This is a genomic window from Nostoc sp. PCC 9305, assembly GCF_963920915.1.
Taxonomy (GTDB): Bacteria; Cyanobacteriota; Cyanobacteriia; order Cyanobacteriales; family Nostocaceae; genus Nostoc.
The window spans coordinates 1-57,671 of record NZ_CAWUDN010000026.1 but is presented as its reverse complement, the minus strand read 5'-3'; the positions used below and the strand labels follow the sequence as shown (position 1 = coordinate 57,671).

Here is a 57,671-nt window from a genome sequence, read left to right as displayed (position 1 = left end):
AATTACCGATTTGCGAGACGCATCTGACTTACTTTGGCCTGCCAATTTATTTCGCCCAGCATTAGACACAGAAGTAATTACTTTCTTGAGCCAACTTTTAGCGAAAGAACCAAAAACTGAACCTGATTCAGTCGCAAAGCAACAACTCAATCAGTTTATTCACCAACTTTGGCAAGCATATCAAGAGGGGTTGGGCATTGGGGATTAGACAACATAGAGACTTCTTGAATAATTCTTCCTTGTCCCTCTTGTCTTCCCAGTCCCCAGCGATGCACTGAGTTTCGACACAACGACTGCGCTCAGTGCATCGCTGCGCGGAAATCGAGCGAAGTCGAGATTCAACTACCGCTGCTGGTTGGCGCACTCTCTCCAAGAGTTGTGTCCCTAATTCCCAGTCTCTTTCTCAACTGTAGCGAATACCAGCATTTTTCATGCGTTGAAGACTGTGAAATTCGATTGCTGCATCCTTCGCACCAGAAATTTTTTCGTACCTTCGTAAAGTGGATAATTGTGATTAGCAGCATCGTCAATCGCCTCATGCATCACCTGAAGGATGTGACGAGAAGTGTAGTTTATCTGGCTCGCCAGTAGCCATATTGATGATATCAACTCCCTTAGCAACGAGTTCATTCCGCTTGTGGACAAATTCAGCAAACAGATTGGGAGGAATTGTTTTAGGCATTTAGCGAACTGTATGAAGATTGACTACGAATACGCAATGTAGATGTTCCATAGCACAGTTTACGCCACCTTAACTATTTAAATAATCAACCTCATAGAAAAAGACTAGCAATCATATCGCCCTTGTATCTCCCTGCTAAATTTAATTACGAATTACGTTAGGGAGTCCTCGTATTCTTGAGAAGCAAGCTACACACAACTCCTGTCTGCCACAAGCTGCGCGTTTGCGTAGCATCCCGCAGGGAACGTAGAGAGCGTCTAAAATCCCAGACTAGGAACCAACTGGATTCGTCCAGCATCCATCTCTGCCATTAATAATTCTAGGGCTTCGTAATCAACATCAGAAATGTAACCCAGTTCTGTCAGTTCTGAGTTGATTTCATTCTCTATCTCAGGAGTTAGTTTTTTAATGTCAAGAGCTTTTTCTACCAATTTACGAATAGCGTACTGAGTTCTCATAAGTAATAACCCAACTGTAATATGACACTAATCATCCCAGATCAGCCTCAGTATAAAGAGTGATCCAAATACTAACTTAGTAGTGATATATATCACAATTTAATTAGTTAGATAGATAATTCACTATGACTTTGCCGTATGCCATCAGCAACGCTAAAGTGCGAGATTTAACCTAACGTTAAGACTTGGCTAAATTAGCTTTAGTTATAGACTAAGCAAGCTTTCTCAGCATAGTTACTGATAATTTGTCTGCTCTATGGCCGTCTATAGTTGATTGTTTTTGAAGTGACATAAAAAAAAAGTATATATAAACACATTTTAACCTGGAATTATAACAATCTTTAAACAGACATACTAAAGCAATAAAGATTCAGCAAAGAGAGCTAAGACGTATGGTCGATGCAACAAAATAGAGTTTATGTTCAAATAATCCTTAGCTTGACGCTTCAAAATTCTTAATAGGATGTAACTATGCAGGCAGTGCTTAACTATCCCAAAATTGCAGTTATTCGCCCCCAAGGGTGCTTAAATGCTGCAAACGCTCTGGAATTTGAACGAGATATGGCTACAGCGTTGGCGCAAAATGGTATTTCCACCTTGGTAGTAGACCTCGCAGCAGTAGAATCGTTAGACAGCGCGGGGTTGATGGCATTGTTATCTACACACAAGCTGGCTCTTACTTTAGGAAGAAGTTGCCAACTTAGCGCTGTTGCCCCACAAATTAGAATGATTTTTGAACTGACGCAACTCGATAGGGTATTTGAAATATTAGACGCTGAAGCCAAATTGGCCCAAACATAACTTTATGTAAAAGCATAAAGGTTGAGGCAATAAGTGGACTTTATGTAAAGGAGTTGTAAGTTGCAACGATAAAATCTGTTAGAAGACCTAATTCAATGCTAATGTTGGGTTTAGGTAGCTGTAATTAAGGTAGCTAGAAGATAGCACAGTGGTTGTTGCAGTTGAAAAATTAATAACGTCGGATATTTTAAAGCCAGCACGTTACCTGGGTAACGAGCTGTTAGCAGTACACAAACCTTGGGATACGGCAGGAATACGTTGGGTTTTAACCTACCCAGAAGTATATGAAGTCGGTGCATCTAATTTAGGGCACATCATCCTTTATAACGTCTTGAATGTCCAACCGCGTCAATTGTGCGATCGCGCCTACCTCCCAGGAAAAGACCTGGCAGCCAAACTACGCGAAACTAATACGCCATTGTTTGCGGTAGAGTCAAAGCGACCTCTGATAGAATTTGACATTTTAGGCTTTAGCCTCAGTTACGAACTGGGTGCAACTAATATCCTCGAAATGTTGGATTTGGCAGGAATTCCCTTGACGTGGCGAGAGAGGCAGGGAAGCAAAGGAGCAGAGGAGCAGGGAGGCAGAGAATCTACCGATACCCAGTCAGCCTTTCCGTTGATTTTCGCTGGCGGGCAAACAGCGACATCAAATCCTGAGCCTTATGCTGACTTCTTCGACTTTATCGCCCTTGGAGATGGAGAAGAACTGCTGCCAGAAATTGGTTTGGTATTAGAAGAAGGCAAACAAGCAGGATTAAGTCGGGAAAATCTGTTACTGGATTTGGCACAGATACCAGGCGTATATGTGCCTCAGTTTTACGATATGGCAGAGGATGGCTCAGTTCACCCTCTGCGCCCAGACGTACCAAAACGAATTCTGCGACGGGTTGCAACTCCCATACCAGCATATTCTATTGGTTTGGTTCCCTACGTAGAAACAGTGCATGACCGCTTGACCATTGAGATTCGGCGTGGTTGCACTCGTGGCTGTCGCTTCTGTCAACCAGGAATGCTGACTCGACCAGCACGGGATGTAGAACCCGATCGGGTTGTAGAAGCAATTGAACAGGGTATGCGGGCAACTGGTTACAATGAGTTTTCCTTACTATCTCTGAGTTGTTCTGATTATTTGTCCCTACCAGCAGTGGGGATGGAAATCAAAAATCGCTTAAAACATGAAAATATTTCTCTGACTCTACCAAGCCAACGGGTAGACAGATTTGATGAGAATATTGCCAACATCCTTGGAGGTACGCGCCAAGGTGGACTGACTTTTGCTCCAGAAGCTGGTACTCAGCGGATGCGAGACATTGTGAATAAGGGATTGACAAATGAAGAATTGTTGCGGGGGGTGAAAACCGCTTGGGAGCAAGGCTGGGATAAAATCAAGTTGTATTTTATGATTGGCTTGCCAGGTGAAACCGATGCTGATGTTTTGGGCATTGCCGAAACAGTAAGCTGGTTACAGCGAGAATGTCGGGGTAAGGGCAGAAAACCCCTAAACTTTAACCTGACAATTTCTAACTTTACGCCCAAGCCCCATACACCATTCCAGTGGCACTCAGTTTCTACCGCTGAATTTAAACGCAAACAAAACCTGTTGCGGCAAGAATTCCGCCGAATCAAGGCAGTGAAGGTAAATTTTACCGATGTCCGCATTTCGGCAATGGAAGATTTTGTGGGACGAGGCGATCGCAATTTGAGCAAAGTAGTCCGCCTTGCCTGGGAATTGGGTGCTGGTATGGATTCTTGGTATGAAAATTTAGATCGAGCTTTTGGTGCTTGGGGATCTGCGATCGCCCAAGCCGATTTAGATTGGAAATACCGCCAAGTAGAAAATGGCGAATGGAATTTGTTTCACGCAGAAGCGCCCAAGGGCAAAGAAGATGGAGAAAATACCCAACTCCTAACTCCTAACTCCTCACTTATTGCTCCCCACTCCCTCGATATTCCCCTACCTTGGGATCATATTGATACCGGGATTGATAAAAAGTGGCTCAAAGAAGACTTGCAACGCGCTCTAGAAGCTGCAATTGTACCCGACTGCTCTTTTGAAGGTTGTTCTCATTGTGGCGTCTGTGGTACTGATTTTGGGCATAACGTGGTGATTGAATCACCTGCTATCCCAAAATTCGCAGGCGAGTTTGTTCCCAACACAACTAAGGCGCAAAGACTGCGAGTTTGGTTTGGCAAACAAGGTAATATGGCTTTGATGAGCCATCTAGATTTAATCCGTCTGTTTGACCGAATTGTGCGGCGAGCAAGCTTACCAATTGCCTTTACTGGTGGGTTTCACCCAATGCCACGCATTTCTCTAGCAACTGCTTTGGCTCTAGGAGCTACTAGCAGCGGTGAAATTGCAGATTTTGAGTTAACTGTGCCAGTGGAAGTTGATACTTTCTTCAGAAAGTTGGCTCGTGAAATGCCCACAGACATACCTATATATAATGTGGAACAGATAGATTTAAAAGCTAGTGCCGCTACCCAACTGCTAGAGACCGCAGAGTATTTAATTACTGTAGCAGCACTTGCAGAAACAACACCCATACAATGGCAAAACTGGATTGATACAATCAAAGCAAAAGAGGAACTTTGGTACGAGCAAATAACTAAATCAGGTAAAAGCCAGTTAATAAATCTGCGCGATCGCTTATTTGAACTGGAATTAGTGGAAACCCAGAAAAGCGTTGCAGAATCTATGTCATCTGTAATCCGTTATCTAGGTAGCTATCGCCAGGATGGTTTGGTGTTGCGTCCCGAACAAATCCTGTTTATGCTAGAGACAGTGGCTGGTGTAGAATTTGAACTCCTGCACATCCACCGCAATCGGCTAATTTTAGGGGTATAATCCCTGTAGGGCAACTTGCTAGTAGTTGTCCTAAGATGGCAGCTCACAGGAATTGATTTTTAGCAAGGTTGCGTTAGAATAGGGTGAAGAGAAATTTTCTGGCGCTGCATTGAATTAGCTGGTTCACTACCCTGATATTCAGGGGGCGAAAGCAAAGATATTAGAGTGCAACTTCTAGGATTTTATCCTAGACAAACAAAAAGCAGATTAAAGAATGCACACTCTCTCTATAGCTACCTTGTGAATCAGTAACTAACAGCAGGCTCAGTTAGCTTCTCTAAATCCATGCTTTTAAACAACTGCTGAATGTCTAATCCAGGTAGTGCCCAAGAGCTAGTGCATTACTTTTTTAGAGTTAAAGCAACTGCTGTCGGTTATGCCGACTTGTTGTAGACGTTCACGAGACGCGCAAAGTGCTGTTTGTCTTAGGCTAGAGCGGCTCAAGGCAGTTTAGCAACTGGCGCAGCTGAGTATAACCCTAAGATAAATCCAGGGAATGGAAAATAGAAATAGTTTCTTTTTCTTAACGAATTCAGTAGGTTACTCTCAAATAAAGCATCCTGAGTTAAAATGCTCACTCAGGATTTAGAACTTTCAACTCAGAACTCTCAAGATTTGAGGGTATTGCATCACAAATCAACCACGGACGGTTGATTTAATTGCTTAAACGATATGCAGCAGTTCTGAAATAATCAGCCGTAAAAACGCTCTTAAGAGCGCCAATAGCTATTTAACTTAGAAGCTCAGATTTGCGATTTTTATTATCAGTAGCGCCTTTTGAGGGTTGCGAGGGCAGCGAAAGTATAATATCAGACCGAGAAAACACTAGTAATTAAAACTGAGGCGGAGACGCAGGTAGTTTTGAATTATTAAGTAACTAACCGGACTTGATACAACAAACCTCAAACCTGTAAGTGCTGCCAATTTTTGAGGAAATTGAATGCCGAAACAAATTATCATTGCGGAGCAGCACCAAATTGCTGCGGTTTTTTCTGAAGATCAAATACAAGAACTCGTTGTTGCTACGGGTCATCATCAAATAGGTGATATCTACTTAGGAGTAGTAGAAAACGTATTGCCTGGGATAGATGCAGCTTTTGTCAATATTGGCGACCCAGAGCGCAACGGTTTTATTCACGTCACCGACTTGGGGCCATTAAAGCTGAAGCGTACCGCGGCAGCAATTACAGAACTACTTGCACCACAACAGAAAGTTTTGGTGCAAGTAATGAAAGAGCCAACGGGGACAAAAGGACCCAGGCTCACGGGTAATATCACCTTACCTGGACGCTATGTAGTACTGATGCCTTATGGTCGAGGCGTAAATTTATCCCGACGGATAAAAAGTGAAAGTGAGCGTAACCGCTTACGAGCGCTGGCGATTTTGGTTAAGCCGGCGGGAATGGGTTTGCTTGTGCGTACAGAAGCAGAAGGCAAACCCGAAGAAGCGATTATGGAAGACTTGGAGTTACTGCAAAAGCAATGGGAGGCCATTCAGCAGGAAGCCCATTCTACCCGTGCTCCAGCACTGCTCAACCGAGACGATGACTTTATCCAGCGCGTATTGCGGGATATGTACGGCGCGGATGTCAATCGAATTGTCGTCGATTCTAGTACTGGTTTGAAGCGCGTCAAACAGTACTTGCAGAATTGGAGTGGCGGTCAAACACCGCAGGGATTGTTGATTGACCATCATCGCGATCGCTCCCCAATTTTAGAGTACTTCCGCATCACTGCTGCGATTCGAGAAGCCCTGAAACCAAGGGTAGACCTACCTTCTGGCGGTTACATTATCATTGAGCCAACGGAGGCATTAACCGTAATTGATGTTAACTCAGGTTCCTTCACGCGATCGGCAACAGCTAGAGAAACAGTTTTGTGGACAAACTGCGAAGCAGCAACAGAAATCGCTCGCCAGTTGCGTCTGCGAAATATCGCTGGGGTGATCGTTGTTGATTTTATCGATATGGAATCGCGACGCGACCAACTACAAGTTCTCGAACACTTTAATAAAGCACTCAAAGCAGACAAAGCTCGTCCCCAGATTGCCCAACTTACCGAACTGGGTTTAGTAGAACTGACCCGCAAACGTCAGGGTCAAAATATTTATGAATTGTTTGGTGAAACTTGTCCCACCTGTGGCGGTTTAGGACATACCGTGCGTCTGCCTGGAGAAATCGAAAACCGATTGCCAATACCGGCAGAGACACCAGAGCGCGAACGTTTTGTATCCTTGCCTCACCGAGAACCACGTCAGCCATCTGCCCGCATCCCGGAACCACGAGAGACATACGATGGATTTGGGGAAGCATTTGACGGCGACTCGGAATTGAGCAACCTAAATCTGATCAATCATCCTAGTTATCAAGAACTTAATGATAAGCGCCGTACCCGGACTCGCCGCAGTCGAATTGGTGTCAATGGGTTAAACGGGAAAGATGAAGCTCGAATTGTTCCCAATCCCCTGGCTTTTGTTAACGAGCCAGATTTAGACCTGGATGTAGAACCAGAACTAGGAGTTGCACCAGAAATTCCCTCGCCCACCCTTGGCAAACCAGGCTGGAGTGAAAGAGTAGAGCGCACTAAAATTATCAAGGCAGAACCAGTTAAGCCAGTGGTAGAACCACCGGAGATTAGAACTGTAGAAATGAGCCTTCAAGAACAGGATATATTTGCCTTGATGGGAATATCTCCCTTGGTGAAGTTAGAGCAAGAGGTTAAAAATACCAAGTCTGTGATTATTAATGTGATTCAGCCCGGTCAACAGCCAACGACCCCAATTGAATCAACCTCAGAATCACCTATTGTCCAAAAAGCAACACCTGAAATAATCACTATTGCCCAAAAGGCAACACCTGAAATAACTGCAAGCAAAATACCGACACCAAAAGTTATTGAGCCAGAACAAAAATCTTCGATCGAAGAGACAACTGAACCATCGGAGTTGACTGTGAATCCTTCGGGACGCTTGTCTGCGAAAGCCGCTGCCGCGAATGAGATCGCAGATGAAAATGAAGCTAATAGCAGCGCCACTGCCAGCCGTCGCCGCCGTCGCCGTTCCTCAGCGATCGAGGATAATTAATTTGCTTTATGGTAGAAATATTGCCAACGCCTTTGGAACAATCCACTTGGTTGGAGTTTTCTACCTTGTTAGGGATTCCAGGGTTGGTTGCAGGTGTTGATGAAGTAGGGCGAGGCGCTCTATTTGGCCCTGTGGTGGCGGCAGCAGTGCTCCTACCAGATCGCGCTTTGCCAATACTGATGGCAGCTAAAATCAAAGACAGTAAAAAGTTGTCTAGTTCTCGGAGAACTCAGCTAGCGCAGCAAATTTGTGCGCTGGCTATAGATTGGAAAATTGGGTTTGCTTCTACTGCCGAAATTGACAAGATAAATATTTTGCAAGCGACGTTGTTAGCAATGAAGCGGGCTGTGCTGAAGTTAAAGGTACAGCCTGCACTTTGCTTGATTGACGGCAATCAGTCAATCAAAGATTTGCTATTGCCGCAACAAACAATAGTTAAAGGAGATGAGCGATCGCTCGCTATTGCCTCTGCTAGTATTGTCGCTAAGGTTTGGCGTGACGATTTGATAATGCGTCTAGCATTAAAATACCCTATGTACAACCTGGAGTGTAACAAGGGTTATGGTAGCCAGCGGCATTTGCTGGCTTTGCAACAATATGGGCCGTCGCCTCTGCATCGTCAGTCTTTTCGTCCTTGCCAAATCAAAGGTCTGAGTGTTGAGTGATTGAAGAAGAATACAGAATTCAGAATCAATTAGTTTAGTAGGGGATACGCTGCGGGAAGCAAGCTACAGACCTTCCATTAATTACAGAATTCAATTTTGAATTCTGGCTTCTGCATTCTGTTTGTTAAAAAATTACTCAGCATTCAGGATTGGTAATTCAGTACTATCACTGTCAAGTCCTCTATCTTTGGTTTGTGATATCACCCAGTAGCGATAATCTGCCAAAAGTTGATTTAATAACCGTTGCTTGACTGACAACAGTACGCTTTTGAGCAAACCATTGCCAGTAGTTTCTAAAATCGGCTTAGGAGTAAAAGAAAATGGCGGTGGGAAATCCACCACCACTTCTAAATCAGCTTTTCCTTGCAGGCGAGTGCCAGTGCTAAACTCTTTGGGAGACAAATAGCCTTCTAAATTGAGAGCAAAGCGCTGGTTAATATACTCGAAACCTAAAATTTCACAGTTTAGCGATCGCAAATAAATTATTCCATTTGATTCTGCCCAGACTCTCATGTCTACAGTAGGCTGAATACTGAATGACATAAAAGTTAGCGGACGCATTTTCAAGCGAAATACTTCTTCAGAAAGCTGCTGAATCCGACTATTGTCAACCAAAGCCTTAACCAGGCGTTGAGGCTGACGCAAGTAGTGCTGAATGGGAATAGGCTGCTCTGGAACAGCGATTTCAACCGATTGGGAGGCAGTAAACCGGGTAGCCATGAGCTAATAAAAATATCTGTTTCTTAATTTTAATATTTTTTAACAACTTAGTTCTGATTATTAGAAAAGTACAAAATTTATTGACTATAAAAATGATTATTGCTTATCAGCTATACATCATTAGCAAAAAATTGGTACGCTCATTCTATCTTTAGTTCAGGAAATATAGATTAGGATTTAAGTCTTGACATAAAATCAAGGATATGCTTATTTGTCTGGATAGAAACCAATATAATTGCTCTTAAATCTTCATAGGGATTTAGCAAAAAACTGCTAGAAAATCTATCTTATCTACTACAAGACTCATTTCCATCACTTGTTTTCTTGGATACATATTTCGTTCTATGCGTTTAGTGCGTAAATTTTAAAAATAACAGTGTTTAGTAGAGTAGGTGTTGAATATATTTTCCAAACCAAAATATCATAATCTCTGTTTCTGCATTTAACTCACAACTTGGTATAAAAGCATGACTTTATCGATCGCACATTTAGGGCCTCCCGGCACTTACACAGAGCAAGCAGCTGTTTTTTATGTCAACTGGCTAACTAAAAGTACGGGAGTTGAAGCTAGGTTATGCCCCTATCCCACCATCCCCCAATCACTGTACGCCGTTGCTGATGGTCAAGCTCATTTGGCTGTTGTGCCAGTAGAAAATTCTATTGAAGGAAGTGTGACTACAACAATGGATACACTATGGCAGTTGGACAATTTACGAATTCAGTTGGCTTTGGTATTACCCATTGCCCATACATTAATTTCTTGCGCGTCTAATTTAGATAAGATTAAGACTGTTTATTCTCACCCGCAAGCCTTGGCACAATGTCAGGGATGGTTAGAGCGGTTTCTCCCAGATGTGCAGATTATTCCCAGCAATTCCACAACCGAAGCACTACAGCGATTGGAGCAAGAGACAACAACAGCAGCGATCGCTTCTAGTAGAGCTGCTCAACTTTACAACCTGCCGATACTTGCTAGTGGTATCAACGATAATCTAGAAAACTTTACTCGTTTTTGGGTAGTAAGTCAGGGTGAGATGGACACTGGATATCAGGCAACAAAAGCGCCTGCTAGTCACACATCGCTGGCTTTTAGTATGCCTGCCAACACACCCGGAGCATTAGTTAAACCTTTGCAAATATTTGCTCAACTAGGGATTAACCTCAGCCGAATTGAATCTCGTCCGACGAAGCGATCGCTAGGCGAATACTTGTTTTTCATGGATTTAGAAGCAGATGCCAAGGAAGCACAGATGCAATCTGCTTTAGCAGAATTAACTACCCACACAGAGATTTTAAAAATTCTTGGCGCTTACAATGTTTTACCGATAGCCACCCTTAATTAAAAAGTTAGAAGTTATTTGTTAAGAGTTATCATTTAGGATTCACCAGTTATCAGACAGGAAATATAAATTATAAGTTGTCGATCTGTTATTTTTGTTTTTTCTTCCTAACTCCTCACTTTTAACTCCTAACTCCTAACTCCTCACTTTTCACTAAATGTATCTTTGAGAACAGCGCGAGCCGCCAAGTGATTCCGAGTAGAAGTTAAAATTTCAGCTTCTCGCTCTAGACGAGTTACAGTATCTTGCATCTCTAACAATAATTGCTGCTCTGCCGCCACACCATAAAGATTACTGGCTACCCAATAAGATAACTCTGTTGGTAGATCGGGCAAATCTTCTGGCAATTCAATATTTTGTTCGGTTAATTTGGCTGACAGACGCACCACATCTCGCAGCAGTTGTTCTACTTCAGTTGATAAAGGTCGCAAATCTTTAGTTGGTGCTTGGTCTTCAATCCATTCAACTAAGCCAACACGGTATGGCTTTTCACGAACATACTCTAAGACACGAAATCTTTGCTGCCCTAAAGTCATCATCTTGATCCGATCGTCTGGCAACCTTTGGTGATGAATGATTTCGGCACAGCAACCAGTGTTTGCAATTGTACCTTTGACTGGATCAAACATCAAAACACCGAACCTGCGATCGCTCTCCAAAATCGTATTCATCATGATTCGGTAGCGAAATTCAAATATGTGCAGGGGTAATGGCCTGGTAGGAAACAGAACTACTTCGGGTAACGGGAACAGAGGTAGTTCGCGAACTGCAATTTTAGAAGATGATGTCATTGTTACTTTGGTATAAACTTAATCTTTAAAATTTCTTTTTCTCTGCTTTTCCCGTACTTTATCTACATTCTATCATTTGTTTTCTAGCTAAATAAAAGCCCTGAGATATATTTCTTCAGGGCTGTGTAAATATTCATACTAATGTTCTTTGTCCTTCGTCCTTTGCTAATGACAAATGACCAATGACTAATGACTAAATTAAAGTTTGACTTCAATATCTACACCCGATGGTAGATCCAATTTCATCAGGGCATCAATAGTCTTAGAGGAGGGCTGGTAAATGTCAATAATCCGACGATGAGTACGGGTTTCAAAGTGCTCCCGTGAATCTTTATCTACGTGAGGCGATCGCAGCACACAATAGATCCGGCGTTTTGTTGGTAAAGGAATTGGGCCTATAGCTGTAGCGTTGGTGCGGTTAGCTGTGTCTACAATCTTCTCGCAAGATGTATCTAATAGGCGTCGGTCAAAAGCTTGTAAGCGAATTCTAATCTTCTGCTGCTGTAGAGTTGCCATCTTTAGTTTTCCAGGTTCTGCGTAATTAGGGGAGTATTTACAGGTTAACGGTTACAAGTTATCGGTTACAGAAAACTATCACCTGTCCCCTGTAACCTATTACCTTATTTATAGAGGGAAGAGAAAGGAGCAGAGAGGCAAAATAAATACCATCTCTGCTCCTTTGTTATGAGCAAAAAGGTGCTTGCTACTTGATAATTTTGGAGACGACACCTGCACCAATGGTGCGACCACCTTCGCGAATAGCGAAGCGCATTCCTTGTTCAATAGCAATCGCGTTGATCAATTCTACTGTCATCTTGATGCGATCGCCTGGCATCACCATTTCTACTTCTTTGCCTTCATCGGAAGTGTAGGCTTTGATGGTACCAGTTACATCAGTTGTCCGCACGTAGAACTGGGGGCGGTAGCCAGCGAAAAATGGAGTCTTACGACCACCTTCTTTTTCTGTTAAGACATAAACCTCACCTTCAAATTCATTGTGAGGTTTAATCGAACCAGGTTTAGCGATAACCATACCCCGTTCAATATCAGCCTTCTGGATACCCCGGAGTAGTACGCCAGCGTTATCCCCAGCCATACCTTGGTCGAGACTCTTCTTGAACATCTCAATACCAGTTACGGTTGTAGCGCGAGTATCTCTGATACCCACTAGTTCAACGTTATCGCCAACTTTGACTACACCCCGCTCAATCCGACCGGTGGCAACAGTACCACGACCTGTAATTGAGAACACGTCTTCTACAGCCATTAGGAAGGGTTTATCAACATCCCGCTCAGGAGTGGGGATGTAAGAATCTACAGCATCCATCAGTTCATAGATTTTGTCTACCCACGGATTTTCACCGCGTTTGGTCTTGGGATTCTTGGTCATTGCTTCCAGAGCTTGCAGACCAGAGCCTTTGATAATGGGGATATCATCGCCAGGGAAATCATAGCTGCTTAACAGTTCTCTCAGTTCTAGTTCTACTAGTTCCAAGAGTTCTGGGTCATCCATCAAATCTTCTTTGTTCAAGAAGACAACCAGACTGGGAACGCCTACCTGTTTTGCCAACAGGATGTGTTCGCGGGTTTGGGGCATAGGGCCATCGGTAGCAGCAACTACGAGGATACCTCCGTCCATTTGGGCAGCACCGGTGATCATGTTCTTCACATAGTCAGCGTGTCCTGGACAGTCTACGTGAGCATAATGCCGACTTTCGGTTTCATACTCTACGTGAGCAGTATTGATGGTAATACCCCGTGCCTTTTCTTCTGGGGCATTATCAATTTGGTCGTAGCCCTTAGCTACAGCTTGACCAAGAGCTGCCAATGTCAGGGTGATGGCTGCTGTCAAGGTAGTTTTACCGTGGTCAACGTGGCCAACTGTACCGATATTAATGTGGGGTTTATTCCTTTCAAACTTTGCGCGTGCCATGAATGCTCATTTCCTTATTTTAACTAAGCGTTCCCTTTGCTTTTTGCAATGATAGTTTCAGCTACGCTGCGAGGCACCTCTTCGTAGTGGCTGAACTCCATCGTGAAGATACCCCGACCTTGCGTCTTTGACCGGATATCAGTGGCGTAGCCAAACATGGTCGCCAGTGGAACTTTGGATGCGACCTTAGCAAGTCCCTGTTCGGTGCTTTGACTTTCAATTTGCCCTCGGCGAGCAATGAGGTCGCCAATGACGTTCCCGATATAGTCTTCAGGAACTTCAACCTCAACTTTCATCATAGGCTCTAAAAGGACAGGTGAAGCTTTCAGCACAGCCTCTTTCATTGCCATTGAACCAGCGATTTTGAAAGCCATTTCCGAAGAGTCCACATCGTGGTATGACCCATCAATTAGCGTTGCTTTAACGTCAATCAATGGATATCCAGCTAGAACACCGGATTCGCAGCTTTCTTTCATTCCTTGTTCTGCGGGGCCAACATACTCTTTAGGTACTGAACCGCCAGCAATTTTGGAGACGAACTCAAAGCCAGTACCGGGGTCTCCAGGCTCCAAATTGATCACAACGTGACCATATTGACCTTTACCACCACTTTGGCGAATAAATTTGCCCTCAACTTTATTCACAGCTTTCCGAATTGTTTCTCGGTAAGCTACTTGTGGCGCACCTACATTCGCTTCCACTTTAAATTCTCGTAACATCCGGTCTACTAGAATTTCTAGGTGTAGCTCTCCCATCCCCGCGATCACGGTTTGGTTTGTTTCCGGATCGACGCGGACACGGAAGGTGGGGTCTTCTTCTGAGAGAGATTGCAGAGCCTTGGACAACTTGTCCATGTCGTTCTTGGTTTTGGGTTCAACCGCCACCGAGATTACAGGCTCAGGGATGAATAGGGATTCCAGAATTACTGGCGATGCATCATCACAGAGAGTGTCACCTGTCAAAGTGTCTTTCAATCCCAAAGCTGCTCCCAAATCACCCGCTCGCAGTTCATCGACATCTTGCCGATCGTCTGCCTTCATTAGAACTAAGCGGGAAATTCGTTCTTTTTTATTCTTACTAGCGTTGAGAACGTAGCTGCCCTTTTTCAGGACACCAGAATAAACGCGAACAAATGTCAGGCGACCGTAAGGGTCAGCCATAATCTTGAATGCCAGAGCTGCTAGGGGTTCGTTGTCATCAGCCCGCCGCTCAACAGTATCGCCATTCGGCAGTAAGCCTTGAATTGGCGGTACTTCACTTGGCGCTGGCAAGTAATCTACAACGGCATCCAGCATCAACTGTACGCCTTTGTTTTTGAATGCCGAACCGCAAAGGACTGGTACAATTGTCCCCGCAATTGTGCCTTTACGCAGGGCAGTGCGAACTTCCTGTTCTGTAAGTTCTTCGCCATCGAAGTACTTAGCCATCAGAGCATCATCGGTTTCTGCCGCGGCTTCTATTAGCTTGGTACGGAATTCGTCTACCTGCGCTTGTAGTTCTTCTGGGATATCAGTTTCCTGAATATCAGTTCCTTGGTCATTAGCGTAAATATACGCACGTTGCCGTACTAGGTCAACGATACCTCGGAAGTCATTTTCACTACCAATTGGTAGTTGAATGGCGATCGCATTTGCCCGCAGGCGATCGCGGATTTGCTCGTGAACTTTATAAAAGTTCGCTCCGGTGCGATCCATCTTGTTGATAAAGGCTATCCGAGGAACTTTGTAGCGCTCTGCTTGCCGCCACACTGTCTCAGACTGCGGTTGCACGCCACCCACAGAACAAAATACTGCGATTACACCATCCAACACGCGCATGGAACGCTCAACTTCAATTGTGAAGTCTACGTGACCCGGAGTATCGATAATGTTAATTTGATGATCTTTCCAGCTGGTACTAATAGCAGCGGCAGTAATGGTAATTCCCCGTTCCCGCTCCTGCTCCATCCAGTCTGTGACGGCAGTTCCTTCATGAACTTCGCCAATTTTATGAATTATCCCAGAGTAAAATAATATTCTCTCTGTTGTTGTTGTTTTGCCCGCATCTATATGCGCCGCAATACCAATGTTGCGTACTTTCTCTAGCGGGATCGTGCGTGCCACAGCTACCTCCTATAGTTTTTGCCTCATGATATCTTGTATATTACTCTTTGTTAAGATTCTATACTTTTACGGAAAACCGTCTTTTTTTGTAAATCTACGATATACCGCTTTGGCAAGGCGATATATCGCTTATTTACTTAGTAACGATAATGTGCGAATGCTTTGTTAGCTTCCGCCATCCGGTGTGTTTCTTCGCGTTTGCGAATGGCATTGCCAGTTTCGTTGGCAGCATCCATTAACTCATTTGCCAATTTGCTGGCCATTGTCCGGCCTGGTCTTGACCGGGAATATTGCACTAACCAACGCAGTGCTAAAGTAGTGCCCCGTTCTGTACGCACTTCCATTGGTACTTGGTAGGTTGCTCCACCAACTCGCCGAGCCTTTACTTCTACTAAAGGCGTGGCATTTCGCACTGCTCTTTCAAAGGTTTCTAAGGCACCAGCACCAGTGCGTTCTTCAATAGTTTTTAATGCATCATAAACAATGCGTGCGGCAAGTGATTTTTTGCCATGACGCATGATCCGTCTGATAATCATGCTCACAAGGCGACTGTTATATACGGAGTCAGACGGAACTGGGCGCCTTTGAATAACACCACGACGAGACATACTTCACCTTTAATTCGGAATTGGCAACGAAATTATATGCTATCAGACACCGGAAACTAAAAGCGGTACAACCCAACCCTCAGACTTCCTCAATTTTTTCGACCGTTGCAGCAAGGCTGACTTATTTACTGCCAATTTTTGATTTTTGATTTTTGATTTTGGATTAAAAGTTTTCGGTATATATTCCGATCGCAAGGATCTGAACAAATCAAAAGTCTGTAAGCCTAATTCCCTTGTGGGTTTGACCAATCCAAAATCGCAAATCGTTCGACTCAGCGTAGCCGAAGTCTAAAATCTAAAATTGCTTGACTTGCTACCTGCAACTAAATACTCAAGGCGACAAGATTATAAACTTTAATGTTCAGATGAGAAATTCGCTGTCAGTTACAGCTTTCTCTTCAGAACATCTACACTTGCTCGCTTAGTGTAGATGTAGCTTGCTTGATTTTTTGAAACAGACTTTAGCAGCCTTCATAACTACTGTTAGAACAAAGACGGCGATCCTTCTTTTGCCCTTCAGCTTTTTTAAGGTAGACGATTAATCGCATCGAACACGATCAATCGCCTAATCCTATTTTTTCGCTTCTTTAGGACGCTTGGTTCCATACTTGGAACGGCCTTGCTTGCGGTCTTTGACTCCGGCTGTATCTAGGGTGCCACGGATAATGTGGTATCTCACGCCTGGTAGATCCTTAACCCGACCGCCACGAATCATCACAACTGAGTGTTCTTGTAAGTTGTGACCAATGCCTGGAATGTAAGCTGTGACTTCAAATCCAGAAGTAAGTCTGACTCTTGCTACTTTACGTAGGGCTGAGTTAGGCTTTTTTGGTGTGGTCGTGTAGACTCTGGTACAAACTCCCCGACGTTGGGGACATTGTTTCAGAGCCGGGGACTTGGTTTTCTGACGCGCTTGTTCGCGCTCATTTCGTATTAGCTGCTGTATTGTTGGCATGAGTTACAGCGCGTAAAGCTGCTTATGGTCTAAGTTTTAACAAATCCTGATTATATCTTTTTTTACGGCTTTATGTCAATTGCTATTTTTCCTTAGCGATCAAACATCTGTTTTTTGACTAATTGTTCAATCATTAAGGACTCAAGGAGAAGGAATTGCCACAGCCACAGGTAGCGATCGCTTGGGGATTGTGGAATCGAAAACCACCACCCATTAAGTCTTCTGAATAATCAACTCTCAAACCGTTAAGGTAATTTAAGCTTGCGGCATCTATGACCACTTGAATCTCATCCAAGTCGAAAACCTGGTCGTCAACTTTTATTGCTTCATCGAAGGACATATCATAAAAGAACCCGGAACAACCACCTGGTTTTACTGCCAATCGAAACAAGACATTTGTTTGCTTGGACTTTATTCGCCCAATCTCACTTACGGCTGCTTGACTCAGATGAATCATGGAACTCGTTTTTTGCAATTGAATACCCCATCTTCCATTTTACAGATAGGTTGACCCTTGCTTGTGCAAAATTCCAAATCACCAAAGGCTTGAGCGCGATCGCTATTACTACATTTATAACACTAACATGCTTCAGTCCCCACCTTGACTAGGTAGGGACTTCTGGGGTGTAGTAGTTCGTTTACAAAGACGGTTTACACAAATTAGCTTTGGGATTAAAGCTTTAATAGCGTTCTTTTGGTTTTAATCTTTGGTACGAGCATAGTCATCTTGGTAGCGAATGATATCATCTTCTCCCAAGTATTCGCCATTTTGAACTTCAATCAATACCAAGGGGATCACGCCAGGATTCTCTAAACGATGAGATGTACATTGAGGTACATAGGTTGATTCATTATTGCTCAGTAGTACTTCTTTCTCACCACAAACTACTCTAGCTGTACCAGAGACGACAATCCAATGTTCGCTGCGGTGATGGTGCATTTGTAGACTGAGGCGGTGTCCAGGCTTAACTTCGATGCGCTTAATTTTGTATCCGCGCCCTTCTTCCAAAACTGTAAAAGCACCCCAAGGACGTAATTCAGTTGCAGCAACGCCCCTGGAAGTTATGGTTGGAGGGAGGTGTAGAGTTTCAGTCTGTGTAGTTTCTTGATATCGAGCCATAGTTACCTCATTTGAAGACATAACAAACCGTTGATACTCTTAATTATTGATAAAAAATCTGGCGCTATCTTGCAACCTTGAAAATCAGCAATTTTGTCGCACTTTGATAAACATAGCAAAATCAAACCTTATGGTGTAAACCATTACTACTAAAATTCTGATGTCTACACCAAGTCTTCATCAAGCAAAATGACAGCTTATTCTAAGCTTTAAAAAGTGACTGGGATTGGGGATTGAGTTTTTCCCTATTGCTTCATTTTCGTGGTTGCAGGAAAATACCAATTCCGTTATGAACACGAGCAGCGGTACTGGGCGATCGATCGAGTAGTTGTCCTCCTAAATAAAGGCTGGTAGAACTACCACCGTCCAAATTTAGGGCATCTACACAGCCCATCTGTTGCATCAATTGAGCATGTTCTGCCAAATTAGGCCCATAACCACCGACACGATTATGTGTGGCAGTAATCATTAGTGTGCCTGTTGGCGTTGTGCAAATACCGCTGCGAATAGCCTTTTCGGCAATAAAGGCATTGCTGAATTTTTCACCTTTGGCATCAAGGACAATTTGACGATTTTGGAGTAATAGCGGCCCAGCACCGATAATGTGGGTATAACGACTAAAATCAGCTGGAGTAGTGGTGCTGGAAATACTTACTGCGCTTCCAATAGGTAGCTGAGAGGCAGCAGTAGTAGCGTTAGCGCGTAAAGTTAGCAGGTAGCCATCCTGGGGAATCGGAACCGCTGTCGCACCAACTTTGCCGCCTGGTAACTGATTAGTAATTTGGTCTTTTTCTACCACTAAGATAATTTCGTTATCTGTCAGGGGCGTGTAAGTTGATCCCCAAGCTGAAGTGTAACGAGCAATGCCACTCTGGACGTAACCACTGTTGAGAAACAGAATTGGTAGGCGCTGGTCATTTGCTGTAATTAAAGTTTCTTCTAAAGTGAGACGACCGAAGTAAAATTGGCCTGAATCATTCCAAGCGATCGCACCTCGGTTAAGAATGGGGCCTGATAACCATTGACTATCTCGACGAATCGCACCCAATGGCAATCTATTATTACGGTTAAAATAACCACCATTAATTCCTGCTACTGCTAAGTAACGTTGGGCTGTTTGAATTATGGGAGCAGTACCCGCAAGTCCATCAGGACTAGCCCACATAGGTTTCAAGGTTAGTCCAAATTTGCGAGGATTAACTTCTAACCAGACTACAGGAAAACGCTCTGTGCCTAAGTTGACATAATGTTGTCGCCAACGCAATCCTGGGGCCCAAGTAATATCCCGTTCTTCTAGAGGATCGGGTCGAATATTGATAATCAGGCGATTGGGGTTATCTACAGTAGTAACTTGAGGCAATAGACCAAAGGGAACGCTTAGACTAATAATGGTTTGGTTTTTCACCACCTCCACTTTTTGAATCAGTGGTTCAGGGGTTGGGGCTGGTGCTGCTGGTATTGGTTGTGTTGGTGTAACTGGTAATAATTGTTTGAGCAAGTTTGGCAGCAATGTTGGTGGTGCTGTCGGTGCTGCTGGTGGCTGGGGAGTATAGCGTTCTATCAAAACGGGATCGGCGATTCCATCGAGAGTAATTGTCCACTGTCTATTTGGCGGTGTAGTGGGTTTGGGGGTTGGCGTGTCTGGATCGGAAGATGGAGTTTGCGGTTTGGCGATCGCTGACCCTTGTGCAACCTGCCAGGGAGTAGGACGATCTAAATCGACAAGAATCCGAGACTGTTGCAAAGGGGCACTCGCTTCTGGAGGTTCCTGGCTCTGAACAATATTTGTTATTTGTGTTTTTGGGGTAGCAATCACCAAAATGTTGCCATTAGCTTGGATTTGCCAGCCAGATGTTTGAGCAAAATTAGTGATATCCAGATAGCGATATGCTCCTAGTAGCCTAGTGGCTAACACCTGTGGCTTTGTCATCGGCGAAAACCACTGTATTGGTTGCTTCGCTGAATTACTACTGTTTAAGAAATTTACTCCAATTAATTGCCTGAATGCCCCGTCACTGAGATGAGTTGTCACCTGTCCAGATTTTCCAGGTCGCTGTAACCAAGTTCCTGGTAAAGTACGACCATTGAGGGAAATTTGATTACCAGAGGATGCCACACCTGGTAAAGGAGGTGCGGGTGACTGTGATATTAACCTGGGTGTTGATTTGGTGGTTTTTGGGGACTCCTGGGCGTTGGTAGTATAGGTGGTAGTTAAGCACAGTGCTGTCAAAAGTATTGATGACACAGTAGCCCGAAAAAACTTGCGATGCCTGCGGCGGGCGTAGCCATCGCTAATCTCTGATTGGCAACAATTCGGCATTTTTACCATAATTTACTAGGTACTTTGGAAAACTATTACCCAAGCTTTAAACTAACCAATTATTTGGAAATATAAAGGAAACATGACTTTATTTTTGAATAAATATGATAATCTATATATTGGCTAGTTATCTCTTTTAGACACACATTAATTTATTTAGACGCTAAAGCCACTGCAATCAAGCTTTTTAACTCTCACTAATTCTAACCACACTATATACGGTAGTTTTGGTTATCAAAATTGGATTAAGATATTTAATCCTAACTGAAGGTTGCTACTGTTATTACTTCAGTAATGTCTAGTTAATAGTAATACATGCGGCAACTGGTAAGCGGCAAAATTCTAGACAACAACAAAAATATTTGGGAATTGTCAAATGGGTATATATTGTAATACGCTGATTTTATTGCTGGATCGGGATAACCAAATAATTACTAATTCGTAATTCGTAATTCGTAATTAAAAAGGTACACCAGATCGGACTCAATTTTTAATTCAATGGTTAACAAGGCAATGGAGGGTAGAACCCCTCACTGATTGCAACCACGAATTAAGGTAGCGTAGCGTAAAGCTTTTAGCATAGCTTCTCTCAGAAACGCAACGCGACTGGTTAGAGTGAGTTCTTGATTGTCACGAGCAATTACGAATTATCTGGGTTGTGGCTTTAAAAAATAGTGCAGCGTTCAGTTTTAGTTTTGTTTCAGGTGAGCCGATATAGGCTCCATGAGTAGCTAGCGTGCATCTGGAAAAAGAAATTGAAAAAATACTTAGCTTCAAAATATAAAAAAGAAACTGTCAGGGCAAAAATAATGTCTTGGCGGAGGTAAGTTGTCTAACACCGCATAAACACATAAAAATACGCAATTATTTTAACACGGGGGAACTGATAAAGTAAAACCGAAGTTAAAATTTTTTTTCCCTAAATTTCGGTGCTTATATATTTTTCCATCGCTGAATTTAGAAATTTTTTCCCACAATGTAGTGGCAAAATTGGTAACTCAATACTTCAGGAACAGGGTATGAATAATAAACCGATGAATCAAGGCCAGAAAATCACAGCGAATATCAACTCAAGAGATACCTATCAGGGGCAAAAGTGGTTAGTAGAGGAACGAGATGCCTGTGGTGTAGGTTTTATTGCTCATCGCCAAAATTATACCAGCCACGAAATTGTCGAAAAAGCCTTAGCTGCTTTAACCTGTTTAGAACACCGGGGAGGTTGTAGCGCCGATCGCGACTCTGGTGATGGTGCTGGAGTATTGACAGCAATACCTTGGGAGTTGTTCCAACAAGACTTTGCCCAAAAGGGGGAGGAATTTCCATCTAGCGATCGCATAGCTGTGGGGATGATATTTCTACCACAAGACCAGCAAGCTGCACAACAAGCGAGGGTGACTGTTGAGCAAGTAGCTGCTGAAGAGAAATTAATTGTATTGGGTTGGCGAGTAGTGCCAGTGGAATCTGATTTGCTGGGGGTACAAGCAAGAGAAAATCAACCCCAAATTGAACAAGTTTTGTTAGCTTCTGTTGACAAAAGCGGTGATGAATTAGAACGGCAGTTGTATATTACCCGCCGCCGAATTAGTAAAGCTGCAACTAACATCTCAGAAGAATTTTATATCTGCTCGTTGTCAAGTCGCACAATTGTCTACAAAGGCATGGTGCGTTCTGCTGTCTTGGGCAGCTTTTATAAGGATTTAAAAAATCCAGCTTACAAAAGCGCCTTTGCTGTTTATCACCGCCGCTTTAGCACCAATACCATGCCCAAGTGGCCCCTAGCGCAACCGATGAGGCTTTTGGGTCACAACGGCGAAATCAATACCTTATTGGGTAACATCAACTGGATGATGGCACGAGAAGCTAGCCTGAATCATCCTGTATGGGGCGATCGCATCCAGGAACTCAAGCCATTAGTTCATATTGATAACAGCGACTCAGCCACTCTAGACAATGTAGTGGAATTGCTGGTTTGCTCTGGACGCACCCCCTTGGAAGCCTTAATGATTATGGTTCCAGAGGCTTACCAAAATCAGCCTTCTTTACGTGAATCTCCCGAAATTGTTGATTTTTACGAATATTACAGTGGTTTGCAAGAAGCTTGGGACGGGCCAGCACTTTTAGTATTCAGCGATGGCAAAAAGGTTGGTGCAACTCTAGATCGTAATGGTTTAAGACCAGCTCGTTACGCAATCACCAAAGATGATTACATTGTTGTAGCTTCGGAAGCTGGGGTGGTGGATTTCCCAGAAGCCGATATTGTCGAGAAAGGTAGACTCGGCCCAGGGCAAATGATTGCCGTGGATTTAGAAAATCATGAAGTGCTGAAGAATTGGGAAATTAAGGGGCGCATCGCCAAGCAGCATCCTTATGGAGAATGGCTGCAACAGCACCGTCAAGAACTTAAACAAATTGTCAGTAGTCAGTCGTCACATGTGAATGGTAATGGACATCTGGCTGCTGAGAATGGTAACGGGCATAGTCCAACTGACAAAATTGACAAGCAAACCTTACTTCAGCGTCAAACTGCCTTTGGCTACACCACAGAAGATGTAGAAATGGTGATTCATCCAATGGCGATCGCCGGTTCAGAACCGACTTTCTGCATGGGTGATGATATTCCCTTAGCGGTGCTGTCACAAAAGCCCCACCTGCTTTATGACTATTTCAAACAGCGCTTTGCTCAGGTGACGAACCCAGCGATCGATCCCCTGCGGGAAAAGCTAGTGATGTCTCTGAAAGTCGAACTGGGTGAACGGGGTAACTTATTAGAACCTAAGCCAGAATATGCTCGGAGATTGAAACTCGAATCGCCAGTGTTAACTGATGGTGAATTAGAGGCGATTAAGCTGTCAGGATTTGCCACGGCTGAGTTGTCAACTCTATTTGCGATCGCTAGCGGCCCAGAAGGATTGAAAGCCGCAGTGCAATCTTTGCAAGCACAAGCAGCTGAGTCAGTCCGAGCAGGTGCAAAGATTTTAATATTAAGCGATCGCGATTGGGTCAATGACAGTATCAACACTGAATATACCTACATTCCTCCCCTATTAGCAGTGGGTGCGGTGCATCATCATCTGATTCGTGAGGGGTTGCGAATGAAAACATCCCTAATTGTCAATACTGCTCAATGCTGGAGTACCCATCACTTTGCTTGTCTGATTGGCTATGGTGCTGGCGCAGTTTGCCCGTACATGGCTTTAGATACGGTACGTGATTGGTGGTCTGATCCCAAAACTCAAAAGTTAATGGGTGTGCAAAAAATTCCCACCCTCACCCTAGAACAAGCTTTAGGAAACTATCGCAAAGCAGTAGAGTCAGGTTTGCTGAAAATTCTCTCCAAAATGGGAATTTCTCTGCTTTCTAGCTATCAAGCAGCCCAAATCTTTGAAGCTATTGGCATCGGTGGAGATTTAATCGACCTGGGATTCCGTGGGACGACTTCCCGCATCGGTGGTTTGAGTGTTACCGAACTTGCTGATGAAGTGCTTTCCTTCCACGTCAAAGCTTTCCCAGAACTAACGACCAAGAAGTTAGAAAACTTGGGCTTTGTGCAGTACCGTCCTGGCGGCGAGTACCACATGAATAGCCCCGAAATGGTTAAGGCGCTGCATAAGGCTCTAGATGGGAAAAACTACGACCACTACGAAGTTTATAAAAAGCACCTCCAAGGCAGACCAGTAACAGCCTTGCGAGATTTACTAGACTTCCAAGGCGATGCCTACGGCGGCAAGCTACGCACCCCAGTTCCTCTAGAAGAAGTGGAATCGGTATATGAAATAGTCAAGCGCTTCTGCACCGGTGGCATGTCTTTAGGCGCTTTGTCAAGAGAAGCCCATGAAACTTTAGCGATCGCGATGAACCGCATTGGCGGTAAATCAAATTCTGGAGAAGGCGGCGAAGATCCTGTCCGCTACACAGTTTTAGATGATGTAGACGAGTCTGGTCACTCGCCAACCCTACCTCATTTAAAAGGATTGCGGAATGGCGATCGAGCTTATAGTGCCATTAAGCAAGTTGCATCGGGACGCTTTGGTGTCACCCCAGAGTACCTAGTCAACGCCAAACAAATTGAAATCAAAATTGCCCAAGGTGCAAAGCCTGGGGAAGGTGGGCAACTGCCAGGGCCCAAGGTGAGCCAATACATTGCGATGTTAAGACGCTCCAAACCAGGTGTGACGCTGATATCGCCACCACCGCATCACGATATTTATTCTATTGAAGACTTAGCACAACTGATTTTTGATCTGCACCAAATTAACCCCAAAGCAAAGGTGTCGGTGAAGCTAGTTTCAGAAGTTGGCATAGGCACGATCGCGGCTGGTGTAGCGAAGGCAAACGCTGATATTATCCAGATTTCTGGACATGATGGTGGTACAGGTGCATCGCCACTCAGTTCGATTAAACATGCTGGTTCACCGTGGGAACTGGGTTTAAGTGAGGTGCATCGCGTCTTGATGGAAAATGGCTTGCGCGATCGCGTGATTTTACGCGTAGATGGCGGACTCAAGAGTGGTTGGGATGTGGTAATAGGTGCATTGATGGGCGGTGAAGAATTCGGTTTCGGTTCCATTGCCATGATTGCTGAAGGCTGTATCATGGCGCGGATCTGCCACACAAATAATTGCCCCGTGGGAGTCGCCTCTCAGAAAGAAGAACTCCGCAAGCGGTTTACGGGAATACCGGAACAAGTAGTCAACTTCTTCTACTTCATTGCCGAAGAAGTGCGGAGTTTGTTAGCCCGACTTGGCTACCGTTCTTTGTCAGAAATCGTTGGACGTGCAGATTTGTTAAAACTGCGCCCAGAGGTAAATCTCGCCAAAACGCGATCGCTGAATCTGGACTGTTTACTTCAGCTACCAGATAGCAAAGACAATCGTAGCTGGTTGGTGCATGAAGAAGTTCACAGCAACGGCGTGGTTTTGGATGATAAGTTCCTTGCCGATCCTGACATTCAGGCTGCTATTAGGGATCAGTCTACTGTCACCAAAACTTACCCAATTATCAATACTGACAGAACAGTGGGTACAAGATTAGCGGGTGCGATCGCTTCCCAGTACGGTGACAGTGGCTTTGAAGGACAAATTAATCTCAACTTTACAGGTAGTGTTGGGCAAAGCTTTGGTGCTTTCAACCTCCCAGGCATAATTCTCAGCCTAGAAGGAGAAGCAAACGACTATGTAGGTAAAGGGATGCATGGTGGTGAAATCATCATCAAACCTCCAACTGATGCTACCTATAACGCATCACAAAACGTGATAGTTGGTAATACCTGCCTCTATGGTGCTACTGGCGGCATATTATTTGCCAACGGTCTAGCAGGAGAACGCTTTGCTGTGAGAAACTCCAAAGGCCTCGCAGTAATTGAAGGCGCTGGGGATCACTGTTGTGAATACATGACAGGTGGTGTGATTGTTGTCCTTGGCAAAGTAGGACGTAACGTAGCTGCTGGAATGACTGGTGGACTGGCATACTTCTTGGATGAAGACGACTCATTTCGTGAGTTAGTCAACCCGGAAATTGTCAAAATACAGCGCGTGATTACCGAAGTAGGTGCAAAGCAACTGCAAGAATTAATCCAAAATCATGCAGAACGCACTGGTTCACCAAAGGCGAAGAAAATTCTGCAAAACTGGCAAGAATTTTTGCCGAAATTCTGGCAGTTAGTTCCGCCTTCTGAAGCTGATAGTCCAGAAGCCAATCCTGAAAAAACAACTGAGTTAAGTTTGGTAAGCAGTCATTAAGAGACTTCTAACAAATAAATTCAATCTTGTGAGGCAGGCCAAAAGGCCTGCCTTTTTATAAAATAAGGTTTTCAGCACCAAAAAACTTTCGTAATAGTCATGTAATAATATCAATACGGGATCAATATTTGGGCGATCGTTCTTTGAAAAAAATTTTTGGTTCACAGCTAGAGTGCCCTTAATTATCAGTCTCTAACCGAACGCAAAAATAACCATGTTAACCAAAAAAGATAATTTTAGTATTTAGCCAATTACTATTGACTAATGACTAATTATTTATAATTAATAATTATTACTTTTTGTTAGCAAGCAACTTTCGATCTGTATCTTCGATTTCTAAAAGTTCTGGAATAGTCACAAAGCGATAGCCTTGCTTTTTAAAGTTGCTAATAATTTCTGGTAAAGCTTGCACAGTTCTAGAACGATTACCACCACCATCATGCATTAGCACAATCCCACCAGGTTTAGAATCTTTAATCACGTTATCGATCAACTTTGGTACAGTTGGTAACTTGTAGTCTGTGGAATCGGCTGACCACATCACCACAGCATACTTTTGTCCTTTAGCATAACCAGCTAATCCATTGTGTAGGATACCACCGGGCGGTCGGAACAGATTTGTTTTGACACCTGTAACTTGATAAATTAAGTCTGTTGTGCGCTCAATTTCAAAAGCTGCTGCTTGTTGATTAAAGAAGTGATACCAGTGATGCCAAGTATGGTTGGCAATGACGTGACCTTGAGCGACAATCTGCTTTCCTAACTCTGGATAATTTTTTAGGTTCTGCCCGACTACAAAAAACGTCCCTTTGATATTATTTGATTTCAGAATATTTAACACTTGCTCTGTAGTCTCAGGCCAAGGGCCATCATCAAAAGTGAGAGCAATCACTTTCTCACCCTGAGTAAGCTTTGCAGCCTTAATGATTTCCCCTTGAAAACGTGATGGTATGGGGTAGGCTAGACCCTTTGTTTGTGCTTCTTGTTGCCAACTTGTAAGCATCGCCGTCTTTAATTTCTCAAGACGCTGCTGAGTTCCTACGTTTGCAGATACATCCTTGATATTTATACTTGGTCTACTTTGAGCATCCGAAGCATTTGGCCTCAGAAGCATCATAAAAGCAAGACTAAAAACACCACCTAAAGCAAGTAGCGCAATTAATATTCCTTCTGGCCACAGAAACGACTTATTGTTTTCCACCTCAACGCTCCTTCAAATATCGAACCATCACCACGGTTATGACGGTACGTTATAGCACATTTTTACTAGATATTTGGATACCAGCTGCTTTCTGGTAATTATGGAAATTGGAATTGGTACTAACGGGAATTCAGAATTGATTAAGAGCGACTATATTGCTTTAACTAAAATCTATATGCTCTCGATTTGGGCAGCGTTGAATATACAATACTTGGTACTGTATAATTTCAACCCAGTCATAAAAGGTAAGCTTTGAGCTTCCACATTCTTACCACTAGCTCTAAGAAGGAGAGGAACACAATCAAATAATTAACCACACCCCAAAATCCTTTTAAATAGGAGTTATGAATTAGTTGCTATTTTTCAGATCACCGCTAAGGCAGCATTATCCTTTCAAGTTTTATAGATTTTCAAATAAGATGAACTTAGTTGTCATACCTACAATTTGCACTTTTAGCAGACTGATTTTTTTTAGCCAGACTTTCTCGCTATAAAACTGTATAGTTTACAACTTAAGTTAATTGTTTGATTAACATACAAAATTACTTAAAAAGGTGGAGTCTCTTTAAAATAAGAGTCTAGTACACTATTAGTTCTATCTTGATAAGATATATTTTACTGCCTGTTGCCATTGTTTCCTTTTTAAGAAAAAGTTAAATTTTCAACTGACAGAATATTACCTTGTACTTTCTATGAAATAGACCAGACGAAAATTGATTCAATATAGTTTCTCATTGCCAAGGGGCATTTATTGTTTCAATCTAGTCACCTTTGACTCATTCAAGAAAAATAATTATATCAGCAGCTTACTTCTCTTTCGGATGCTGATACTTTAGCTCAAATTGCTAGTAGCTTTCTGCTCGTGAAGGTTTTTCTCGATAATTAAGTATGTTTATATCTTAATTAATAGTACAGTTTAATATGCACTGTCACCGTGTAATTACGGAAATTAATTTCGTATATATAGGCAAGTAATTAAAATCACAATAGAATAGCATTTATTCATTGAAGCAATAAAGCCTATATTTCATCTTTAAAAGTAGTATTTTTTACTAAAAACGTTGTTTTTAACCAGATTTATGCATTTAAAAATACATTTAAATTTTGGCTTAATTTATGTAATATCACTTAAGAATACAGACCAAAATATATTTTCTTGCAACTCAACCTCCAGCAAGACTGCCCTCTGCCTTTTTTCAGCAAAGTGAGGTAGATACTGTCAAACATAAGGTAGACTATTTTGCAACTCTACGACAAATTTTCTGTTTAAAGAAAAAACCTACTGGTTGTATCGCTCTAGCAGTCTGTAACTAGCTTCTTTTGCAGGAAAAAACAAGACTTATAATTGTCTCATAACTTGCTTTATAATTACAGCAATTAGAATTTTTTATTTTCAATAATTTATTTAGCAATCCTAATTATTAGTTTATATTACCCTTAGACAAGTCATAGTTTCTTTACAGTACTTTTGCTTATCTTTAGCGAATGGGTAAGTGTATTATTTAATGTCTGTATAGGTTGACCCTAAACCGTGTTTTCCTATTAATATAACTTTTGAGTCAAAATAATCAAGGTATTTGTCTCACTTCTGAAACTGGCTAGAAACTTTTATGATTCCTCACGAAAGTGATGCAAAAGAAGAGCGTGCGTCGTTAAAAGTATGGCGTAGTTGGCAAGAAAATCTGATTTTAATTGCGATCGCACTGTGTTTGGCATTCTTAATCAGGACTTTTATCGCCGAACCGCGCTATATACCTTCTGACTCGATGTTACCCACCTTACATACTGGCGATCGCTTGGTAGTTGAAAAAATCTCCTACCATTTTCACCCTCCGATAACTGGCGATATTATTGTTTTTCAGCCACCTGCAGAACTACAACGTCGAGGATATCCCAAAGACCAAGCGTTTATCAAGCGAGTTATTGGCCAGCCTGGTGAGGTAATTAGTGTTGCTTCTGGCAAAGTCTACCTCAACGGTCAACCCTTGGCAGAAGACTACATTGCTGAACCTCCAAATCAGCCATATCAACCAGTGAAAGTCCCAGAAGACGAATTTTTCGTTATGGGAGATAATCGCAACGATAGTAATGACTCTCGCTATTGGGGCTTTTTACCCAGAAAAAATGTCATCGGTCGAGCAGCGTTTCGCTTTTGGCCTCTCGATCGCATTGGGTTCATTTAACTCAGTTTTGGATTTTTCTTTCAATCCAAAATTGCTAGAGTTAGGATTTATTTTAAGACTTCTAACTTTTAACTAGGACTTACGCACAGGTAACGGAAAATCGAACCACAGAGGCACAGAGAACACGGAGGAATAAGAGTTTGAGAGGTATTTTGCGTAAGTCCTGTTAACTTAAAATCTCAAATAATACATTATCTGGGCGATCGCATCACCAGTTAACTCTAACCGCCGTTGGAAATCAGCCAGGTTACGGTAAGGCCCGGCTGATTGCCGATTTTGCACTACTGCTTCCGCCAAAGACAAATCTATAAATGGAATTTGTGCTAATTTTTCAACGGTTGCTGTGTTCGGGTTGAGTAAATGGGTAGGATTTTCTAAAGATTCGCGGTCATAGTAAATAAAATTCAGCAGAGGCTTTAATGGCTCTAGGCGCGGCGCTGGTATACCCAAAGCCGCAGCGATATCTTCAATACAGTAAAATTTCACACCAGAATGTGAAAGTTCCACAAGCGATCGCGCTTGGTGAATTGACAAACCTGGTAGGCGTAACCAATCATCTACTGTGGCTTGATTAGCATCAATGCGGATACCTAATTGAGCTGCAATCTGAATTTCTTCCCCAGATTGTAGGCGATAGTAGGGATCGTTGAGGAGCTTGGCGCGGAGTTTTTGCAGTCTGGAAGTTAAAGGTAGCCAGTTATTCATGATTGTCGCTTACCTCAAGAAATCTGGTCTAGCAATTGGCGGCGCTTTTGTTCAAATTCATACTCTGAAATCAGTCCATCCTGGCGCAGAGCATCTAATTCCCGCATTGCGTCAGCGATCGCTCCTACCTGATTAATCGCTTTTTGTGAGTTCCTTGCCGCTGACTTGCCTAGATTAAAATTGCGATCGAAAGCTTCTTCGTCTTGGGCTAAATACCAAACTCCCTCAATCGCACTAGCTACCTTGGGGATAGGTGTCCAGGAAAGCAACACATACAAAACTCCCCACAGCGGCTGTCCCAAATAGAATTTATGTAATCCTGAAATTGTCAGCGTGCCAGAAAAAGCTAAAACAGCGGCAACACTTCGGCTTTTGCGCTTAGTCAACATATTTCTAATAAATATACGAATACCATAGTTCTTACAATAAGACAGCCAAAAGGCACAGAAACAATTCAAAACTCACTCATTTTAGTCAATTACCCTGTTTTGCCCTGCCGACTTTTGGGTGGTAAGCCCCACAATTTAATATTTGAAGAAATTTGAGTAAGTTTCACATGACTGTGCATTGAGCTTTGATGTTAATTTGAAGTTTTTAATGGATCGGATTACTGCAATGTCACAGACCTTCCTACCGCCAGAATGGTTTAAACAGCTTTACGATCCTTACGCTGTGCTGGGAATTTCTGTGAGTGCTGACGATCGCCAGATTTTTAAACGCTATCACACTTTAGCGAAACTCCTACATCCCGATCGCTATGCCAAAAGCTGCAATCCAGACCAAGAATTAGCAACGGCGATACTTAGCTATTTAATCAATCCAGCTTACGAACAACTTAAAAATCGACACAAGCGCTTGATTGCCATAGCTATGCTGCGATCGGATGCAAGAGTATTACAGCAGCAAGCTTTGTGTGGGCAAAGTGCCATAGCTAAGGAAATTATAGAAATGTCTGCACCCCAAGCAGAATTGTTTTATGAAGAAGCGATCGCCTCCTATGCAGAAGCTCAATACAAATCACTGCATCAGTTCTATCAAGTTACACAACAAATTAGTATACTGAACTTAGTTTATTTACAGCTGCATAAACCTGACTTATTTTTACCGCAAAAAGCTGTTCGCATCATCCCTGAAGTAGAAGTCAAGCCAGTTGAATTAACATTAAATGAAAAAACTAATGTCAAACCAGTTTTGACAAACTATGCTCAACGTCACTACCAGCGAGCTATTGAGTACGTCAGGCTAGCCAATTGGCCCCTAGCCGTACAAGAACTGCGAGATGCTATCAAGTTAGAGCCAAATAACAGCGACTATTATGCCTTATTAGGTTTAGTACATCTAAAACAGAAATTTATCGGCATGGCCAGGGTTTACATCCGTCAAGCATTAAAACTTAACCCGCAAGATTTACTCGCTCAGAAATACGCTACCAGGTTGAAAATTGAACCAGGTGAAAATACCAATCCTAAATCAATGGCTAAAGCTCTGAGTATCGCGGCTTTATTAAGTCGATTTAACAAGGGGAAACCTTCTCAAGTCAAGTGTTGAAATTTCGGTAACAAACCGTACCAAAACCGAAGCTTCGTGACTAGATTACTCCCCTAGACTAAAATAATAAATAGAAGTAAAACTATTAAGCTACTGAGCCTGGGCGCTCAGTTTAATATAAGCAATATGGGATTCTTCGATTCTGAAATAGTTCAGCAAGAAGCAAAACAGCTGTTTGAGGATTATCAAGCGCTGATCAAGCTTGGCAACAGCTACGGCAAATTTGACCGCGATGGCAAAAAGCTGTTTATTGAGCAAATGGAAACCATGATGGATCGGTACCGCATCTTTATGAAGCGCTTCGAGCTATCAGAAGATTTCATGGCACAAATGACAGTAGAACAACTGAAAACGCAATTAGGTCAGTTCGGTGTCACCCCGCAACAAATGTTTGACCAAATGCACCTCACTTTAGAACGGATGAAAGCCGAGCTAGAAAAACAGCCCTAACAAAAGTTAGGAGTTGGGAGTTAGGAGTTCTCAATAAACTCATAACTCATAACTTATCACTCCTAACTTTAATTTGACTTGGGACGAGAAAACTGGGAAGGTGACTTGAAGTTTTCTACGGGTACGTTCTTAAGTGCTTTCTCCATAAAATCTTTCCAAATGGGAGCGACCATAACACCACCTGTGGCATGGTCAGCTAATTGTCTGTTGTCATCTCTTCCTACCCAAACCGCAGTTGTCAACTGTGGCACAGTCCCAACAAACCAAATATCTTTTTCTGATGATGTTGTTCCCGTTTTCCCTGCGGCTGGGCGACCGAGGGCAGCACCTTTACCTGTACCTTCAGTGATTACCGATCGCATCACATCTAGAATTGCGGCTGATGCCCAAGGATCGAGGACTAGCTGTGGTTTAGGGGTGTTATCTAGCAAAACGTTACCACTACTATCGGTGACACGGGCAATTACAGTTGGTGGAGATTGCCAGCCATAATTAGCAAAGGTAGCGTATGCACTAGCCATTTCCAGAGGGGTGACACCAATTGCACCAAGTGGTAAGGAAGTCACAGGTTCCATTGGACTCATAATGCCCAAGGTACGACACGTTTCTATGACTCTATTCATCCCCACAGCCTTACCAATCTTGATCACCGGAATGTTGCGCGATTGGGCTAAAGCTCTGCGGATTGGCATAGCTCCACTAAAACCGCCATCATAATTTCTGGGAAAGTACCAACCGTTACCATCTCGATAGCTAACTGGGGAATCTACCACTGTTGAGTCTGGCCCATATTTACCAGTAGCAAAAGCAGTATAGTATACAAACGGTTTAAAAGAAGATCCGGGCTGGCGCTGAGATTGAGTTGCACGATTGAATTCACTGGTCTTAGGATCTATACCACCTACCAGTGCTTTGATAAAATGCGTGCGCGGATCGATTGCCACTAGGGCCATTTGATTCTTAGATAATCCTTGCCCCAGAAGTGTTTTATGCCACTTAACGACAGTTTCCTCAGCCATGATTTGGAAGTTGGCGTCAACTGTAGTTTGTACCCGCATCCCACCTTTGAGTAGTGTCTCACGGCCAAACTTTTTAGCCAACTCCTGCGCTACGGTATTAGTTACATACGGTAGGGCACTACCTTGAAAGGATTTGATTCTCCCAAGTTTGATTTCTTGCTTGAGTGCATTGTCGTATTCTGACTGGTTGATCCAGTTCAATTCCAGCATCCGTCCCAGCACTTCTTTTTGTTTCTGTTTTGCCAGCTTCATGCTCACAAACGGGCTGAATTCTTCTGGTGCTTGGATCAAACCCGCCATCATTGCCGACTCACCCAAGCTTAAATATTCTGATGATTTATTAAAGTAACTGCGGGCTGCCGTTTGTACACCATAATTGTTATGACCCCAATAAACTTGATTGAGGTACATTTCTAATATTTGGTCTTTAGTGAGAATTTGCTCTAACCGGATTGCTAGCACTCCTTCCGCTAACTTCCGAGTAAAGGCGCGCTTACGAGACAAAAATAGGTTTTTTACCAATTGCATAGTAACAGTAGAGCCACCCTCTTTGACTCCACCTGCTACAGCGTTAACTACTACAGCACGTCCAACACCAGTAGGGTTGATACCGTGGTGATCGTAGAAGTGGCTATCTTCACTTGCCAACACTGCCCGTTTTAAATTCGGAGAAATTCTATCTAAGGGTACGACTTCCCGGTTGGCTTCCCCGTGAATACTCGTTAAAAGCTTGCCCTTAACGTCATAAATGTAAGTCGTTTCTGAGGGAAAGAAGTTACGTAGCTGTCTCACATCTGGCAAATTACGGAAACTGATGGCTAAACCAACCAGTCCTCCGGCTACAATGGAACTTGCCAGCATGGTGATTGAGAGGAGAGTACCGCCAGTTACCTGACCGACTCCTTTCAAAAACTCAAAACCTGATGAAGCCCGACGCTGTGGCTGTTTATCTTCAAAAGTCCTAGACGACGACACGGCTATTTCACTTCCTCACTTGTAAATTTAACTGTAATTGATTGGGTGAAGCAAGGCGGTTAGTTTTTTGCAATTATAGTAGTTTGGCTGATGAGAAAGTGGATAAATTGCCAGTGAATATAACCAACTTAACTTCTAGTGTGCAAAACATAGCTAATAATGAATCTGTTAACATGACGCAAGATTTTGCTTGGCTGCGTCGTGGTGTAGTAGAAGTATTCCCACAATCAGTTGATGTTAACAGCGAAAGTCTAGAAAGGCTCTTACTAACTACAAACCAACCTTTAAGGGTAAAATTAGGCATTGACCCTACTGGTACTGATATTCATCTAGGTCATAGCATACCAGTACGAAAACTGCGAGGTTTTCAAGATGCAGGTCATACAGCAGTTTTAATTATTGGCGATTTTACAGCGCGTATTGGCGATCCAACTGGTAAATCTGAAGTGCGTCGTCAGCTTACAGAAGCAGATGTAGCTCAAAATGCTCAGACTTATTTAGATCAAGTACGTCCTATCTTGGATTTTGACACACCAGGAAGGTTAGAGGTGCGCTATAACTCCGAATGGCTCTCTGGGCTTAACTTAGAGAAAATTTTGGAGTTACTCTCCACGATGACGGTGGGGCAGATGTTAGCGAAAGAAGGATTTGCCGATCGCTATAAAAAAGAGAATCCGATTTTTATCCATGAGTTCCTGTACCCGTTAATGCAAGGCTTTGATTCGGTTGCAGTTGAGGCAGATGTGGAATTAGGCGGCACCGATCAGAAATTTAATATTGCTGTAGGCAGAGATTTGCAGCGCCATTTTGGTCAAAAGCCCCAATTTGGAATGCTGCTGCCAATTTTGATTGGCACGGATGGCGTGCAAAAAATGTCTAAGTCTTTAGGTAATTATATCGGATTGTCAGAACACCCAGGACAAAAGTATCAAAAGTTGCAAGGTGTTCCCGATAATCTCCTAGAACAGTATTTTGAACTGTTGACGGATTTACCTTTGGATAAACTGCCAGAAAATCCCCGCGATCGCCAAACACTTTTAGCATGGGAAGTTGTTAAACAGTATCACGGCGAAACCGCAGCCCAAGAGGCAAAAGAAGCGGCGCAAAGCGGCGGTAAGGAAGGTGCAGTTCCAGAATTCTCTCTAGCTGGCGTGCAGCAATTTCCTACGAAGTTAGCGTATATTCTCAATGTCACTGGCTTGTGCAAAAGTACAGGCGAAGGAAAGCGGAAAATTCAAGAGGGTGGCGTGCGCCTAGATGGCGATCGCATTACTGATGCTGATACCACTTTCGATGCTCCTGGTGAATTACAAGGTAAAGTTTTACAAGTCGGGAAAAATAAGTTTGTGCGCTTAGTGCCTTAAATTGGGAGTGGGGAATGGGGAATAGGGAACAGTTAGAACAACGAGTTATTGTGGCTTTGGATGTGCCAGATGAACAAAGTGCGATCGCTCTTATAGATCGGCTACCGCAAGTTAGTTTCTGGAAAGTCGGTTTAGAGTTGTTTACCAGCACTGGCCCGAAAATTCTGGAAGTGTTACAGTCTCGGCAAAAGCGTATTTTCTTGGATTTAAAGTTTGATGATATCCCCAATACCGTTGCTGGTGCTTGCCGGAGTGCAGCTAGATATGGGGTGGATTTACTGACAATTCATGCTACTGCTGGTAGAGATGCCCTGAAAGCCGCAACTGAGGCGGCACAGGAAGGGGCTGCAAAAGCAGGCGTACAACCACCAAAGTTAATTGCGATTACTCTGCTAACAAGCATTTCTGCTCGGCAGTTGGCATTTGATTTAAAAATACCCCTAGAATTGCCAGAATATGCTCTAGAAATGGCCTTGCTGGCTCAGGAATCTGGTTTGGATGGGGTAGTTTGTTCGCCTCAAGAGGTGGCACAGCTACGACAAACTTGTGGAAATGACTTTTTGCTAGTTTGTCCGGGGGTTAGACCAACTTGGGCTGATATTGGCGATCAAAAGCGATCGCTCACTCCAGCCCAAGCAATTATTGCTGGTGCAGATTATCTAGTTATTGGGCGTCCCATCACCACTGCTACTGAGCCTGAGTTAGCCTGGAAGAGGATTTCTGAGGAGTTAACCGCGGTGGCATGAAGCTAAGAGTTAGTGAGACACTCAGCGTGCAGGGTGGAGGGGAGAACAATCTTGCCTCTTCACTCAGTCAGAAAAATTATAGTTGGCTTTTAGCTTGTGGCTTCTGGGTTGTAGTCTCAAATAGCTTTACTTACCCAGCCTTCTCGATAAACCCTACCCCTAAACCCTCGGCGCTAGCAGAAAGGGAAAATGTCAACAGTGGCGCGAGGTCTTTGTGTTCTGAGCAAAATTTAGAAACATTAACTATACAGCTACTGCAAAAATTACCTAGCTATACTAATCGCGCTAGTCAACGCGCCCGCCGTCTGAGTAGAAGCAGTCAGGTTTACAGTTATATGTTAGTGGCAGGAAAACCTGAGTTTACTCCTCTGCCCCTTAACCTTGAAGAATATAGTGCAGATACGTCTAAAAGCGCTGCATCAGGAGTTGAGCAAGTTTTCTTTACTACCTTGGAGCGGCAGTACATAGATAAGAAAGTTGTAGAATTGCAACAATTTCACTGGCTGTTATTGACTAAAACTCAAAGTGGTTGGCAACTAGTAATGATGTTTTCTCAAGCTGGTTCCCATTCAGAACAGCAGCCACTATCTCCACCACGCGATAGTAGTAACGGTACTGTTGCCCAAGGGGTTAAAGCTTGGTTGCGCGATTGTGAAGCTGGAAGTTTACGTCAATAAAACCTAATTCCCAATCTTCGCCAATTAGAAGAATATTAAGTAATGTCTAAAAATACTTACTCAAATTCTCTATAAATAGGATTATCACTTGTGGTTATAAACTACATTGAAATAATTGCCATAACGAAATTTAGAGTATCTTGATTGGGATCATTGGATTAAGGAGATTGAAAGATTGGGTAATGAACAAAAACACAAGCTCGAAAGTTATTTACTTCCTTTAAAATGCTCTGGCGCGGTATAGCCCCTGGTTAAAGATAAGCTAAATTTTTACAGTGTGGCGTAAATCAACCACCAATTTAAAATCAGTAAAATGCTTACACTGTATTCATTTTGAATTTTGTTAGCGAGTCTGCAAGTGTCATTATTAATTTTGAATTCGCCTTGCGCTACTAGTTCCTTTGATGAAGATACATCACCTAGTTAGCTTGTATCAGTATGATTTTGCCTGTATCTTTAGGAATATTTTTAGGAAAAATAGCTAATAAATAGCTAAAAGAAGCAGACATTATTTAAAAACGCAGATTGGCTTGAATTTAAGCGTTGTAACTCCCGTTTTTTGGCGATAACATGGAAAGAAGTTTATTTCAAGCTTTATCAAACCGCGTTTAGCGTCAGTTTTTTTTATGGACATTCAGTTAATCAACATCGGCTTTGGTAACATCGTGTCTGCCAACCGAGTAGTTGCCATTGTCAGTCCAGAGTCTGCCCCGATTAAGCGGATTATTACCGATGCACGAGACAGAGGTCAACTGATTGATGCAACTTACGGTCGTCGGACTAGAGCTGTAATTATCACCGATTCCAGCCACGTAATTTTGTCAGCGATTCAGCCAGAAACGGTAGCGAATCGCTTTGTGATTTCTCGCGAGCATCAAACTGTAGATAATTGACTAGCAGTGGGTTTTTCCCACTCCTCTTTGCACCGTATCGGTAGTAACATGTGAATTAGACAAATTTTCTGTCACTCTTGCTACAAATTCTTTAGTCACTAGTGGACTAGACCAAGAACACAAGACTAATGAATAATATGTATTGATTGATTCACAGGTTGAAGGGATGATGCCAGTTTTACCCATCCAGAGTAGTGCGACTACCGAAGAATGCTTACATTTAGGCAGGTTAATTGTTTTAACTGGCCCCAGTGGTGTCGGTAAAGGCACTTTAATGCGATCGCTCCTAGAGCGTCATCCAGAACTCTATTATTCCGTATCCGTGACAACTCGTTCTCCCCGTCCAGGGGAAATCGATGGCAAAAGTTATTACTTTATCAGCCGCAGTAAGTTTGAACAATTAGTTGCTGAAGGTGAATTTTTAGAATGGGCAGAATTTGCTGGTAACTATTACGGCACACCCCGTGAAGCTGTACTTAACCAAATTCATTCCGGTAAGTTGGTGGTGCTGGAAATTGAACTAGAAGGGGCAAGACAAATTCGTGCTTCCTTCCCCAGTGCCCTCAGCATTTTTATTTTACCGCCTTCCTTTGATGAATTAGAGAAACGAATACGCTCTCGTGCCCAAGATTCTGAAGAAGCGATCGCTCGTCGTCTGCTCCGCGCCCAAGAAGAAATTCAAGCCGCAGATGAATTTGATATTCAAATCGTTAATGACGATTTTGAAACTGCTTTAAATGATATTGAAGCTGTTTTGTTTAAATAAATTAGGAGTTAAAAGTTAGAAGTTATGAATTTTAACTCCTAACTCCTAACTTCTAACTCCTAACTCCTAGTAATTAACCAAATAGACCTTGAATTAGTGCCAAATTACTAGTCAAAAAGTAAGCAACTACTGCACCACCAATGCCACCAATCAAGAAAGAACTGGCGAAGTTGTTCCAGCTTTCTTTAGAGTTAAAAGCATCTGCTGGAGGTTTGGGTACAGTAACACTAGGAAGTGCTTTGGGTGGATTGCTATTGGCATACAGCGATAGGGCGCCAGTAAGAACTACAACCAGTCCGATAGCTCCTAGTAACCCAGCTAAGTTAGCATTGTCTGTGTCCCGCAGTGGGCCTAATTTGGCAAAGGGGCCAAATAGCCAGTAACCATGAGCCATACCAACTTCCAAACCGCGTCTAGCAGGAGCCAGACCTGGGCGATAGGCAGGTAAATTATTAATGAACCCCTTGATCAAGGGAGAAGAATTAACCGGGGTTTCTAGGTTGCCTAGCTGTGGATCGCCGAATGCGGGAAAAACAACTTCCCGATTTCTGGGATCGCTGGGAAGATTCTTTGATGCATCTACTGCTTGTGCCATATTTTATGTTCAGCCTCTAAATTAAAATGGTGGCATTTTTATATTAATAATAATTGTCGCTAAAGAAGCATTTTGTTTAGGAAGTTTAGAAAAATTAATTTAGCTGATTTTAAAACTGTGAAACTCGCGATCTGTAAACAGTATCACGAGTTTCAAAAAACTATTTTTGCTGCATATTTTTGTGATAATTCTGCCTAACTAAGCTGAATACATCAACTACACAATATTAAGCAAAAAACAAGACATTGATTCAACAGTCCTAAATTCCATTTGACACTTATGGCAGTGGGTGGAAAAGTAGGTCTGGGAAAAAGCGGTTGAATTCAATCAAGATACCTGCTGTGATGGTCAGCCAGATGGTAGCTGCCACAGGCGCTGTGGAAATGAATTTAATCAAATAAGCTGATTGATCGCCTTTGTCTGCCATGAATTTAGTCTCCAAAACGAATGAATTAGTTAAGCTGATTTAGCGTGGAGAAATAGGGATTTCTGAATCCTTAGCTGCTAATTTTCCAGAGAGCAATTCTTGGACTGCTGCTGCTGGCCAAGCAAAGCCTGAAACTATTATGGGTAGTGCCAAACCAATATCGATTTGGATTTCTTTTAGTTCAGTGTCAGATTCCTTTTTAATTGCTTGCAGATAGGCACGACCTACCCAACCAATCCAACCAGCAATATATAGAAACAAAATGCTAGGGATCAAAAAGTCACCAGCACGATCTAGACGACCATCAACAATCAAGTGTGGGTATCCTTCAGGGCCGCACAACGCCTGAGAATAACGCTCAAACCGCTTTTTCCCTGATTGGGGATCGGCGGTGGTGTTACGGGCATTAGCTGCTAGCTCTTGAAAAGCGGCATTGTCTTTACACGGTGTCAAATTAGCCCCTAAAGCTTGCGCTGGGGGGGCAAAGTTGAACCAAAGACTAATCGCTAACATCAAAGCAAACAATCGTCGCATAGAGTTGTTTCCTTTTATTACAAAACAAGAAGTTTTTTGTACAAAACGAAGCGGCTTGTACAGTTGTTTATTTGCATAACTAGGAAGTCATCATACTCTTGGGTGGGAACCGAGTAAAGTTTAAGTAAATAAAAGTTAAAGCTTCTCAACCAAAATAGAGTGTTGAGTGCCCAGTTAGAGCGTCGAGTATAAGAATTGTTGTTGTAGGGTAGTAAAGAAGCAAGATTTTCTCTCTATTACTCAGGACTCCAGACTCAGCACCCAGCAGTGATTACTCTCAATGACAACCGTTTTAGCAATAGAAACCAGTTGTGATGAAACAGCCGTCGCAATTGTTAACAATCGTAAAGTTTGTAGCAGTATTGTAGCCTCACAAATTCCAGTCCATCAGCAGTATGGCGGAGTAGTGCCAGAAGTAGCGTCTCGCCAGCACCTGGAAACCATCAATGAAGCGATCGCACAAGCCTTAGAGCAAGCCCAACTAAATTGGGGACAAATTGACGCAATTGCCGCCACTTGTGCCCCTGGACTTGTAGGAGCGCTATTGGTGGGGTTAACTGCTGCCAAAACTCTAGCGATGGTACACAACAAGCCATTTTTGGGAGTTCATCACCTCGAAGGTCACATTTACGCAACTTACTTGAGCGAATCAACTTTAAATCCCCCTTTCCTTAGCTTACTGGTTTCAGGCGGACATACAAGCTTGATTTATGTCAAAGATTGTGGTAACTACGAAACCTTGGGACAAACCCGTGATGATGCTGCGGGTGAAGCCTTTGATAAAGTGGCGCGATTGTTAAAGTTGGGTTATCCGGGCGGGCCAGTGATTGACAAGTTGGCACAAAAGGGCAATCCTCAAGCCTTTGCTTTACCAGAAGGAAGAGTTTCTCTACCCGGTGGGGGGTTTCATCGTTATGATGCGAGTTTTAGTGGGTTAAAAACGGCTGTATTACGTTTGGTGCAGCAGTTAGAGAAAGATGGCGGACAAGTGCCAGTGGCAGATGTAGCAGCGAGCTTTCAGGATGCGGTAGCGCGATCGCTAACCAAAAGAGCGATCGCCTGTGCCCTAGACTATGGTCTAGACACAATTGCCATCGGTGGCGGTGTAGCAGCAAATAGCGGCTTGAGAAAAAACCTCCAAGCCGCCGCCGTTAAACATAACCTACGCGTCCTATTCCCACCTCTAAAATTCTGTACCGATAACGCTGCCATGATTGGCTGTGCCGCCGCTGACCATCTATCCCGTGGTCATACGTCCCCCCTTACACTAGGTGTTGAGTCTAGGCTAGGGCTTACTCAGGTGATGAAGTTGTATCAATTTGTTGAGTAGTCATTTGTCATTTGTCATTTGTAACGACCAATACCCTATACCCTATAACTATTGACTATTGCTCGGATGTGATCGGCTACTGCATCCGGCTGTTCCAACATAGCCAGGTGTCCGCAATTAGGAATTTCCAGAACATTGTCACCACAATATTGAAAAAGCCTGTGAAAGCTGGCTAAATGGCGCACATACTTGGGTTCCATAACCTTGTCTTCCGCGCCAGCCAAAAAATAAACTGGCTGCTTCAGTTGAGATACTAACTCAGGTAAACGATTGATTTCTTCTTCAGTTGTGGAGTCTAACAAAGTTCCTAGAGCCGCTTCTGGGTCAGCCACAACGAAATCTATTACTCGCTGACGTGCCCAATGGCGCTCTAAAGGACGAACCACACTAGCTCTGGTAAACAGCAAATCAATCAAAGGCACTTGGGACAGCCAGCGCGGACGGACTTGCAAAAATTTCTGACCCGCCGAGCGAAACTGCTCAAAGGCTTCTTTGAGGTAAATACCACCGCCAGCGTTGATACAGATAACTCCCTTAACACACTCAGGCATTCGATCTGCTCCCCAAAGAGCGATCGTCCCGCCTAATGAGTGACCAATTAGCCAAGCACTCGTAATATTTAGCTGTTTCAGGAGAGCTGCTAAATCCTGAGTATACGCAGCAGGAGTATAAAGAGAATCAAAAGATGAGCCATCCACACTACTGGAGATGGGCGTCAGACTCAAAGACGTTTGCGATCGACTAAAATCGGTTTTTACCTGGGATTGGGATTCACCAAAACCCCGCAAATCATAGGACAGGCACTGCAAATCATCTGATAGGCGGGAAATCACAGGTTGCCAATATCCACGGCTATTGAGCCAACCGTGGATAAATACTAAAGCATGGGGGCAGGAAGTGGGAGCCGTTAGCTCGTATGCGTGTGAAACGCCCAAGATTTCGATAGTTGCCATACTTGTATCGTACCCTTAAGGACGGGTGCGACTAAATACTAAAGTGGAAAGAGTTAGAAGTTAGGAGTTAGGAATTTTTAACTCATAACTCATAACTTCTCACTTTTTTTATTTACCCAGCAACCTCTGTCGCACTCCTTCAGCAATTTTGTGACCCAGATATTCAGGAATGAGGCTTTCATTCGGCCCTAACAAGTAGAGAATTAGCCGTGTACGTCCGCGCCAAACCAATAAATTGGCATTGACTACCAAAAGGTCTTCCTGCCAGATAGCGTACATCACTTTGTAGAATAATCCTGGTTGATTATCAGCTTCAATCACTAGGGCAGGGAGATGAAATACCGGATCGACGTAAAACTCAGTTTGTACCTGCTCTAAGCCAGTGTCAAGATTAAATTCTACTGCCAGCATCTCTTCTACCTCAAACCGACCTCCTAAAGCCTCGCGAATGGCGCGACAGACATTTTCTGCGGTTTTCTCGGTCAAGGCTTTACTACCACGAGATACCAACAGTTTGATAAAAACTAACATTGGCGGACGGATTTGACCGTATAGACTTAAACCGTGGATAGTCAACCCATAAGCTGCTAGTACACCAAAAATATCGCTGAGGAGAAAAGACTGGTTGCGGTAGGCAAAATGCAGGGCACTTTTGCTTCCTTCCGGTTTCAGTTCAATAACAGCGCGTCTAGTTTTATAGAGACGGTAGGCTAACCGCAAATTTTGCAGTTGAATTTCACTACTGACGAATTGCTCATAAAACTGGGGAAACGCTCGGTTAAAGCGCTTTAGGAGTTCCAGTGTCGAAGATTTTAAACCAGAAGCCATTGTTAAGGGTAAAACTCGCTTGCTTTCGTCATCTGGGGGCTGGGTGTTGGGGGTTGGGTGTTAAGGACTAGGGACTGAGGATTGGGGACTGGGAGGACAAGGGGACAACAGAAGAGTGTTCTCGATACCCAATGCCTAATCTTCGTGTATACAATTCACTCCTAAGCTAACGTGCATTTAAGCTCTATACGAGCAATTGCCAGGATTAGGTTTTTCCATTATGAATTTTGAATTTTGAATTGTTTATATCCTTACCGTTTTGGTGAATTTCTCCTAGCCTTTACAACAAAATGCTAAAGTTGAAAATGATTGGTGTGAAACACGCTCTAACTGGCTGCTACCATTGCAAATCCCGAAAACAACCGAAAAACTTTGAGTGTAAAGGGTAATAAATGGGGGTAGCGATGTTAAAAGTGAATCAACACTCCTGAGAGTGGAAACCAATTCAGTTATACTACCCGAACCGCGTTGGCATGGGTTTTTGGAAAACTTGGTTTAGTACTCCTGAATCTGTAGGGACAACTAGGACAAATCTCTTTGAAGAGCATACAGCAGAAACTGCGGGCAACTCTAGCCCCAGTAGTATTAGCGAAGCTGCTTCAAAGGAGGCTCGGATCGTCTTCAGCACGGAACGAGATATTGACCTATATGAGCTAGAAGAACTCTGTGATGCAGTTGGTTGGTCGCGTCGTCCTCTAAGAAAAGTAAAAAAAGCTATTGAGCATAGTTTTCTCGTTGCCTCAATGTGGCAAGTGAGAGGAAACCAAAAGCGGCTCATTGGTTTTGCCCGTGCTACCTCAGATCACGCGTTTAATGCCACTATCTGGGATGTAGTGGTTCACCCAGACTTTCAAAGTCAAGGACTGGGGAAAGCGCTGATGAAATACGTCCTCAAAAAACTTAGGAGTGAAGAAATTAGTAATGTCACTCTCTTCGCTGACCCCCATGTTGTAGATTTCTACCGAACTATGGGATTTATGGCCGATCCAGAAGGCATCAAAGGCATGTTCTGGTATCCTCACTAATGCTCAATCCAAATAAAACCCGATTCGCACAATAAAATCAGGTATTAGTAGTACAAATCTATTATTTAAATTTGGTTTGACGAGGTTTAGCCGACGAACGCACAAGTAATATCTCTTGTAAAACTAAGTCGGCAGACAAACCTTTATCAGTCTAAATATCTAATCTAGCTAGTATTTGCAGAAGATATAAATATATTAGGCATGAGCGATGTTATGTGATATGATTGCCTTAACGCTTTTGTGAAAGCGCGATCGCTTTGATGGGGATTTAAAACCAAACCCAAAAAAGCGGATGAGTATAACGGGATGTAGCGCAGCTTGGTAGCGCGCCTGCTTTGGGAGCAGGATGCCGCAGGTTCAAATCCTGTCATCCCGATTTAATTAATATAGTTAACAGTTAAGGCAGTTAGTTAGGTTTTATTTACTAACATCTGCAATTTAATTGGATATTTTTATGGAGAAGATCAATTAAGCTGTTCTGCTGTTGAAGCTTAATAGGTAAATTTCGTAATTAAGTAGTAAGGTGATTTTTAACACTGAGCTTTGTATAGATTTGAGAAGATATTAAAGCGATCGCAGATGGAACGATTGATTAACTAATAGCGTCAACTAATTTTAGAAAAAGCCGATAAAATGGCATTTATCATCTCTAAGGTTGGAGAGATGGAGAGAGTTTTTGCTGTTTGAGAAGACATATAATAAGCATCTACGGCATTTCGCGGTCATATAGCGAAGCAAAACCTAGAAAAACACAACGTTAGCACAGCCAATTTGTGAAAACGATACTACAGCAACTATAAATAGTTAGGGAACATTGGATTTTGACCGTTGAGCTTAACACTCAACCTCAACGCGCATAATGAATTTTTCACAACTGAAATAGATTGCTATATAACTAAAGCTAGTTGGTGCTGTGCAAATCCAACCATTTGTTAATTTAATTGGACTATTGATGCGAGGAGCAGTCATGAAATCATTTATTCGCTTAGGCGCAACATTGGGTATAGCTGGCAGTGTATTTTTAACGGGGCTTTCAGGAATAGGCAATCTACCAGGAATGGGCAATCTAGAGGCGATCGCTCTGCCACAAGATCAGGTCGTGAAAAAGCTCCAAGAAGTACCTGTATTCACGCTCACCAATCCTAAAGGCGAATTCGTAGTTCTTTCGAGAAACAACGCATCCAAGCCTGTATCACAAGTGGGATTTTTTATTAGCAAGCAAGATGCTCAAAAATTCCTTGACAATCGGCTCAAAAAAGAAAATCCCCAGTTGGCAAGCACTCTACAGGTTAGACCTTTGTCCTTGGCAGACTACTATAAAATAGTCCAAGAAAGCAAAAAGAAATCAGATTCTGTGATTTATACTTTAGTGCCAACGCAACAGCAAGTAGCCTCGGCAACAAGTATGCTCAATCAAAATGGTAAAAAGGGAGAGCAATTCAATGGTATTCCCTTATTTGTACCAAAATTTAAGAAAGATAATAGCTATCTGACTATTCCCCTTGCTAAAGGTAATGAGCGATACATCCCTTTCTTTTTTGAGAAAGAACAAGCAGTGGCTCTGTTAGAAGAATTCAAAAAAGCCGTGCCAAAGGAAGGAGCCAATACTGAAATTCAGGTGGTGGATTTGTACGGTGTTATGGAAGCTCTCAATAGCAGCAGCGATCCTAGTATCAATAAAATTGTTCTATATCCATCACGGGAGTCGATCAACTTTATTCGCTCCCTGGCGCCAAATCAATCACCCGGTGCCAAGCCAGCTCCTGCCGCCGCTCCGAAAAAATAACGGATATGCGTTCCAAGGTTGAGCTATGGGGGAGAAACATCTGATAGTCTCTGGTTTACAACTTTGGCAGTGGCGGAATGCAGCTCTCAAAGCAGCGATCGCCACTGATGTGCCACCAATGGAGGTAGATTGGCTGCTCCTGGAAGTTGCTGGATTAGACCGCTTGGCACTGCGTTTAGAGTCTTTTAAAAACTGGCCGCAAATTCAATTGCAATTGCCGCTAGAAGAGTTAGAGCAGCTGTGGCAGAGGCGATTAAATGATCGCTTACCAGTGCAGTATATTGCCGGAGCTACAACTTGGCGTCAGTTTAAAATTGCGGTGTCGAGTGCAGTTTTGATTCCTAGACCAGAGACAGAGTGTTTAATCGATTTGGCTGAAGCATCTGCTAGCAATGCTTCAGAACACTGGGCAGATTTGGGTACTGGGAGTGGCGCGATCGCCATCGGATTAGCAGATGCCTTGCCAAAAGCCACAATTCATGCAGTTGATTACAGTTTAGAAGCTCTAGCGATCGCTCGAACCAACGCTGATAATTTGGGTCTTGCTGACCGGATTCAATTTTATCAAGGTTCCTGGTGGGAGCCACTGACATTCTTAAAAGGTCAGTTCAGTGGTATGGTGTCAAATCCCCCTTACATACCTACCAGCACCTTACCGACTTTGCAACCAGAAGTCGTTAACCACGAACCACATCTAGCTTTGGATGGTGGGGCTGATGGCTTAGATTGCATTCGTCATTTGATCGAAGTCTCCCCTAGTTATTTGCAATCGGGTGGCGTCTGGCTAATTGAGATGATGATAGGGCAAGCAGATGTGGTGCGAGAACTTTTGCAAAATCAAGGTAGCTATTGTAAGATTCAAATTCACGCTGATTTAGCTGGAATTGAACGCTTTGCCCTGGCCTACAAAAGTTAGGAGTGATGAGTGATGAGTTATGAAATTCTTTACTCCTAACTTCTAACTCCTAACCTTGTAAACATGACCCAAGTTTCTCTAACAAATTTAATAGCTGGCGCACGTGCTGGTCTTTTGGTCAGCTTTCCGACGGATACTGTTCCGGCACTTGCAGCGATACCAGAGAAAGCAGCATTAATTTTTGCGGCGAAACAACGCAGTCAAGACAAACCTTTGATTTTGATGGCGGCTAGTGCTGGAGATTTATGGCCGTATGTCAAAGGTAGTGAGAATGAATATAAAGTTTGGCAAGAAGTAGCAGATAAATATTGGCCAGGAGGGCTGACATTAGTTTTGCCAGCGAGTGAACGCTTACCAAAAGTTATGAATCCCATCGATCCAACAACAATTGGGATTCGAGTACCAAACAGTGCGATCGCTCAAACTATTTTGGCGCAAACAGGCCCTCTTGCCACCACTAGCGCCAATTTTTCTGGTCAGCCGCCTTTGCAAACAATGACAGAAATTGAAACTCAGTTTCCCCAGGTTCTGACTTTAGCAACGACAGAATACCAGAGTGAAATACCAGGGATGGGTATACCTTCCACCGTTGCCAAATGGACAGGGATAAATTGGCAGATTTTGCGACAAGGTGCGATCGAGTTAGATTTATCGAGTGATAACCAAGTATAGGTAGCTATAATGTTGTTTTCATGGTGTTAACAACAGAGAAATCTGAAACAGTTTGCGCTGTTGTACTTAATTAACAAGTTAATAATTGCCAGATATGAATTGGAGCAACTGGATATATCTAGGAGTAGGAATAGCACTAGGTATGGTTTTCCATCAGTTATTTGGGCGATGGCTACGCCCAAAGCAGGCATCGCCTAATGTTTCATCTAGCTCATCCCCAGTAGCGCCATCAGCTGAACAGGATATGCCACTAATATCACAACAGCTACAGCAAACGCAGCTGGCATACCTGATGGCAAGGGAAATGAGCCAGTTTAAAGCTGGTTTTTTGGCGCGGACTACTCATGAATTGCGATCGCCTTTTAATGGTTTGATTGGCTTACATCAATTAATTTTGTCAGATTTGTGTGAAAATCCAGCTGAAGAGCGAGAATTTATTGCCCAAGCTCACGAGCGAACGCTGAAGCTGTTGAAGCTAATGGATGAAATTCTTAATGTTGCTAGAACTGAACACGGCACCAATAAATTAGATATTCAGCCCAGACCCTTAGCCCAAATTTTAGAGGAGGTTCATGACTTAACTTATATGCTGGCGGCAAATCGCAATTTTCCCTTAAAATTATTACCCACCGACTCAGAAATTTATGTTTTGACAGATTACCTCTGGCTCCGCCAAGTATTGATAAGTTTAATAGACACTGCCATTACTCAAATGGAGGAAGGCAGCATTTGTATTTCCACTAGCACTTTACCTACAAATAATTTTGTAAACATTTGGCTAGATTTACCAACCCATGCTGTAACATCGAGCGAACCAATTGATTTGCTCAAATTTGAAGATCGGTTGACCCAGATTGAACAAAAGAAGGCTGCTCTTTCCCCAGGAATGAGACTATTAATCAATCAAACTTTGGTGGAAGTTATGGGAGGAAAGTTAGAAATCTTGCCCTCGACTACTGTCAAGGAACCACTTCAACAGCTTACCAGACTACAAATCTCTATCCCCCTAGTGATTCCTGAAACTGAACTTCTGTAGCAGAAACGAAAGCACGATTAGCTTGATTGTGTAACACCATCGTAGTGGTGCTGTTGGTTTGAAAACCAATCTTTTCGTAGAAACCCTGTTGGTAAGTAGTCATCAGGTAAACTCGCTCAACTGACTTCATACGAGGATGTCTCAAAACGGTTTCTACTAAATTGCTTCCCAAGCCACTATGTTGATACTCTGGATGAATCACAACATCCCAAATTGTGGCGCGATAGATGCCATCAGATGTTGCTCTTGCAAAGCCAATGAGCCGATCGCTATTCCAGACGGAAATCACTGGCTCACTATTGGCAATAGCTATACCTAAGTCTTCAATACTGCGTCCCTTTGCCCAGAAAGCGGAAACGTTTAACAATTCTTGGAGTTGATAAAGGTCAATTTCAGACTTGCGATCGCTAAACTTAATCTGAAGATCGTTCATGTATGGCATCCACTTTTAGCAAGTATCTTTGAGCAGACATTTGATGAAATTAAATATGCACGATCCAGAAATCTTGTAGAGACTTAGCACTACTACATCTCTACATTCTTTTCAGCAGATGTCTCGTACAATGTCTAAGCTAGTAATGAAAAGTTTGTAGTAAGCACTTTAGTGCTGAGAAAATTAAGGACTAAAGTCCTTACTACGAACTTGCTTACCCATCAATTTAAACTTTGATTTAAGTCATATTTTGCTATAAATTGCTGTACGTGTAGAGAAAGAAAATTTAATGACAAACCCACTTCCATAGAGGATGAGTTGCTCCCTGTTGACGTATCCGATAAACTTGTTTTTCTAAACGTTGTTTTTCCTGCGGTGGTAGTCCAAGTAGAATATTCCGACTTTGCCAAACTAAAACAGCAGCAGTCATCCCCAGACAAAAAGCGAGACCGAAGGTAGACAGTGGATGGTAAAATAATCCAAATCTCACTGCCACCCAGGTAAAATATTGTTGCCACAGAGCAATTTCTGCACGCAGACCCCACAAGGAGACAGGCGCAACGGTCAGCCATAGACAGCCCACAAATAGCCACCTGCCATATACTGTTAGCTGATGTAGCCTTTGTACTTGTTGAGCAAACGATGGGTCAGATTTTTCAAAATCTGGGACAGTATTTAATCGTTCTTCCGGTTGATCCATAGGGGAATAAAATTGCAAGGCGTGGGTGGGCAATTCAAAATGCTTTCACCCAATTGTGAAATATACACAAGTTTAACTATCTTGGGAACTGGGAGATGTATCAATTGAATCAGCGTTGTCTAACACCTGGGATTCCCCTTTACGCTCTCGCCACCAAGTTAGAAGCGTACTGGCAATGAAAATACTCGAATAAGCTCCCATTGTGAAGCCAATAATCAAAGCAAGGGAAAAGTATTTCAGTGTTTCCCCACCAAATAGAAAGATTGCAGATAATGTCAGTAATACGGTTAAGGTAGTGTTGATCGATCTTGTCAATGTTTGGTTAACCGCATCATCTACAATTTCGGCAATCGGCTGTTCGGGATGGATTTTAAGGGTTTCCCGAATGCGATCGTAAATCACCACTGTATCGTTGACTGAAAAACCTGTGATGGTAAGTAAGGCGACGATAAAAAGGCTATCCACTTCGATGCCCGCCACCAAACCCAAAATTGAAAAAGCCCCTACTGTGATCAAGATATCATGGAGTAGGGCAACGATCGCAAACACAGCATAATCTAACTGGAAGCGGAAAGTCATGTAGATAGTAATACCGATGAAGGAAACTATCAGAGCTAACATCCCGGATGTAAACAGTTCTTTTCCCAAGGTGGGGCCAACGGAGTCAATCTGGTTCTTTTGTGGGTCAAAAACGCCGATTTCTTCGCTCAAAGCGTTTTGTAATTTGGTACGCTGATCGACACCCAAATCTTTTGACCGAATTAGTACGCCATTTTCTGCACCATTTTCCGAGACAAGTTGGATACTGCTATCACCTAGTCCCTGTGCTTTTGCTACTTCCCGGACAGCGTTGATATCAATTGGTTTGTCGCAGTTACCGGGTTTGGTGCAATCTCGAACAAACTGCAACCGCGTACCACCGATAAAATCTAAACCGGGGCGTAAGGGGGAACGAATATTCGGTTGTTGCCAAGAAATCACCATTGAGATGATACCAGCGATGATGATAGCAGCAGAAATACTCCACCAAAGCGATCGCGATTTATTAATACTCAGTTTCATGGAGTCACCTCTGCCTTATTCGATGCTGGCAGGTTTGGACAGAAAAGTTCTGTCTTGCGCAAGGAGTGAATTGAAATTGCCAAAAATAGCAATGTCCGACTACAGGTAATTGCGGTAAACATACTCACAGCTACCCCCAAAGCTAAGGTTAGAGCAAAGCCTTTAACTAAACCAGACCCCAACCAAAACAGGGCAGCGCAAGCAATCCATGTAGTGACGTTGCTATCCAAAATACTAGAAAATGCTCGGTAAAAACCAGATTCTACAGAACGATACAAAGATTTACCCGCCCGCAATTCTTCCCGCGTCCTTTCAAAAATTAGCACATTGGCATCAACTGCCATCCCAATACTGAGAATAAAACCAGCAATTCCTGGCAAAGTCAGGGTAACGCCCAACAAAGCAAAGGTTGCCCAAGTTAAGAGGGAGTAGATCACTAGTGATACATCCGCAATCAATCCTGGTAGTCGATAGTAAACCACCATGAATATTAATACTAAAGTCAAACCACCGACTCCAGCATAAATACTACTTTGAATGCTATCTTTACCCAAGGTTGCTCCGACTGTCCGCCTTTCTGCGATTTCTACTGGTACGGGTAATGCGCCACCGCGTAACTGCACGCCTAAGTCATTGGCTTGCTGGGCGGTAAAACGTCCTGTAATTACGGCAGAACCACCAGTAATGCCAGTAGCGGCAAATTCTATACCCACGGTGGGAGCGCTAATCAGTTCATTGTCCAGAAAAACACCAATGCTACGCCCAGTACCGGCGAGATTTTTCGTTAAATTGGCAAACAGTTCGCCACCCTTTTGGTCGAAGCGAATGGCAACATTCCAGTTGTTACCTTGAGTGGGTTCACCATAGGCATCCTTGAGGTATTTGCCAATTAGCGGTGGATCGGTGCTTTCAAACAATTCTGCGATCGCTTGATTATTTTTTTGTAAGTCTTCTTGATTCTTGACAATTGCCGCTTTGTCGGTACTCTTTCTTAATTCTTCTTGCTTGAATTTCAATTCGGCTCTTGATGCTTGAAAAGCAAGCAGTTGAGTTTCTGTATTCGCCTTTTGGGTACGAAATTCTAACTGTGCTGTACCCCCTAGCACCCGTTCAGCTTGTTCTGGATCGTTGACTCCTGGTAGTTGCACCAGTATTTTATCTGCGCCGACTGTTTGGATTACTGGCTCAGAAACACCTAAACCATTAATCCGGCCTTCGACAACTTTCTTCACACCTTCCAATTCTCGTTCGGTGATTTTGGGAATATCCGCTGATGGTTTCACCTGAATTGTGAGCTGTGAACCTCCGCGCAAGTCCAGCCCCAGGGGTATCGGAATTGTGGCAATCACCGTAATAGCGGCGATTATCAGGACTAAAATCAAAATTAATAGCGATCGCTGTCTTTGCATACCATAACTCGCAACTGACAAAGGCTATAATAGCGCTCTTTTGAGGAGTTATGAGTTGGGAGTTGAGAGTTAGGAGTTAGTAGTTGAGAGTTAGGAGTTAGGAGTTGTAAATTCAAGATTTAATTCTTAACTCCTCACTCCTAACTTTTCACTCCTAACTTTTAAACTCGCAAAGCCACCATTTTTTCCACAGCTTCTACGATTTGCTCTGGTTGGATGATTGTTAGTCGTTCCAGATTGCCATTGTAAGGTGTGGGAATATCTTGGGAAGAAAGCCGCAGTACTGGCGCATCCAATTCATCGAATAAGCGATCGTTTATTGAGGCGATGACTTCTGCTCCAATACCCGCAGTTCGCATGGATTCTTCCACAACAATGACTTTATGGGTTTTACGTATTGATGCACCAATGGTATCAAAATCTAATGGTTTGAGGGATATTAAATCGATAACTTCTGGATCGTATCCTTGTTTTTCAAGAGTTTTTACCGCTTGTAGCACATGATGGCGCATTCGGGAATAAGTGATAATTGTGACATCTTTTCCCTCACGCACAATTTCTGCTTTATCTAGTGGTAGTAAATATTCTTCTTCTGGTAAATCTTCTTTCAAGTTGTAAAGTAAAACGTGTTCAAAGAATAACACTGGATTATCATCGCGGATAGCGGATTTCAGCAGTCCTTTAGCGTTTCTTGGCGTGGAGCAGGCAACAATCTTCAGCCCTGGCACAGCTTGGAAGTAAGTTTCTAGTCGTTGGGAATGTTCTGCGCCTAGCTGCCGTCCTACACCTCCAGGGCCGCGAATTACCATCGGAATTTTAAAGTTACCGCCAGAAGTATAGCGGAGCATCCCAGCGTTGTTGGATATTTGGTTGAAGGCAAGCAGTAAAAAGCCCATGTTCATACCTTCAATGATCGGACGTAACCCAGTCATTGCGGCTCCCACAGCCATCCCGGTAAAGCTATTTTCAGCAATGGGGGTATCTAGAATGCGGAGTTCGCCATATTTTTGGTACAGGTCTTTGGTAACTTTATAGGAACCGCCGTAATGCCCTACATCTTCACCGAGAACGAATACGCTGGAATCACGCGCCATTTCTTCATCAATGGCTTCCCGTAAGGCGTTGAAGAATAGTGTTTCTGCCATTTAGACCTTTTAGTACGATTATGGTTTTAGAATTTTATCGTGCTGCTGTCACAAATACAGTGAGCGATCGCACTAGTTAGAGTTTAGGTTTTTTAAATAAACGGCCCCTAGCATAGAGCGAGTGATTGCCATAACTATATCAAAGCTATTTAATTTCGATTTTAGATGTTTTATGAGCGATCGCCTCTGACTCTGGCAAATGCGGCTGATTTATCTATGTAATAAAACGTAGGACTATGTGTAAAATATACTCAAAAATTCTCAATTGAAAGATACTAACTGTACTCCACTCACACCAGAGTAAAAATTTGTTGTAGCAATAATTTAAATATGCCTACTGTAGAACAATTGAAAACGTTGTTTATCTTAAGTTTTTGGGCTACTAAAATGTATTTACCTCTGTTTTTAGTGCGAATCGATGAACGAACAAAAAATCTTGTAATTCTTGCTGGTGAAGAAAATAAAATTATAATTTACCTAGACGGGAAGTGGAGATATGTATGAGTGAGCTAGATTTTATGACAATGCCCCGTGCCCAATTGCGTCAATATATCCTTGACCATAGAGAAGATGATGAAGCTTTTCAAACTTATCTAGATAGATTCACCTCTGAAGACGCTGTAATCTTTCCTGCACCACAGTCAATAGATGATTTAGAAAACTTCCTAGAGTTGCATCAACAGAACCTAGAAAGACTACGAAAGCAAGCTTAAGCCCTCGCAACCTTCCAACAAAATTTTATCAGCGATCGCCTCCCACTCTGGCAAAGAAGGGAATTCTCTATTTATGTACTAAAAGATTGACAATTTACCTATCATGTGCATAGCTAACTTCAACAAATACAACCATTTTGTAGGACACGCAAGATGGGTGTCCTACAAAATTCAAATCACCAAGGATTAATTACCAGCAGCCAACTTATCCAAGAAATCGATTTTTACAGCCAGATTGGTTATATCCTGATTGGTTTCTAAGTTCTTAATTTCAGCATTATTCAGGGCAACAATATAGGGTTGTTCACCAACCCAGGCAATAAGAGGCCCGCCAGAAGAACCACCTGCGGTAGCGCAATTATGCAAAAGTACCCCTGACTCCTCCCCAACAATGCTACACCCAGTTTCAAAGCTTGCAGTCCATCCTGTACCAGCAGTCAGGTCTTCATAGCCTTTTTTCTTGGGATTGGGAAAATCGCCAGAGTAGCCAACAAAAGATAACGTTTTCGGGTTATTAATGAGAGTCGAAGAACGCAAAGATTTCCAGCCTAAATGACCATACTTCCGACCGAGAGGCTGATTAATTTTGAGAAGTGCCCAGTCGTTTATCTGATTTGTGAGCTTGTCATCAGTAAAATCTGTACCGTAAACAACTTGCTCTACTAAAACAACATCTGTTTTATCCTGCATAACACCATTAATTACATTTGGCATAAACAGAATTTTTTGACTTAATTTATGGGTATCAGGATCAATAACGCAATGGGCATTTGTCAAAACTATATCATCATCAATTAAAGTTCCTGTGCAATGATAGCTTTTGGCATCAGTTGTTGTGCCCTGGACTCGACCAATACTTGACCAAGGATATTTTCTGCTAGTCATGGGGATACGATAATCTCTACCAGTCGGTATTCCCCGGTTGGCTTCATCTGCTTTTTTCGACTGATTGAGGTCAGAAGGTTTAAAAGGCTTTCCATTCGCAGGTAGTTTGAATTGAGATGCTTCTTGAAATTTGCTGAATTTTGGTGGTTTAATTTGTTGAGTTTCTGTCTGTGCTTGTGCATGAACTGATACCCAAGCACCCAAAGTTATCGCACCAATAATTCCAGCAAAAAATTGCTTGTAGATATGCTTGTTAGTCATTGATAAAATTCCTTAGTTAATTAATATTTGCAAATTCATCATTAATTCCGAATGGCGTTAGCGTCGCGGTAGGTCGTTCGCTTTTAGCGTCTCGTATAGAGCGTCATTGCGAATTGTTTTGCCATTCGCCTTGCACAGTAAAAGCAGCCCAAAAATAAGGATCTTTCCACTCTTTCTGTTGCCACAAATATAGTTGTGCTGCTCTAAGAGCAGCAGTTGGTGATTTACCTTGCTGCAACATTTGACGATAAAATTCGCTCATTAATTCCTTCGTTCCCTCATCGTTCACACTCCATAAAGACACCACAACTCGTTGTGAACCTGCATACATCAATCCTCTTGTTAATCCCACCAAGCCTTCTCCCTGAACTTGCTTACCGCGTCCGGTATTACAGGCACTTAGCACCACTAAATCAGCAGGTAAATCAAGATTGAAGATATCGTTTAGTCGCAGATAACCTCTTATGGGTTTACCTTGTTTATCTACCAACGAAAGTACGATTCCTGATAATTCTGGATTGATGTTATCAGCAAAGCCGTGAGTAGCAAAATGAATGATGCGGTATTGACTCAGTTGTGGGTTAGTTACCCAGTTGTAGTTAGCATCAAAATCAAGAGCTTGCAGGCTATCTTTTGGCGATACGAGTTTGAGAATTGCCTCTGCTTCCAGGCGAGTACCATCAAGTGGGGCCCAACCATCGCGGTTGAGATTTTTGGCAGCCCTTGCTAGGGCAGAACGTTGTTCGTCGAATTCGGGAGTTGAGGCATCATCATTTAGTTTGCCTGTCACAAGGCAATTATCTTTATGAGTTACGCGACAATCATCAGCACTAAATACGGGATTAGCAAGGACGGCTAGGGCTTTGGGTGCTGCTTTGCGCCCTTTGGTTTCTTGTCTGAGGATAGCTATGGTTGAAGCAGAAGGGAGATTAACAATTTCATGGTTGACTAGCAGGGGTTGGTAAGATTCTTGAGAGGTTAAGTCAGTTAACGCCGCAAAGGGAATATTTTCCAAAGCACCATCAGCCACAATTACTAAACGTTTTTTTCCTAACTTGTTAGCGATAGGAGCGAAGATGATTTGACTAAGTTGTTTTGCTGCTTTGAGGTTTTGATCAAAAGCTCTATCTAACAGAGATTGACGAAAATCATTTGTAGCATTCTCTATCTTTTCCTGTCCGGGTAGTTCATAAGTATCAAGAGAATTCGGAGTGACAACCCAAAGATAGCTATGTTCTTTACCCAAGGAATATTGCAATAGCAGGGTGTCTGAATCTAGTTGTTGCTGAATTTGAGTTAATTTCAGAGGGTTAGGATATTTCAGTGCTGCATATTTGGGACTACTTGTACGGATTTTGGTTTGCAGTTCTTCGTATTGGTTAAGGAGGTCGGCAATTTCTTTTTCGAGGTTTTGTATTGGGGTTGTGGGTGCTGTTTTATTCAGTAACTCTTGACGCAGTTTATCTCTAGCATCAAGTTGCTGCTGCAAGTTTTGTTCTTCTGCCAGTAGTTGCGGGTCAACGCCTTTACGGATTTTGGCATTGGCTTCTGTTAATAGTTCTAAAAGACCCCTGGCGCGAGAACGCTCACTAATATGCAGTGCTAATGCGTTGTATCCTTTAGATGGGTCTTTTTTGTGCAACTGCATCAGCAGGTCGATGTAGAACTGATAATAATCCTGTACAGTGGCAAAATAGGAAGTACGCAGTTCTTGACTGTCAATTTTGGTGCGTAAATCTTCAATGATTTTGATTGCTGCTTGAATATGTGTTTGAGCTTGTTGGAGGTTGCCGCGATCGCGTTCTAGGTTAGCCACGTTAAAGAGGGTGGTGGCTTCCTTTCCCCTATCCCCTACTGCACGGAGTATGGGTAAAGCTTGGTTGTAGTATTTGAGCGCTTCTTGCTTTTCTCCTAATGAGGGGTAGACACCGCCAAGATTATTGAGGGTGACGGCTTCCCCTTCTTTGTCCCCCACTGCACGGAGTATGGGTAAAGCTTGGTTGTAGTATTTGAGCGCTTCTTGCTTTTCTCCTAAATCGGAGTAGACTAAGCCAATATTGTTGAGGGTGGTGGCTTCCACTCTTCTGTCCCCCACTGCACGGAGTATGGGTAAAGCTTGGTTGTAGTATTTGAGCGCTTCTTGCTTTTCTCCTAATGAGGGGTAGACACCGCCAAGATTATTGAGGGTGACGGCTTCCCCTTCTTTGTCCCCCACTGCACGGAGTATGGGTAAAGCTTGGTTGTAGTATTTGAGCGCTTCTTGCTTTT

51 protein-coding genes, 1 tRNA gene and 1 pseudogene (1 of these 53 running past the window's edge) are annotated in these 57,671 nt (G+C 43.0%); 25 read left to right on the top strand and 28 right to left on the bottom strand.

From position 1 onward, the window contains the following. Positions 1 to 208, top strand: the 3' portion of a protein-coding gene (locus ACM0OX_RS12135) for a hypothetical protein (protein ID WP_414515113.1). 158 nt of this gene lie to the left of the window's left edge; the window shows 208 of its 366 coding nt (coding positions 159-366); its start codon lies off the left edge, out of view; it ends in the stop codon at positions 206 to 208. 327 nt (positions 209 to 535) lie between these two features. On the opposite strand, the gene ACM0OX_RS12130 is transcribed toward ACM0OX_RS12135, so the two are convergent. Beyond that, on the bottom strand, positions 536 to 682 hold the full coding sequence (locus ACM0OX_RS12130; RefSeq protein WP_414515083.1) for a hypothetical protein: 147 nt from the start codon (positions 680 to 682) through the stop codon (positions 536 to 538). Positions 683 to 939: 257 nt separating this feature from the next. Continuing rightward, entirely contained in the window at positions 940 to 1,140 is a 201-nt protein-coding gene (locus tag ACM0OX_RS12125; protein WP_094349495.1) for a hypothetical protein, read from the bottom strand. Positions 1,141 to 1,611: 471 nt separating this feature from the next. On the opposite strand from ACM0OX_RS12125, the gene ACM0OX_RS12120 reads away from it, so the two are divergent. The 4 genes from ACM0OX_RS12120 to ACM0OX_RS12105 all read left to right on the top strand — a co-directional run bounded on the left by ACM0OX_RS12120 (position 1,612) and on the right by ACM0OX_RS12105 (position 8,539). Beyond that, on the top strand, positions 1,612 to 1,941 hold the full coding sequence (locus ACM0OX_RS12120; RefSeq protein WP_334872143.1) for an STAS domain-containing protein: 330 nt from the start codon (positions 1,612 to 1,614) through the stop codon (positions 1,939 to 1,941). A 148-nt stretch (positions 1,942 to 2,089) separates the two neighbouring features. Further along, complete coding sequence (locus ACM0OX_RS12115) at positions 2,090 to 4,792, top strand: TIGR03960 family B12-binding radical SAM protein (protein WP_414515081.1); 2,703 nt, start codon at positions 2,090 to 2,092, stop codon at positions 4,790 to 4,792. A gap of 940 nt (positions 4,793 to 5,732) precedes the next feature. Next, positions 5,733 to 7,874: an Rne/Rng family ribonuclease gene (locus ACM0OX_RS12110; protein WP_414515079.1), complete on the top strand. Its 2,142-nt coding sequence runs from the start codon at positions 5,733 to 5,735 to the stop codon at positions 7,872 to 7,874. Between the two features lie 8 nt (positions 7,875 to 7,882). Further along, positions 7,883 to 8,539, top strand: a complete 657-nt coding sequence (locus ACM0OX_RS12105) for a ribonuclease HII (protein WP_414515077.1) — start codon at positions 7,883 to 7,885, stop codon at positions 8,537 to 8,539. A gap of 132 nt (positions 8,540 to 8,671) precedes the next feature. On the opposite strand, the gene ACM0OX_RS12100 is transcribed toward ACM0OX_RS12105, so the two are convergent. Further along, the gene (locus tag ACM0OX_RS12100) at positions 8,672 to 9,259 is read right to left on the bottom strand and encodes a DUF1997 domain-containing protein (protein ID WP_414515076.1); all 588 of its coding nucleotides are present in this window, start codon (positions 9,257 to 9,259) and stop codon (positions 8,672 to 8,674) included. A 467-nt stretch (positions 9,260 to 9,726) separates the two neighbouring features. On the opposite strand from ACM0OX_RS12100, the gene pheA reads away from it, so the two are divergent. Beyond that, positions 9,727 to 10,602 carry a prephenate dehydratase gene (pheA, locus tag ACM0OX_RS12095; RefSeq protein ID WP_414515075.1) on the top strand — a complete coding sequence of 292 codons (876 nt, stop codon included), beginning with the start codon at positions 9,727 to 9,729 and terminating at the stop codon, positions 10,600 to 10,602. 140 nt (positions 10,603 to 10,742) lie between these two features. Here pheA and ACM0OX_RS12090 read toward each other — a convergent pair whose 3' ends face one another. From ACM0OX_RS12090 to ACM0OX_RS12050, 9 genes are all read right to left on the bottom strand, one after another. After that, complete coding sequence (locus tag ACM0OX_RS12090) at positions 10,743 to 11,390, bottom strand: LON peptidase substrate-binding domain-containing protein (protein ID WP_414515074.1); 648 nt, start codon at positions 11,388 to 11,390, stop codon at positions 10,743 to 10,745. A 198-nt stretch (positions 11,391 to 11,588) separates the two neighbouring features. After that, on the bottom strand, positions 11,589 to 11,906 hold the full coding sequence (rpsJ, locus tag ACM0OX_RS12085) for a 30S ribosomal protein S10 (RefSeq protein ID WP_008232935.1): 318 nt from the start codon (positions 11,904 to 11,906) through the stop codon (positions 11,589 to 11,591). A 187-nt stretch (positions 11,907 to 12,093) separates the two neighbouring features. Further along, positions 12,094 to 13,323 (bottom strand): elongation factor Tu, encoded by a 1,230-nt coding sequence (gene tuf, locus ACM0OX_RS12080; protein WP_118168986.1) that lies wholly within the window; start codon positions 13,321 to 13,323, stop codon positions 12,094 to 12,096. A 23-nt stretch (positions 13,324 to 13,346) separates the two neighbouring features. Beyond that, positions 13,347 to 15,425, bottom strand: a complete 2,079-nt coding sequence (gene fusA / locus ACM0OX_RS12075) for an elongation factor G (RefSeq protein WP_414515072.1) — start codon at positions 15,423 to 15,425, stop codon at positions 13,347 to 13,349. A 137-nt stretch (positions 15,426 to 15,562) separates the two neighbouring features. Then, a complete protein-coding gene (gene rpsG, locus ACM0OX_RS12070; RefSeq protein ID WP_069070112.1) occupies positions 15,563 to 16,033 on the bottom strand; it encodes a 30S ribosomal protein S7 in 471 nt (156 codons plus the stop codon). 571 nt (positions 16,034 to 16,604) lie between these two features. Continuing rightward, positions 16,605 to 16,988, bottom strand: a complete 384-nt coding sequence (gene rpsL / locus ACM0OX_RS12065; RefSeq protein ID WP_012410236.1) for a 30S ribosomal protein S12 — start codon at positions 16,986 to 16,988, stop codon at positions 16,605 to 16,607. Between the two features lie 133 nt (positions 16,989 to 17,121). Next, a complete protein-coding gene (locus tag ACM0OX_RS12060; protein WP_292815805.1) occupies positions 17,122 to 17,445 on the bottom strand; it encodes a HesB/IscA family protein in 324 nt (107 codons plus the stop codon). A 243-nt stretch (positions 17,446 to 17,688) separates the two neighbouring features. Further along, positions 17,689 to 18,108 carry a cupin domain-containing protein gene (locus tag ACM0OX_RS12055; protein WP_099099760.1) on the bottom strand — a complete coding sequence of 140 codons (420 nt, stop codon included), beginning with the start codon at positions 18,106 to 18,108 and terminating at the stop codon, positions 17,689 to 17,691. Positions 18,109 to 18,361: 253 nt separating this feature from the next. Continuing rightward, a complete protein-coding gene (locus ACM0OX_RS12050) occupies positions 18,362 to 20,428 on the bottom strand; it encodes a phosphodiester glycosidase family protein (protein ID WP_414515070.1) in 2,067 nt (688 codons plus the stop codon). 1,019 nt (positions 20,429 to 21,447) lie between these two features. Here ACM0OX_RS12050 and gltB point away from each other — a divergent pair. Then, positions 21,448 to 26,166, top strand: coding sequence for a glutamate synthase large subunit (gltB, locus tag ACM0OX_RS12045; RefSeq protein WP_414515069.1), 4,719 nt, complete (start codon positions 21,448 to 21,450; stop codon positions 26,164 to 26,166). A 292-nt stretch (positions 26,167 to 26,458) separates the two neighbouring features. Here gltB and ACM0OX_RS12040 read toward each other — a convergent pair whose 3' ends face one another. Further along, complete coding sequence (locus ACM0OX_RS12040) at positions 26,459 to 27,367, bottom strand: polysaccharide deacetylase family protein (protein ID WP_414515068.1); 909 nt, start codon at positions 27,365 to 27,367, stop codon at positions 26,459 to 26,461. 1,610 nt (positions 27,368 to 28,977) lie between these two features. Between ACM0OX_RS12040 and lepB the strand changes: the two genes are divergently transcribed. After that, positions 28,978 to 29,550 (top strand): signal peptidase I, encoded by a 573-nt coding sequence (lepB, locus tag ACM0OX_RS12035; protein WP_334842793.1) that lies wholly within the window; start codon positions 28,978 to 28,980, stop codon positions 29,548 to 29,550. Between the two features lie 171 nt (positions 29,551 to 29,721). Here the strand turns inward: lepB and ACM0OX_RS12030 are convergent, their stop codons facing one another. Further along, positions 29,722 to 30,255 carry a helix-hairpin-helix domain-containing protein gene (locus ACM0OX_RS12030; protein ID WP_414515067.1) on the bottom strand — a complete coding sequence of 178 codons (534 nt, stop codon included), beginning with the start codon at positions 30,253 to 30,255 and terminating at the stop codon, positions 29,722 to 29,724. Between the two features lie 14 nt (positions 30,256 to 30,269). After that, the gene (locus ACM0OX_RS12025) at positions 30,270 to 30,644 is read right to left on the bottom strand and encodes an NINE protein (RefSeq protein ID WP_194042368.1); all 375 of its coding nucleotides are present in this window, start codon (positions 30,642 to 30,644) and stop codon (positions 30,270 to 30,272) included. 226 nt (positions 30,645 to 30,870) lie between these two features. On the opposite strand from ACM0OX_RS12025, the gene ACM0OX_RS12020 reads away from it, so the two are divergent. Next, entirely contained in the window at positions 30,871 to 31,803 is a 933-nt protein-coding gene (locus tag ACM0OX_RS12020; RefSeq protein WP_414515066.1) for a J domain-containing protein, read from the top strand. A gap of 126 nt (positions 31,804 to 31,929) precedes the next feature. Beyond that, positions 31,930 to 32,253, top strand: coding sequence for a DUF1825 family protein (locus ACM0OX_RS12015; protein ID WP_094349476.1), 324 nt, complete (start codon positions 31,930 to 31,932; stop codon positions 32,251 to 32,253). 68 nt (positions 32,254 to 32,321) lie between these two features. Here the strand turns inward: ACM0OX_RS12015 and ACM0OX_RS12010 are convergent, their stop codons facing one another. Then, positions 32,322 to 34,247 carry a transglycosylase domain-containing protein gene (locus tag ACM0OX_RS12010; RefSeq protein ID WP_334842799.1) on the bottom strand — a complete coding sequence of 642 codons (1,926 nt, stop codon included), beginning with the start codon at positions 34,245 to 34,247 and terminating at the stop codon, positions 32,322 to 32,324. A gap of 173 nt (positions 34,248 to 34,420) precedes the next feature. Here ACM0OX_RS12010 and tyrS point away from each other — a divergent pair, with 173 nt between their 5' ends. The 6 genes and pseudogenes from tyrS to gmk all read left to right on the top strand — a co-directional run bounded on the left by tyrS (position 34,421) and on the right by gmk (position 38,693). Then, positions 34,421 to 35,611 (top strand): tyrosine--tRNA ligase, encoded by a 1,191-nt coding sequence (gene tyrS / locus ACM0OX_RS12005; protein ID WP_414515111.1) that lies wholly within the window; start codon positions 34,421 to 34,423, stop codon positions 35,609 to 35,611. A 14-nt stretch (positions 35,612 to 35,625) separates the two neighbouring features. Beyond that, positions 35,626 to 36,357, top strand: a complete 732-nt coding sequence (gene pyrF, locus ACM0OX_RS12000; protein WP_414515065.1) for an orotidine-5'-phosphate decarboxylase — start codon at positions 35,626 to 35,628, stop codon at positions 36,355 to 36,357. Continuing rightward, positions 36,354 to 37,034, top strand: a complete 681-nt coding sequence (locus tag ACM0OX_RS11995; RefSeq protein ID WP_414515064.1) for a hypothetical protein — start codon at positions 36,354 to 36,356, stop codon at positions 37,032 to 37,034. Before pyrF ends, ACM0OX_RS11995 begins: the two co-directional genes overlap by 4 nt. A 136-nt stretch (positions 37,035 to 37,170) precedes the next feature. Beyond that, positions 37,171 to 37,278, top strand: a pseudogene (locus ACM0OX_RS11990) (DUF29 family protein); the annotation flags it as partial. A gap of 382 nt (positions 37,279 to 37,660) precedes the next feature. Further along, complete coding sequence (gene remA, locus ACM0OX_RS11985; RefSeq protein WP_041233849.1) at positions 37,661 to 37,927, top strand: extracellular matrix/biofilm regulator RemA; 267 nt, start codon at positions 37,661 to 37,663, stop codon at positions 37,925 to 37,927. 166 nt (positions 37,928 to 38,093) lie between these two features. Next, positions 38,094 to 38,693 (top strand): guanylate kinase, encoded by a 600-nt coding sequence (gene gmk, locus ACM0OX_RS11980; RefSeq protein ID WP_334719592.1) that lies wholly within the window; start codon positions 38,094 to 38,096, stop codon positions 38,691 to 38,693. A gap of 73 nt (positions 38,694 to 38,766) precedes the next feature. Here gmk and ACM0OX_RS11975 read toward each other — a convergent pair whose 3' ends face one another. The 3 genes from ACM0OX_RS11975 to ACM0OX_RS11965 all read right to left on the bottom strand — a co-directional run bounded on the left by ACM0OX_RS11975 (position 38,767) and on the right by ACM0OX_RS11965 (position 40,249). Then, positions 38,767 to 39,288: a photosystem I reaction center protein subunit XI gene (locus ACM0OX_RS11975; protein ID WP_414515063.1), complete on the bottom strand. Its 522-nt coding sequence runs from the start codon at positions 39,286 to 39,288 to the stop codon at positions 38,767 to 38,769. A gap of 277 nt (positions 39,289 to 39,565) precedes the next feature. Then, positions 39,566 to 39,715 (bottom strand): photosystem I reaction center subunit IX, encoded by a 150-nt coding sequence (gene psaJ / locus ACM0OX_RS11970; protein ID WP_094339707.1) that lies wholly within the window; start codon positions 39,713 to 39,715, stop codon positions 39,566 to 39,568. Positions 39,716 to 39,754: 39 nt separating this feature from the next. Continuing rightward, positions 39,755 to 40,249 (bottom strand): Photosystem I reaction center subunit III, encoded by a 495-nt coding sequence (locus tag ACM0OX_RS11965; protein ID WP_414515062.1) that lies wholly within the window; start codon positions 40,247 to 40,249, stop codon positions 39,755 to 39,757. 280 nt (positions 40,250 to 40,529) lie between these two features. Between ACM0OX_RS11965 and tsaD the strand changes: the two genes are divergently transcribed. Next, positions 40,530 to 41,579 (top strand): tRNA (adenosine(37)-N6)-threonylcarbamoyltransferase complex transferase subunit TsaD, encoded by a 1,050-nt coding sequence (gene tsaD / locus ACM0OX_RS11960; protein WP_414515061.1) that lies wholly within the window; start codon positions 40,530 to 40,532, stop codon positions 41,577 to 41,579. Positions 41,580 to 41,614: 35 nt separating this feature from the next. On the opposite strand, the gene ACM0OX_RS11955 is transcribed toward tsaD, so the two are convergent. Further along, a complete protein-coding gene (locus ACM0OX_RS11955) occupies positions 41,615 to 42,532 on the bottom strand; it encodes an alpha/beta fold hydrolase (RefSeq protein WP_414515060.1) in 918 nt (305 codons plus the stop codon). A 108-nt stretch (positions 42,533 to 42,640) separates the two neighbouring features. Further along, entirely contained in the window at positions 42,641 to 43,360 is a 720-nt protein-coding gene (locus tag ACM0OX_RS11950; protein ID WP_012410214.1) for a hypothetical protein, read from the bottom strand. Positions 43,361 to 43,833: 473 nt separating this feature from the next. On the opposite strand from ACM0OX_RS11950, the gene ACM0OX_RS11945 reads away from it, so the two are divergent. The 6 genes from ACM0OX_RS11945 to ACM0OX_RS11920 all read left to right on the top strand — a co-directional run bounded on the left by ACM0OX_RS11945 (position 43,834) and on the right by ACM0OX_RS11920 (position 48,795). Next, a complete protein-coding gene (locus ACM0OX_RS11945) occupies positions 43,834 to 44,385 on the top strand; it encodes a GNAT family N-acetyltransferase (protein ID WP_322671979.1) in 552 nt (183 codons plus the stop codon). Positions 44,386 to 44,687: 302 nt separating this feature from the next. Further along, a tRNA-Pro gene (locus tag ACM0OX_RS11940) sits at positions 44,688 to 44,761 on the top strand. 591 nt (positions 44,762 to 45,352) lie between these two features. Further along, the gene (locus ACM0OX_RS11935; RefSeq protein ID WP_094349988.1) at positions 45,353 to 46,171 is read left to right on the top strand and encodes a Tic22 family protein; all 819 of its coding nucleotides are present in this window, start codon (positions 45,353 to 45,355) and stop codon (positions 46,169 to 46,171) included. Between the two features lie 25 nt (positions 46,172 to 46,196). Further along, on the top strand, positions 46,197 to 47,087 hold the full coding sequence (gene prmC / locus ACM0OX_RS11930; RefSeq protein WP_414515059.1) for a peptide chain release factor N(5)-glutamine methyltransferase: 891 nt from the start codon (positions 46,197 to 46,199) through the stop codon (positions 47,085 to 47,087). A gap of 63 nt (positions 47,088 to 47,150) precedes the next feature. Next, positions 47,151 to 47,759 (top strand): L-threonylcarbamoyladenylate synthase, encoded by a 609-nt coding sequence (locus ACM0OX_RS11925; protein ID WP_414515058.1) that lies wholly within the window; start codon positions 47,151 to 47,153, stop codon positions 47,757 to 47,759. A gap of 94 nt (positions 47,760 to 47,853) precedes the next feature. Then, positions 47,854 to 48,795, top strand: coding sequence for a sensor histidine kinase (locus ACM0OX_RS11920; RefSeq protein WP_414515057.1), 942 nt, complete (start codon positions 47,854 to 47,856; stop codon positions 48,793 to 48,795). Here ACM0OX_RS11920 and ACM0OX_RS11915 read toward each other — a convergent pair. The 5 genes from ACM0OX_RS11915 to ACM0OX_RS11895 form a co-directional block, all read right to left on the bottom strand. Continuing rightward, positions 48,758 to 49,228, bottom strand: a complete 471-nt coding sequence (locus ACM0OX_RS11915) for a GNAT family N-acetyltransferase (protein ID WP_414515056.1) — start codon at positions 49,226 to 49,228, stop codon at positions 48,758 to 48,760. The genes ACM0OX_RS11920 and ACM0OX_RS11915 overlap by 38 nt on opposite strands. A 286-nt stretch (positions 49,229 to 49,514) precedes the next feature. Then, complete coding sequence (locus ACM0OX_RS11910; RefSeq protein WP_414515055.1) at positions 49,515 to 49,928, bottom strand: hypothetical protein; 414 nt, start codon at positions 49,926 to 49,928, stop codon at positions 49,515 to 49,517. A 72-nt stretch (positions 49,929 to 50,000) separates the two neighbouring features. After that, a complete protein-coding gene (secF, locus tag ACM0OX_RS11905; protein ID WP_414515054.1) occupies positions 50,001 to 50,990 on the bottom strand; it encodes a protein translocase subunit SecF in 990 nt (329 codons plus the stop codon). Continuing rightward, positions 50,987 to 52,399 (bottom strand): protein translocase subunit SecD, encoded by a 1,413-nt coding sequence (gene secD / locus ACM0OX_RS11900; protein WP_414515110.1) that lies wholly within the window; start codon positions 52,397 to 52,399, stop codon positions 50,987 to 50,989. Before secD ends, secF begins: the two co-directional genes overlap by 4 nt. A gap of 161 nt (positions 52,400 to 52,560) precedes the next feature. After that, entirely contained in the window at positions 52,561 to 53,544 is a 984-nt protein-coding gene (locus ACM0OX_RS11895; RefSeq protein WP_099100369.1) for an alpha-ketoacid dehydrogenase subunit beta, read from the bottom strand. A gap of 330 nt (positions 53,545 to 53,874) precedes the next feature. Here ACM0OX_RS11895 and ACM0OX_RS11890 point away from each other — a divergent pair, with 330 nt between their 5' ends. Together ACM0OX_RS11890 and ACM0OX_RS11885 are read left to right on the top strand one after the other, a co-directional pair. Next, positions 53,875 to 54,048: a DUF6888 family protein gene (locus ACM0OX_RS11890; protein WP_414515053.1), complete on the top strand. Its 174-nt coding sequence runs from the start codon at positions 53,875 to 53,877 to the stop codon at positions 54,046 to 54,048. Then, the gene (locus ACM0OX_RS11885) at positions 54,045 to 54,257 is read left to right on the top strand and encodes a DUF6887 family protein (RefSeq protein WP_414515052.1); all 213 of its coding nucleotides are present in this window, start codon (positions 54,045 to 54,047) and stop codon (positions 54,255 to 54,257) included. Before ACM0OX_RS11890 ends, ACM0OX_RS11885 begins: the two co-directional genes overlap by 4 nt. Positions 54,258 to 54,443: 186 nt before the next feature. Here ACM0OX_RS11885 and ACM0OX_RS11880 read toward each other — a convergent pair whose 3' ends face one another. Next, entirely contained in the window at positions 54,444 to 55,403 is a 960-nt protein-coding gene (locus ACM0OX_RS11880) for a trypsin-like serine peptidase (RefSeq protein WP_414515051.1), read from the bottom strand. Positions 55,404 to 55,506: 103 nt separating this feature from the next. After that, on the bottom strand, positions 55,507 to 57,671 hold a 2,165-nt coding region (locus tag ACM0OX_RS11875), incomplete at its 5' end, for a CHAT domain-containing protein (protein ID WP_414515050.1).

Bases quoted from the DNA above. Each gene is read 5' to 3' on its own strand.
- ACM0OX_RS12130 (WP_414515083.1), bottom strand. From the start codon at position 682: ATGCCTAAAACAATTCCTCCCAATCTGTTTGCTGAATTTGTCCACAAG.
- ACM0OX_RS12125 (WP_094349495.1), bottom strand. From the start codon at position 1,140: ATGAGAACTCAGTACGCTATTCGTAAATTGGTAGAAAAAGCTCTTGAC.
- ACM0OX_RS12120 (WP_334872143.1), top strand. From the start codon at position 1,612: ATGCAGGCAGTGCTTAACTATCCCAAAATTGCAGTTATTCGCCCCCAA.
- ACM0OX_RS12110 (WP_414515079.1), top strand. From the start codon at position 5,733: ATGCCGAAACAAATTATCATTGCGGAGCAGCACCAAATTGCTGCGGTT.
- ACM0OX_RS12105 (WP_414515077.1), top strand. From the start codon at position 7,883: ATGGTAGAAATATTGCCAACGCCTTTGGAACAATCCACTTGGTTGGAG.
- ACM0OX_RS12100 (WP_414515076.1), bottom strand. From the start codon at position 9,259: ATGGCTACCCGGTTTACTGCCTCCCAATCGGTTGAAATCGCTGTTCCA.
- pheA (WP_414515075.1), top strand. From the start codon at position 9,727: ATGACTTTATCGATCGCACATTTAGGGCCTCCCGGCACTTACACAGAG.
- ACM0OX_RS12090 (WP_414515074.1), bottom strand. From the start codon at position 11,390: ATGACATCATCTTCTAAAATTGCAGTTCGCGAACTACCTCTGTTCCCG.
- rpsJ (WP_008232935.1), bottom strand. From the start codon at position 11,906: ATGGCAACTCTACAGCAGCAGAAGATTAGAATTCGCTTACAAGCTTTT.
- tuf (WP_118168986.1), bottom strand. From the start codon at position 13,323: ATGGCACGCGCAAAGTTTGAAAGGAATAAACCCCACATTAATATCGGT.
- rpsG (WP_069070112.1), bottom strand. From the start codon at position 16,033: ATGTCTCGTCGTGGTGTTATTCAAAGGCGCCCAGTTCCGTCTGACTCC.
- rpsL (WP_012410236.1), bottom strand. From the start codon at position 16,988: ATGCCAACAATACAGCAGCTAATACGAAATGAGCGCGAACAAGCGCGT.
- ACM0OX_RS12060 (WP_292815805.1), bottom strand. From the start codon at position 17,445: ATGATTCATCTGAGTCAAGCAGCCGTAAGTGAGATTGGGCGAATAAAG.
- ACM0OX_RS12055 (WP_099099760.1), bottom strand. From the start codon at position 18,108: ATGGCTCGATATCAAGAAACTACACAGACTGAAACTCTACACCTCCCT.
- ACM0OX_RS12050 (WP_414515070.1), bottom strand. From the start codon at position 20,428: ATGCCGAATTGTTGCCAATCAGAGATTAGCGATGGCTACGCCCGCCGC.
- gltB (WP_414515069.1), top strand. From the start codon at position 21,448: ATGAATAATAAACCGATGAATCAAGGCCAGAAAATCACAGCGAATATC.
- lepB (WP_334842793.1), top strand. From the start codon at position 28,978: ATGATTCCTCACGAAAGTGATGCAAAAGAAGAGCGTGCGTCGTTAAAA.
- ACM0OX_RS12030 (WP_414515067.1), bottom strand. From the start codon at position 30,255: ATGAATAACTGGCTACCTTTAACTTCCAGACTGCAAAAACTCCGCGCC.
- ACM0OX_RS12025 (WP_194042368.1), bottom strand. From the start codon at position 30,644: ATGTTGACTAAGCGCAAAAGCCGAAGTGTTGCCGCTGTTTTAGCTTTT.
- ACM0OX_RS12020 (WP_414515066.1), top strand. From the start codon at position 30,871: ATGTCACAGACCTTCCTACCGCCAGAATGGTTTAAACAGCTTTACGAT.
- ACM0OX_RS12015 (WP_094349476.1), top strand. From the start codon at position 31,930: ATGGGATTCTTCGATTCTGAAATAGTTCAGCAAGAAGCAAAACAGCTG.
- tyrS (WP_414515111.1), top strand. From the start codon at position 34,421: ATGACGCAAGATTTTGCTTGGCTGCGTCGTGGTGTAGTAGAAGTATTC.
- pyrF (WP_414515065.1), top strand. From the start codon at position 35,626: ATGGGGAATAGGGAACAGTTAGAACAACGAGTTATTGTGGCTTTGGAT.
- ACM0OX_RS11995 (WP_414515064.1), top strand. From the start codon at position 36,354: ATGAAGCTAAGAGTTAGTGAGACACTCAGCGTGCAGGGTGGAGGGGAG.
- remA (WP_041233849.1), top strand. From the start codon at position 37,661: ATGGACATTCAGTTAATCAACATCGGCTTTGGTAACATCGTGTCTGCC.
- gmk (WP_334719592.1), top strand. From the start codon at position 38,094: ATGATGCCAGTTTTACCCATCCAGAGTAGTGCGACTACCGAAGAATGC.
- ACM0OX_RS11975 (WP_414515063.1), bottom strand. From the start codon at position 39,288: ATGGCACAAGCAGTAGATGCATCAAAGAATCTTCCCAGCGATCCCAGA.
- psaJ (WP_094339707.1), bottom strand. From the start codon at position 39,715: ATGGCAGACAAAGGCGATCAATCAGCTTATTTGATTAAATTCATTTCC.
- ACM0OX_RS11965 (WP_414515062.1), bottom strand. From the start codon at position 40,249: ATGCGACGATTGTTTGCTTTGATGTTAGCGATTAGTCTTTGGTTCAAC.
- tsaD (WP_414515061.1), top strand. From the start codon at position 40,530: ATGACAACCGTTTTAGCAATAGAAACCAGTTGTGATGAAACAGCCGTC.
- ACM0OX_RS11955 (WP_414515060.1), bottom strand. From the start codon at position 42,532: ATGGCAACTATCGAAATCTTGGGCGTTTCACACGCATACGAGCTAACG.
- ACM0OX_RS11950 (WP_012410214.1), bottom strand. From the start codon at position 43,360: ATGGCTTCTGGTTTAAAATCTTCGACACTGGAACTCCTAAAGCGCTTT.
- ACM0OX_RS11945 (WP_322671979.1), top strand. From the start codon at position 43,834: ATGGGTTTTTGGAAAACTTGGTTTAGTACTCCTGAATCTGTAGGGACA.
- ACM0OX_RS11935 (WP_094349988.1), top strand. From the start codon at position 45,353: ATGAAATCATTTATTCGCTTAGGCGCAACATTGGGTATAGCTGGCAGT.
- prmC (WP_414515059.1), top strand. From the start codon at position 46,197: ATGGGGGAGAAACATCTGATAGTCTCTGGTTTACAACTTTGGCAGTGG.
- ACM0OX_RS11925 (WP_414515058.1), top strand. From the start codon at position 47,151: ATGACCCAAGTTTCTCTAACAAATTTAATAGCTGGCGCACGTGCTGGT.
- ACM0OX_RS11920 (WP_414515057.1), top strand. From the start codon at position 47,854: ATGAATTGGAGCAACTGGATATATCTAGGAGTAGGAATAGCACTAGGT.
- ACM0OX_RS11915 (WP_414515056.1), bottom strand. From the start codon at position 49,228: ATGAACGATCTTCAGATTAAGTTTAGCGATCGCAAGTCTGAAATTGAC.
- ACM0OX_RS11910 (WP_414515055.1), bottom strand. From the start codon at position 49,928: ATGGATCAACCGGAAGAACGATTAAATACTGTCCCAGATTTTGAAAAA.
- secF (WP_414515054.1), bottom strand. From the start codon at position 50,990: ATGAAACTGAGTATTAATAAATCGCGATCGCTTTGGTGGAGTATTTCT.
- secD (WP_414515110.1), bottom strand. From the start codon at position 52,399: ATGCAAAGACAGCGATCGCTATTAATTTTGATTTTAGTCCTGATAATC.
- ACM0OX_RS11895 (WP_099100369.1), bottom strand. From the start codon at position 53,544: ATGGCAGAAACACTATTCTTCAACGCCTTACGGGAAGCCATTGATGAA.
- ACM0OX_RS11890 (WP_414515053.1), top strand. From the start codon at position 53,875: ATGCCTACTGTAGAACAATTGAAAACGTTGTTTATCTTAAGTTTTTGG.
- ACM0OX_RS11885 (WP_414515052.1), top strand. From the start codon at position 54,045: ATGAGTGAGCTAGATTTTATGACAATGCCCCGTGCCCAATTGCGTCAA.
- ACM0OX_RS11880 (WP_414515051.1), bottom strand. From the start codon at position 55,403: ATGACTAACAAGCATATCTACAAGCAATTTTTTGCTGGAATTATTGGT.